This window comes from Streptomyces sp. NPDC022552 (assembly GCF_055561875.1).
Genome location: NZ_JBVHGJ010000009.1, coordinates 168,925 through 225,153 on the forward strand (window position 1 = coordinate 168,925; position 56,229 = coordinate 225,153).

General features: G+C 71.8%; 56 protein-coding genes (2 of these 56 cut by a window edge). 41 read left to right on the top strand and 15 right to left on the bottom strand.

The annotated features are described in order from the left end of the window. From arc to prcA, 6 genes are all read left to right on the top strand, one after another. Nucleotides 1-1,265, top strand: the 3' portion of a protein-coding gene (arc, locus tag ACZ3OF_RS23490) for a proteasome ATPase (RefSeq protein ID WP_361439016.1). 502 nt of this gene lie to the left of the window's left edge; the window shows 1,265 of its 1,767 coding nt (coding positions 503-1,767); its start codon lies off the left edge, out of view; it ends in the stop codon at nt 1,263-1,265. Between the two features lie 168 nt (nt 1,266-1,433). Beyond that, nucleotides 1,434-2,945: a depupylase/deamidase Dop gene (gene dop / locus ACZ3OF_RS23495; RefSeq protein WP_361439014.1), complete on the top strand. Its 1,512-nt coding sequence runs from the start codon at nt 1,434-1,436 to the stop codon at nt 2,943-2,945. A 159-nt stretch (nt 2,946-3,104) separates the two neighbouring features. Beyond that, on the top strand, nt 3,105-3,317 hold the full coding sequence (locus ACZ3OF_RS23500) for a ubiquitin-like protein Pup (RefSeq protein ID WP_175439096.1): 213 nt from the start codon (nt 3,105-3,107) through the stop codon (nt 3,315-3,317). A 40-nt stretch (nt 3,318-3,357) separates the two neighbouring features. Beyond that, nucleotides 3,358-3,630, top strand: a complete 273-nt coding sequence (locus ACZ3OF_RS23505) for an endonuclease domain-containing protein (protein ID WP_361671415.1) — start codon at nt 3,358-3,360, stop codon at nt 3,628-3,630. Next, on the top strand, nt 3,582-4,421 hold the full coding sequence (gene prcB / locus ACZ3OF_RS23510) for a proteasome subunit beta (protein ID WP_361439010.1): 840 nt from the start codon (nt 3,582-3,584) through the stop codon (nt 4,419-4,421). The genes ACZ3OF_RS23505 and prcB overlap by 49 nt, the downstream gene beginning before the upstream one ends. Before the next feature lie 68 nt (nt 4,422-4,489). Further along, complete coding sequence (gene prcA / locus ACZ3OF_RS23515; RefSeq protein ID WP_361671053.1) at nt 4,490-5,251, top strand: proteasome subunit alpha; 762 nt, start codon at nt 4,490-4,492, stop codon at nt 5,249-5,251. An 84-nt stretch (nt 5,252-5,335) separates the two neighbouring features. Here prcA and ACZ3OF_RS23520 read toward each other — a convergent pair whose 3' ends face one another. Then, a complete protein-coding gene (locus ACZ3OF_RS23520) occupies nt 5,336-6,352 on the bottom strand; it encodes a LacI family DNA-binding transcriptional regulator (protein WP_361671050.1) in 1,017 nt (338 codons plus the stop codon). A gap of 126 nt (nt 6,353-6,478) precedes the next feature. On the opposite strand from ACZ3OF_RS23520, the gene ACZ3OF_RS23525 reads away from it, so the two are divergent. From ACZ3OF_RS23525 to ACZ3OF_RS23590, 14 genes are all read left to right on the top strand, one after another. Next, the gene (locus tag ACZ3OF_RS23525) at nt 6,479-7,801 is read left to right on the top strand and encodes an MFS transporter (protein ID WP_361671047.1); all 1,323 of its coding nucleotides are present in this window, start codon (nt 6,479-6,481) and stop codon (nt 7,799-7,801) included. 9 nt (nt 7,802-7,810) lie between these two features. Further along, nucleotides 7,811-9,172 carry a Pup--protein ligase gene (pafA, locus tag ACZ3OF_RS23530; protein ID WP_137990376.1) on the top strand — a complete coding sequence of 454 codons (1,362 nt, stop codon included), beginning with the start codon at nt 7,811-7,813 and terminating at the stop codon, nt 9,170-9,172. A 118-nt stretch (nt 9,173-9,290) separates the two neighbouring features. Next, nucleotides 9,291-10,229, top strand: coding sequence for an FKBP-type peptidyl-prolyl cis-trans isomerase (locus ACZ3OF_RS23535; RefSeq protein WP_361671044.1), 939 nt, complete (start codon nt 9,291-9,293; stop codon nt 10,227-10,229). A 60-nt stretch (nt 10,230-10,289) separates the two neighbouring features. Then, on the top strand, nt 10,290-10,670 hold the full coding sequence (locus tag ACZ3OF_RS23540; RefSeq protein ID WP_361439000.1) for an FKBP-type peptidyl-prolyl cis-trans isomerase: 381 nt from the start codon (nt 10,290-10,292) through the stop codon (nt 10,668-10,670). Nucleotides 10,671-10,795: 125 nt separating this feature from the next. Beyond that, a complete protein-coding gene (locus ACZ3OF_RS23545; protein ID WP_361601580.1) occupies nt 10,796-11,752 on the top strand; it encodes a helix-turn-helix transcriptional regulator in 957 nt (318 codons plus the stop codon). A gap of 17 nt (nt 11,753-11,769) precedes the next feature. Then, a complete protein-coding gene (locus tag ACZ3OF_RS23550) occupies nt 11,770-12,726 on the top strand; it encodes a helix-turn-helix transcriptional regulator (RefSeq protein WP_361671041.1) in 957 nt (318 codons plus the stop codon). A gap of 153 nt (nt 12,727-12,879) precedes the next feature. Continuing rightward, complete coding sequence (locus ACZ3OF_RS23555) at nt 12,880-13,119, top strand: CpXC domain-containing protein (protein WP_383224743.1); 240 nt, start codon at nt 12,880-12,882, stop codon at nt 13,117-13,119. 109 nt (nt 13,120-13,228) lie between these two features. Next, nucleotides 13,229-13,426 carry a hypothetical protein gene (locus tag ACZ3OF_RS23560; protein WP_361671038.1) on the top strand — a complete coding sequence of 66 codons (198 nt, stop codon included), beginning with the start codon at nt 13,229-13,231 and terminating at the stop codon, nt 13,424-13,426. 254 nt (nt 13,427-13,680) lie between these two features. Then, nucleotides 13,681-13,962: a Sec-independent protein translocase subunit TatA gene (tatA, locus tag ACZ3OF_RS23565; RefSeq protein WP_352186430.1), complete on the top strand. Its 282-nt coding sequence runs from the start codon at nt 13,681-13,683 to the stop codon at nt 13,960-13,962. A 107-nt stretch (nt 13,963-14,069) separates the two neighbouring features. Next, nucleotides 14,070-14,981 (top strand): twin-arginine translocase subunit TatC, encoded by a 912-nt coding sequence (gene tatC / locus ACZ3OF_RS23570; protein WP_467306719.1) that lies wholly within the window; start codon nt 14,070-14,072, stop codon nt 14,979-14,981. 42 nt (nt 14,982-15,023) lie between these two features. Next, nucleotides 15,024-15,938, top strand: a complete 915-nt coding sequence (locus ACZ3OF_RS23575; RefSeq protein WP_467306590.1) for a diacylglycerol kinase — start codon at nt 15,024-15,026, stop codon at nt 15,936-15,938. Nucleotides 15,939-15,982: 44 nt separating this feature from the next. After that, nucleotides 15,983-18,811 carry a DEAD/DEAH box helicase gene (locus ACZ3OF_RS23580; protein WP_361438986.1) on the top strand — a complete coding sequence of 943 codons (2,829 nt, stop codon included), beginning with the start codon at nt 15,983-15,985 and terminating at the stop codon, nt 18,809-18,811. A gap of 267 nt (nt 18,812-19,078) precedes the next feature. Continuing rightward, entirely contained in the window at nt 19,079-20,464 is a 1,386-nt protein-coding gene (locus tag ACZ3OF_RS23585) for a cytochrome P450 (RefSeq protein ID WP_361671029.1), read from the top strand. Nucleotides 20,465-20,483: 19 nt separating this feature from the next. Then, the gene (locus ACZ3OF_RS23590; RefSeq protein WP_361671027.1) at nt 20,484-21,626 is read left to right on the top strand and encodes a winged helix DNA-binding domain-containing protein; all 1,143 of its coding nucleotides are present in this window, start codon (nt 20,484-20,486) and stop codon (nt 21,624-21,626) included. Nucleotides 21,627-21,646: 20 nt separating this feature from the next. Here the strand turns inward: ACZ3OF_RS23590 and ACZ3OF_RS23595 are convergent, their stop codons facing one another. The 4 genes from ACZ3OF_RS23595 to ACZ3OF_RS23610 form a co-directional block, all read right to left on the bottom strand. Beyond that, complete coding sequence (locus ACZ3OF_RS23595) at nt 21,647-22,645, bottom strand: ADP-ribosylglycohydrolase family protein (RefSeq protein ID WP_467306593.1); 999 nt, start codon at nt 22,643-22,645, stop codon at nt 21,647-21,649. Between the two features lie 171 nt (nt 22,646-22,816). After that, nucleotides 22,817-24,304, bottom strand: coding sequence for a TerD family protein (locus tag ACZ3OF_RS23600; protein ID WP_467306595.1), 1,488 nt, complete (start codon nt 24,302-24,304; stop codon nt 22,817-22,819). Between the two features lie 74 nt (nt 24,305-24,378). Beyond that, on the bottom strand, nt 24,379-24,834 hold the full coding sequence (locus tag ACZ3OF_RS23605) for an ABA4-like family protein (RefSeq protein WP_361671021.1): 456 nt from the start codon (nt 24,832-24,834) through the stop codon (nt 24,379-24,381). Beyond that, complete coding sequence (locus ACZ3OF_RS23610) at nt 24,831-25,733, bottom strand: hypothetical protein (protein ID WP_467306721.1); 903 nt, start codon at nt 25,731-25,733, stop codon at nt 24,831-24,833. Before ACZ3OF_RS23610 ends, ACZ3OF_RS23605 begins: the two co-directional genes overlap by 4 nt. Nucleotides 25,734-25,912: 179 nt before the next feature. On the opposite strand from ACZ3OF_RS23610, the gene ACZ3OF_RS23615 reads away from it, so the two are divergent. Beyond that, nucleotides 25,913-26,545 (top strand): MerR family transcriptional regulator, encoded by a 633-nt coding sequence (locus ACZ3OF_RS23615; protein WP_361671018.1) that lies wholly within the window; start codon nt 25,913-25,915, stop codon nt 26,543-26,545. Nucleotides 26,546-26,773: 228 nt separating this feature from the next. Here the strand turns inward: ACZ3OF_RS23615 and ACZ3OF_RS23620 are convergent, their stop codons facing one another. Both ACZ3OF_RS23620 and ACZ3OF_RS23625 read right to left on the bottom strand, forming a co-directional pair. After that, the gene (locus ACZ3OF_RS23620) at nt 26,774-27,610 is read right to left on the bottom strand and encodes a siderophore-interacting protein (RefSeq protein ID WP_361671015.1); all 837 of its coding nucleotides are present in this window, start codon (nt 27,608-27,610) and stop codon (nt 26,774-26,776) included. Between the two features lie 73 nt (nt 27,611-27,683). Continuing rightward, nucleotides 27,684-28,589, bottom strand: a complete 906-nt coding sequence (locus tag ACZ3OF_RS23625) for a 5'-3' exonuclease (protein WP_361671409.1) — start codon at nt 28,587-28,589, stop codon at nt 27,684-27,686. Between the two features lie 293 nt (nt 28,590-28,882). Here ACZ3OF_RS23625 and ACZ3OF_RS23630 point away from each other — a divergent pair, with 293 nt between their 5' ends. The 4 genes from ACZ3OF_RS23630 to ACZ3OF_RS23645 all read left to right on the top strand — a co-directional run bounded on the left by ACZ3OF_RS23630 (nt 28,883) and on the right by ACZ3OF_RS23645 (nt 33,237). Beyond that, complete coding sequence (locus tag ACZ3OF_RS23630; RefSeq protein ID WP_361671013.1) at nt 28,883-29,956, top strand: quaternary amine ABC transporter ATP-binding protein; 1,074 nt, start codon at nt 28,883-28,885, stop codon at nt 29,954-29,956. Next, a complete protein-coding gene (locus ACZ3OF_RS23635; RefSeq protein WP_467306598.1) occupies nt 29,949-31,754 on the top strand; it encodes an ABC transporter permease/substrate binding protein in 1,806 nt (601 codons plus the stop codon). Before ACZ3OF_RS23630 ends, ACZ3OF_RS23635 begins: the two co-directional genes overlap by 8 nt. A 203-nt stretch (nt 31,755-31,957) precedes the next feature. After that, the gene (locus ACZ3OF_RS23640; protein WP_361671008.1) at nt 31,958-32,509 is read left to right on the top strand and encodes a helix-turn-helix domain-containing protein; all 552 of its coding nucleotides are present in this window, start codon (nt 31,958-31,960) and stop codon (nt 32,507-32,509) included. Beyond that, a complete protein-coding gene (locus ACZ3OF_RS23645; RefSeq protein ID WP_467306600.1) occupies nt 32,506-33,237 on the top strand; it encodes a helical backbone metal receptor in 732 nt (243 codons plus the stop codon). Before ACZ3OF_RS23640 ends, ACZ3OF_RS23645 begins: the two co-directional genes overlap by 4 nt. Here the strand turns inward: ACZ3OF_RS23645 and ACZ3OF_RS23650 are convergent. After that, nucleotides 33,164-34,321: a TDT family transporter gene (locus tag ACZ3OF_RS23650; RefSeq protein WP_467306602.1), complete on the bottom strand. Its 1,158-nt coding sequence runs from the start codon at nt 34,319-34,321 to the stop codon at nt 33,164-33,166. The two genes, ACZ3OF_RS23645 and ACZ3OF_RS23650, sit on opposite strands and share 74 nt — an antisense overlap. 70 nt (nt 34,322-34,391) lie before the next feature. Here ACZ3OF_RS23650 and ACZ3OF_RS23655 point away from each other — a divergent pair, with 70 nt between their 5' ends. After that, the gene (locus tag ACZ3OF_RS23655; RefSeq protein WP_361670999.1) at nt 34,392-35,336 is read left to right on the top strand and encodes a LysR family transcriptional regulator; all 945 of its coding nucleotides are present in this window, start codon (nt 34,392-34,394) and stop codon (nt 35,334-35,336) included. Nucleotides 35,337-35,384: 48 nt separating this feature from the next. Here ACZ3OF_RS23655 and ACZ3OF_RS23660 read toward each other — a convergent pair whose 3' ends face one another. Further along, nucleotides 35,385-35,744, bottom strand: a complete 360-nt coding sequence (locus ACZ3OF_RS23660; protein ID WP_467306605.1) for a DUF6223 family protein — start codon at nt 35,742-35,744, stop codon at nt 35,385-35,387. A gap of 218 nt (nt 35,745-35,962) precedes the next feature. On the opposite strand from ACZ3OF_RS23660, the gene ACZ3OF_RS23665 reads away from it, so the two are divergent. Together ACZ3OF_RS23665 and ACZ3OF_RS23670 are read left to right on the top strand one after the other, a co-directional pair. After that, nucleotides 35,963-37,093, top strand: a complete 1,131-nt coding sequence (locus ACZ3OF_RS23665; RefSeq protein WP_467306606.1) for a sensor histidine kinase — start codon at nt 35,963-35,965, stop codon at nt 37,091-37,093. Continuing rightward, nucleotides 37,090-37,752: a response regulator transcription factor gene (locus ACZ3OF_RS23670; RefSeq protein ID WP_361670990.1), complete on the top strand. Its 663-nt coding sequence runs from the start codon at nt 37,090-37,092 to the stop codon at nt 37,750-37,752. Before ACZ3OF_RS23665 ends, ACZ3OF_RS23670 begins: the two co-directional genes overlap by 4 nt. 25 nt (nt 37,753-37,777) lie before the next feature. Here the strand turns inward: ACZ3OF_RS23670 and ACZ3OF_RS23675 are convergent, their stop codons facing one another. The 3 genes from ACZ3OF_RS23675 to ACZ3OF_RS23685 all read right to left on the bottom strand — a co-directional run bounded on the left by ACZ3OF_RS23675 (nt 37,778) and on the right by ACZ3OF_RS23685 (nt 40,872). After that, nucleotides 37,778-38,458, bottom strand: a complete 681-nt coding sequence (locus ACZ3OF_RS23675; protein ID WP_361670987.1) for a gamma-glutamyl-gamma-aminobutyrate hydrolase family protein — start codon at nt 38,456-38,458, stop codon at nt 37,778-37,780. Between the two features lie 29 nt (nt 38,459-38,487). After that, on the bottom strand, nt 38,488-39,948 hold the full coding sequence (gene eat / locus ACZ3OF_RS23680; RefSeq protein ID WP_361670984.1) for an ethanolamine permease: 1,461 nt from the start codon (nt 39,946-39,948) through the stop codon (nt 38,488-38,490). 195 nt (nt 39,949-40,143) lie between these two features. Next, entirely contained in the window at nt 40,144-40,872 is a 729-nt protein-coding gene (locus ACZ3OF_RS23685) for a FadR/GntR family transcriptional regulator (RefSeq protein WP_467306610.1), read from the bottom strand. 79 nt (nt 40,873-40,951) lie between these two features. Between ACZ3OF_RS23685 and ACZ3OF_RS23690 the strand changes: the two genes are divergently transcribed. Genes ACZ3OF_RS23690 through ACZ3OF_RS23705 form a run of 4 tightly spaced genes read left to right on the top strand, consistent with a single transcriptional unit; the run spans nt 40,952 to nt 45,441 of the window. After that, nucleotides 40,952-42,316, top strand: coding sequence for a glutamine synthetase family protein (locus tag ACZ3OF_RS23690; RefSeq protein ID WP_467306611.1), 1,365 nt, complete (start codon nt 40,952-40,954; stop codon nt 42,314-42,316). Between the two features lie 8 nt (nt 42,317-42,324). Then, nucleotides 42,325-43,698 carry an aldehyde dehydrogenase family protein gene (locus ACZ3OF_RS23695; protein ID WP_467306613.1) on the top strand — a complete coding sequence of 458 codons (1,374 nt, stop codon included), beginning with the start codon at nt 42,325-42,327 and terminating at the stop codon, nt 43,696-43,698. Continuing rightward, nucleotides 43,695-44,486, top strand: a complete 792-nt coding sequence (locus tag ACZ3OF_RS23700; RefSeq protein WP_361670972.1) for a 3-oxoacyl-ACP reductase — start codon at nt 43,695-43,697, stop codon at nt 44,484-44,486. The genes ACZ3OF_RS23695 and ACZ3OF_RS23700 overlap by 4 nt, the downstream gene beginning before the upstream one ends. Nucleotides 44,487-44,529: 43 nt before the next feature. Beyond that, complete coding sequence (locus ACZ3OF_RS23705) at nt 44,530-45,441, top strand: DUF2510 domain-containing protein (RefSeq protein ID WP_467306616.1); 912 nt, start codon at nt 44,530-44,532, stop codon at nt 45,439-45,441. A gap of 9 nt (nt 45,442-45,450) precedes the next feature. Here the strand turns inward: ACZ3OF_RS23705 and ACZ3OF_RS23710 are convergent, their stop codons facing one another. Further along, entirely contained in the window at nt 45,451-46,653 is a 1,203-nt protein-coding gene (locus tag ACZ3OF_RS23710; RefSeq protein ID WP_361670966.1) for an amino acid deaminase/aldolase, read from the bottom strand. A gap of 125 nt (nt 46,654-46,778) precedes the next feature. Between ACZ3OF_RS23710 and ACZ3OF_RS23715 the strand changes: the two genes are divergently transcribed. Together ACZ3OF_RS23715 and mycP are read left to right on the top strand one after the other, a co-directional pair. After that, a complete protein-coding gene (locus ACZ3OF_RS23715) occupies nt 46,779-48,212 on the top strand; it encodes a hypothetical protein (RefSeq protein WP_467306618.1) in 1,434 nt (477 codons plus the stop codon). Beyond that, nucleotides 48,209-49,390, top strand: coding sequence for a type VII secretion-associated serine protease mycosin (gene mycP, locus ACZ3OF_RS23720; protein ID WP_361670960.1), 1,182 nt, complete (start codon nt 48,209-48,211; stop codon nt 49,388-49,390). The genes ACZ3OF_RS23715 and mycP overlap by 4 nt, the downstream gene beginning before the upstream one ends. Here the strand turns inward: mycP and ACZ3OF_RS23725 are convergent. Continuing rightward, a complete protein-coding gene (locus ACZ3OF_RS23725; RefSeq protein ID WP_361670957.1) occupies nt 49,365-50,093 on the bottom strand; it encodes a serine hydrolase in 729 nt (242 codons plus the stop codon). The two genes, mycP and ACZ3OF_RS23725, sit on opposite strands and share 26 nt — an antisense overlap. Before the next feature lie 224 nt (nt 50,094-50,317). On the opposite strand from ACZ3OF_RS23725, the gene ACZ3OF_RS23730 reads away from it, so the two are divergent. Beyond that, on the top strand, nt 50,318-51,052 hold the full coding sequence (locus ACZ3OF_RS23730) for an SseB family protein (protein WP_361670954.1): 735 nt from the start codon (nt 50,318-50,320) through the stop codon (nt 51,050-51,052). Between the two features lie 36 nt (nt 51,053-51,088). Here ACZ3OF_RS23730 and ACZ3OF_RS23735 read toward each other — a convergent pair whose 3' ends face one another. Continuing rightward, nucleotides 51,089-51,448: a DUF1844 domain-containing protein gene (locus tag ACZ3OF_RS23735; protein WP_361438936.1), complete on the bottom strand. Its 360-nt coding sequence runs from the start codon at nt 51,446-51,448 to the stop codon at nt 51,089-51,091. A 390-nt stretch (nt 51,449-51,838) separates the two neighbouring features. On the opposite strand from ACZ3OF_RS23735, the gene infC reads away from it, so the two are divergent. The 6 genes from infC to pheS all read left to right on the top strand — a co-directional run. After that, complete coding sequence (infC, locus tag ACZ3OF_RS23740) at nt 51,839-52,495, top strand: translation initiation factor IF-3 (RefSeq protein ID WP_260230413.1); 657 nt, start codon at nt 51,839-51,841, stop codon at nt 52,493-52,495. A gap of 120 nt (nt 52,496-52,615) precedes the next feature. Next, complete coding sequence (gene rpmI / locus ACZ3OF_RS23745) at nt 52,616-52,810, top strand: 50S ribosomal protein L35 (RefSeq protein ID WP_019884943.1); 195 nt, start codon at nt 52,616-52,618, stop codon at nt 52,808-52,810. A 107-nt stretch (nt 52,811-52,917) separates the two neighbouring features. After that, entirely contained in the window at nt 52,918-53,304 is a 387-nt protein-coding gene (gene rplT, locus ACZ3OF_RS23750; protein ID WP_017241732.1) for a 50S ribosomal protein L20, read from the top strand. A gap of 145 nt (nt 53,305-53,449) precedes the next feature. Further along, a complete protein-coding gene (locus tag ACZ3OF_RS23755; protein ID WP_361670951.1) occupies nt 53,450-54,289 on the top strand; it encodes a TrmH family RNA methyltransferase in 840 nt (279 codons plus the stop codon). Nucleotides 54,290-54,371: 82 nt separating this feature from the next. Beyond that, nucleotides 54,372-55,520, top strand: coding sequence for a sensor histidine kinase (locus ACZ3OF_RS23760; RefSeq protein WP_361670948.1), 1,149 nt, complete (start codon nt 54,372-54,374; stop codon nt 55,518-55,520). Nucleotides 55,521-55,658: 138 nt separating this feature from the next. Further along, nucleotides 55,659-56,229, top strand: partial view of a phenylalanine--tRNA ligase subunit alpha gene (gene pheS / locus ACZ3OF_RS23765; protein ID WP_361438928.1) — the 5' portion only. Its footprint extends 557 nt past the window's final position; 571 of the gene's 1,128 nt are visible here — the first part of the coding sequence; its start codon is at nt 55,659-55,661; its stop codon lies off the right edge, out of view.

The window sequence follows — 56,229 nt, forward strand, 5'->3', positions numbered from 1 at the left end:
GCGAGCGCGCCCTGGTGGTCGGGCACACCGACGAGGAACGGGTGGTCAGGCTCGCCGAGCCGCTGCTGGACATCACCATCCGCCCCGGCGACGCCCTGCTGCTCGAACCCCGTTCCGGCTACGTCTACGAGGTCGTGCCGAAGAGCGAGGTCGAGGAACTGGTCCTCGAAGAGGTCCCGGACGTCGACTACAACAAGATCGGCGGCCTCGGCGGCCAGATCGAGATGATCCGGGACGCGGTCGAGCTTCCGTACCTCTACCCGGACCTCTTCAAGGAGCACGAGCTCCGGCCGCCGAAGGGCATCCTGCTCTACGGTCCGCCCGGCTGCGGCAAGACGCTGATCGCGAAGGCCGTCGCCAACTCCCTTGCCAAGAAGGTCGCCGAGGTGACCGGGCAGCCCGCCGGGAAGTCCTACTTCCTGAACATCAAGGGACCCGAGCTCCTCAACAAGTACGTCGGTGAGACCGAGCGGCACATCCGCCTCGTCTTCCAGCGTGCCCGGGAGAAGGCGAGCGAGGGCACCCCCGTCATCGTCTTCTTCGACGAGATGGAATCCCTCTTCCGCACCCGCGGATCCGGAGTCAGCTCGGACGTCGAGAACACGATCGTCCCGCAGCTGCTCGCCGAGATCGACGGCGTGGAAGGCCTGGAGAACGTCATCGTCATCGGCGCCTCCAACCGCGAGGACATGATCGACCCCGCGATCCTGCGGCCCGGCCGGCTCGACGTCAAGATCAAGATCGAGCGTCCGGACGCCGAGGCCGCGAAGGACATCTTCGCGAAGTACCTCACGGCCTCGCTGCCGCTGCACTCCGACGACCTCTCGGAGCACCACGGCTCCAAGGAGGCCGCGGCCCACGGAATGATCCAGTCCGTGGTCGAGCAGATGTACGCGGAATCCGAGGAGAACCGCTTCCTCGAGGTCACCTACGCCAACGGCGACAAGGAAGTCCTGTACTTCAAGGACTTCAACTCCGGAGCGATGATCCAGAACATCGTCGACCGGGCCAAGAAGATGGCCATCAAGGCCTTCCTCGACCACAACCAGAAGGGCATCCGCGTCTCCCACCTCCTCCAGGCCTGCGTGGATGAGTTCAAGGAGAACGAGGACCTGCCGAACACCACCAACCCCGACGACTGGGCCCGGATCTCCGGAAAGAAGGGCGAGCGGATCGTATTCATCCGCACCCTTGTCACCGGAAAGCAGGGCGCGGACACCGGACGCTCCATCGACACGGTGGCCAACACCGGTCAGTACCTCTAGATCGCACACCGGCTGCGGAGGTCCGGACCCACGGACCTCCGCAGCCGGACGCTTTTCCCCGCAGGAATGACGTAATCGATCTCCCCACCGGCGCGGAGTCGCTCTAGGCTCGTCGGTACTTGTAGCGCCGCACCCGTTCGGGGAGCGCCGCCGGGCAAGGAGGGCCGCATGACCGTACGGCGAGTAATGGGCATCGAGACGGAGTACGGGATCTCCGTTCCGGGCCACCCGAACGCCAATGCCATGCTCACCTCGTCCCAGATCGTCAACGCCTACGCGGCGGCGATGCACAGGGCGCGCCGCGCCCGCTGGGATTTCGAGGAGGAGAATCCGCTGCGGGACGCCCGCGGCTTCGACCTCGCCCGCGAGGCCGCCGACTCCAGCCAGCTCACCGACGAGGACATCGGCCTGGCCAACGTGATCCTCACCAACGGCGCCAGGCTCTACGTCGACCACGCCCACCCCGAGTACAGCGCCCCCGAGGTCACCAATCCGCGTGACGCCGTCCTCTGGGACAAGGCCGGCGAACGGATCATGGCGGAGGCCGCCGAGCGGGCCGCCCAGCTCCCCGGCGCCCAGCCCATCCATCTGTACAAGAACAACACCGACAACAAGGGCGCCTCCTACGGCACCCACGAGAACTACCTGATGAAGCGGGAGACGCCCTTCTCGGACATCGTCCGCCACCTCACCCCCTTCTTCGTCTCCCGCCAGGTCGTCACCGGCGCGGGACGGGTCGGCATCGGCCAGGACGGCCGCGAGCACGGCTTCCAGATCAGCCAGCGCGCCGACTACTTCGAGGTCGAGGTAGGTCTGGAGACGACCCTGAAGCGTCCCATCATCAACACCCGCGACGAGCCGCACGCGGACGCCGAGAAGTACCGCCGGCTCCATGTGATCATCGGCGACGCGAACCTCTCGGAGATCTCCACCTACCTCAAGCTGGGCACGACGGCCCTGGTCCTCTCCATGATCGAGGACTCGTTCATCAACGTGGATCTCGCCGTCGACCAGCCCGTCCGCACCCTCCACCAGGTCTCCCACGACCCCGGCCTCCAGTACCTGATCACGCTGCGCAGTGGCCGGACACTCACCGCCGTCCAGCTCCAGATGGAGTACTTCGAGCTGGCCAGGAAGTACGTGGAGGAGCGCTACGGCGCGGACGCCGACGAGCAGACCAAGGACGTCCTGGTCCGCTGGGAGGACACCCTCAACCGGCTCGAGAACGATCCGATGAGCCTCGCCGGCGAGCTGGACTGGATCGCCAAGCGGGAGGTCATGGAGGGCTACCGGCGCCGCGACGGCCTCGACTGGGACGCGGCCCGGCTGCACCTCGTGGACCTCCAGTACGCCGACGTACGCCCCGAGAAGGGCCTGTACAACCGTCTGGCGGCCCGGGGGCGCATGAAGCGCCTCCTGGACGAGACCGAGGTCGAGAGGGCGGAGACGAAGCCTCCGGAGGACACCAGGGCCTATTTCCGTGGCCGCTGCCTGGAGCAGTACGCGGACGATGTGGCGGCGGCTTCCTGGGACTCCGTGATCTTCGATCTTCCCGGCCGTGACTCCCTCCAGCGGGTGCCGACCCTGGAGCCCCTGCGGGGCACCAGGAACCACGTGAAGGAGCTCCTGGACCGGTGCAGGACGGCCGAGGAACTGGTGCGTGTGCTGTCCGGCAACTGATCGAGGGCCGGTGCGCGGCTGAAATGGCCGGCCACTGGGAATCATGGGACTAAGTGCCCGGACGTTGTAGCAAACTGCGGGGCCGATGTCAGACCTGGCTTGTAGGGTCTGATCTTGAGAGACCCAACCGAGCGGGCCGATTCGAGCGGGGTGAGGGATATGGCGACCAAGGACACCGGCGGCGGACAGCAGAAGGCGACGCGTTCCACGGAGGAGGTCGAGGAGACGACCGCGGAGGCGAGCTCCGACCTCAAGGAACGCCAGGAGAAGCTGAGCGACGACGTGGACTCCGTCCTGGACGAGATCGACGACGTCCTCGAGGAGAACGCCGAGGACTTCGTACGGTCGTTCGTGCAAAAGGGCGGACAGTAAGCCATCTGACCTTCGAATCGAAGGCGGGGGTGGGTGACTCATTGGGTCACCGGACGGTGCGGGCCACGGCGCCCGCACCGGTCCCGTCACAGCGAGGCGCCGAGCGTGCCCGCGGGCCGGAAGCTCCCCCGAAGCCGATGTGGATCACCGTCACGAGCCGGGTAGGGTCCGTGACGTACCGTGCTTCAACTGCAACGCGGCCAACGGCATGCCGGGAGACGAACCCGGTCCGCGTCGGGCCATCTCATCTTTGGAGGGACACGCGTGGAAGCCAACACTCGTAGCACCGGGCGTCTACCAGCTGCCTTCCTGACGCCGGGCTCGTCTTCATTCATGGACTTCCTCTCCGCCCACTCGCCGGAGATGCTCCCGGGCAACCGGAAGCTGCCGGAGGGTGTCGTCGAGGCGCCGCACGGCACCACGATCGTCGCCGTGACCTTCCCCGGTGGTGTCGTGCTCGCCGGTGACCGGCGGGCGACCATGGGCAACATGATCGCGCAGCGCGACATCGAGAAGGTGTTCCCGGCCGACGAGTACTCGGCTGTGGGCATCGCCGGCACCGCCGGCCTCGCCGTCGAGATGGTCAAGCTGTTCCAGCTGGAGCTGGAGCACTTCGAGAAGGTGGAGGGCGCGACGCTCTCCCTGGAGGGCAAGGCGAACCGCCTGTCCACCATGATCCGCGGCAACCTCGGCATGGCCATGCAGGGCCTGGCCGTCGTGCCGCTCTTCGCCGGCTGGGACGAGGGCAAGGAGAAGGGCCGGATCTTCTCCTACGACGTGACCGGCGGCCGCTCCGAGGAGCACGGCTTCGCCGCCACAGGCTCCGGTTCGGTCTTCGCCCGCGGCTCCATGAAGAAGCTGTACCGCCCCGACCTCACGGAGGAGCAGGCCACCACGCTGGTCGTCCAGGCGCTGTACGACGCCGCCGACGACGACTCGGCGACCGGCGGCCCGGACCTGTACCGCCGCATCTTCCCGATCGTCACCGTCATCACCGACGAGGGCTTCCGCAGGCTCACCGAGGAGGAGTCCTCCTCGCTCGCCCGCTCGGTCACCGATCGGCGCCTGGAGCAGCCCGACGGCCCGCGCGCGGCCCTGCTCTGACCACTCGTCGTCCTCCCCCGGAGTTCGCCCGGGGGACCCCCAGCCCAGAAGAAAGGGGCGGATAGCCGGTGTCGACTCCGTTCTATGTCTCACCCCAGCAGGCCATGGCCGACCGGGCGGAGTACGCCCGCAAGGGCATCGCCCGCGGTCGCAGCCTGGTCGTCCTGCAGTACACCGACGGCATCGTGTTCGTCGGCGAGAACCCGTCGCGCGCGCTGCACAAGTTCAGCGAGATCTACGACCGCATCGGGTTCGCCGCCGCGGGCAAGTACAACGAGTACGAGAACCTCCGCATCGGCGGCGTGCGCTACGCCGACCTGCGGGGCTACACCTACGACCGGGACGACGTGACGGCCCGGGGCCTGGCGAACGTGTACGCGCAGACGCTGGGCACGATCTTCTCCAGCGCCGGTGAGAAGCCGTACGAGGTGGAGCTGGTCGTCGCCGAGGTCGGCGAGGATCCCGAGGGCGACCAGATCTACCGGCTGCCGCACGACGGCTCGATCGTGGACGAGCACGGCTCGGTCGCGGTCGGCGGCAACGCGGAGCAGATCGGCAGCTTCCTCGACCAGCGGCACCGCGACGGGATGTCGCTCGCCGAGGCGCTGAAGCTGGCCGTGCAGGCCCTCTCGCGGGACACCAACGGCAGCGAGCGGGAGATCCCCGCGGAGCGTCTGGAGGTGGCGGTCCTCGACCGCAAGCGTCCGCAGCAGCGCAAGTTCAAGCGGATCGTCGGGCGCCAGCTGGTGCGCCTCCTGGAGGCGGACAACGCGGCGATCACGAAGACGGACGAGCCGTCCGACGAGATCGTGGAGGACTCGGAGGAGTAGATCTCCGGGAGAGCATGACGAAGGCCCCGGTCCACGCCTGTGGACCGGGGCCTTCGACGTGCCGCTCGGCTCGGCCGTGCCCGCTCAGGCCGGTACCGGGCCGGAGGAGCCGCGGGCCATGAGCGTGACCGGGAGGTCGCCGGGCTCGGGGCTCTCGCCCGCCAGGACGGCCAGCAGGGCGGCCATGCCGCGCTCGCCGATGTGCTCGGCGGGCAGCCGTACCGTCGTGAGCTCCGGCTCCACCGCGGTGGCGAGAGCCAGGTCGTCGAAGCCCGTGACCGAGACGTCCTCGGGGACACGCAGGCCGAGGCGGCGCGCCGCCTTGCAGGCGCCGGCGGCGAGGACGTCGTCGTCGCAGATCAGGGCCGTGGGGCGTGGCCCGGGTCCGGTGAGGGCGCGTTCGGCCGCCGCGCGGGCGCCGTCCACGTCGAGGGGTGCGCGGACCGTCCGTACGTCGGCGTCGCCCAGCGCGTCGGCGAGGGCCGCCGCGCGGACGTCGAAGGTCCAGGACGGCACCGCCGAGGCCAGATGGACGAAGCGGCGGTGGCCCAGACCCCGGAGGTGGGCGGTGACCTGTCGCATCCCGTCCGCGATGTCGAGGTTGACGTGGGCGGCGGCCCCGGCGTCGGAGGGGTCGCTGTCGAGCATGACCAGCGGCAGGTCGGTGCCGTGGAAGGCCTTCAGGGCGTCGGCGGCCATGGACGAGGCGATGATGCCGTCGAGCGCGGCCCGCGCGGAGGCGAACGGGTCCTTGGCCGGGCCGACGCCGTCGGGGGAGGGGTAGAGCACGACGCCGAAGCCGTGGCGGGCGGCGACCGTGGCGGCGCCGGTGTAGACCCGGGCGAAGAACTCGTTGGTGAGGGCCGGGACGACGAGCAGCGCGGTCCGCGTGCGCCCGAGGCGGAGATTGCGAGCGGCGAGATTCGGCCGGTATCCGAGCGTACGGGCGGTCTCTCGCACTGCGTCCGCGGTGCGTTCCGAGACCCGGCCGCGCCACTTGTCGCCGAGGACCAGGGAGACGGTGGCCTGCGACACCCCGGCGGCCCTGGCGACGTCCCGACTGGTGGGCCGTGCCGAGCCGGGGGACTCTGGGGTCTGCACTCGTGCCTCCGCGAGAGGTGGTCGCTGCCCGCGAGGTGGACCCGTGGGATCCCGCCATGGTACGTATGACCCGAGACGTTATACGTAAAACCTCGGGGGGTGGACGCCGGGGGAGAGGAGACGGACATGGTCACCGAGGCCAAGGAGAGCCGCGGCTATCGCGACATCCTCAGGGCACCGCACGCGCTGCGACTGCTCACCGGCACGCTCGTCGGCCGGCTCCCCAACGGCACCGGGCCCATCGCCATCGTGCTCTTCGTCCGCTCCGAGGGTGGCAGCTACAGCCTGGCGGGCGGGCTCACCGCCGCGTACGGCATCGCCACCGCGGTCGGGCAGCCGCTCCTCGGCCGCGCCGTCGACCTCAAGGGCCAGCCGCGCGTCCAGCTCCCCGCCGCGTTCGTCTCCGCCCTCGGCATGATCGTCCTGGCCGTGGCCGGAATCAGCCCCCTCGTGCTCGCCTACGCGGCGGTCGTGGTCGCCGGACTCTTCACTCCGCCCCTCGAAGGCGGACTGCGCGCCCTGTGGCCGAGCGTCCTCGGCCGCGAGGACCGGGTCCACCGGGCCTACGCCCTGGACGCCGTGGCCCAGGAGGTCATGTTCACCGTCGGCCCCTTGCTGGTGACCCTCCTGGTCGCCCTCTGGTCGCCCGCCGCCGCCCTGCTGGTCATCAATGTCCTCGGCGTCCTCGGGGCGCTCTCCGTGGTCCTCTCCGAGCCCTCGCGCGCGTGGCGCTCCGAGCCCCGCGAGGCACACTGGCTCGGCGCCCTGCGCTCGCCCGGCCTCCTGGCCCTGCTCGGCTCGTTCTTCTTCGTCGGACTGGCCCTCGGCTCCATCACCGTCGCCGGCCTCGCGTACGCCGACGACCAGGGCAACGAGTCGGCGTACGGCTGGCTGATGGCCGCTCTCGGCCTCGGCGCCCTCATGGGCGGCGTCCTCTACGGCGCCCGCCGCTGGGCCGGTAGCCCCGAGCGGCGGCTGACGGTCATCGTCGGCCTGCTCGCCCTCGGCTACCTGCCGCTCATGCTCACCCCCGGTGTCCTGCCGATGACCGCCCTCGCGGCCCTCTCCGGCGTCTTCCTCGCCCCCGCCCTCGCCTGCGGGTTCATCGTCGTCGACCGGCACGCCCCCAGCGGCACCGTCACCGAGGCCTTCTCCTGGCTCGTGACCACCTTCGGCGTGGGGGCGGCGCTGGGCTCCGCCGTCGCCGGACCGGCCGTCGAACTCGCCGGAACCACGGCGGGCTTCGCCGTCGCCGGGGCCGGTGGCACGGTGGCCCTCCTGGTCCTGCTCGCCACCGGCCGGGTGCTCGCCGCGCCCGGCCGCAGCGTGCGACACGCCGTCAGCGCGACCACGGGCGGGGCGGGCCACACCGAAAAGAACACGCACTCATCGGAAAATGATCGAAACGGGGCTGTCGAACCCGGTTTCAGCTCAGGCCATCAGGCGTAATGTTCAGACATGGACCGCCGCATTTTCGGGCTGGAGAACGAGTACGGCGTCACGTGCACGTTCAGGGGACAGCGCCGACTGTCTCCTGACGAAGTGGCGCGCTACCTCTTCCGCCGTGTCGTGTCATGGGGCCGCAGCAGCAATGTCTTCCTGCGGAACGGCGCCCGCCTGTACCTGGACGTGGGTTCGCATCCGGAATACGCAACGCCGGAATGCGACAACGTGACCGAACTGGTCACCCACGACAAGGCCGGCGAGCGCATTCTCGAAGGCCTGCTCGTCGACGCCGAACGCCGCCTGCACGAGGAGGGAATCGCGGGCGACGTCTATCTCTTCAAGAACAACACCGACTCGGCGGGAAACTCCTACGGCTGCCACGAGAACTATCTCGTCGCCCGCCATGGAGAGTTCTCCCGGCTGGCGGACATCCTCATTCCCTTCCTCGTCACCCGACAGCTCATCTGCGGCGCCGGAAAGGTGCTGCAGACCCCGCGCGGCGCGGTCTACTGCGTCTCCCAGCGGGCCGAGCACATCTGGGAGGGCGTCAGCTCCGCGACGACCCGCTCCCGGCCCATCATCAACACCCGTGACGAGCCGCACGCGGACGCCGAGCGCTACCGCCGGCTGCACGTCATCGTCGGCGACTCGAACATGTCCGAGACGACCATGCTGCTCAAGGTCGGCGCCACCGACCTCGTGCTGCGCATGATCGAGGCGGGCACCGTCATGCGCGACCTGACGCTGGAGAACCCGATCCGGGCCATCCGCGAGGTCAGCCACGACATCACCGGCCAGCGCAAGGTCCGCCTCGCCAGCGGCCGCGAGGCCTCCGCCCTGGAGGTCCAGCGCGAGTACTACGAGAAGGCGGCCGACTTCGTCGACCGCAGGGGCATCCGTACGGGCACGGTCGCCCAGGTCCTGGAGCTGTGGGGCCGCACGCTCGACGCCATCGAGGCCGAAGACCTGGACCGGATCGGCACCGAGATCGACTGGGTCATGAAGTACAAGCTCATCGAGCGGTACCGGGCGAAGAACAACATGACCATGTCGCACCCCCGGGTCGCTCAGATAGACCTCGCCTACCACGACATCCACCGTCGCCGCGGGCTGTACTACCTCCTGGAGCGCAAGGGGCAGGCGGCCCGGATCTGCAACGACCTGAAGATCTTCGAGGGCAAGTCCGTGCCCCCGCAGACCACCAGGGCGCGACTGCGCGGCGACTTCATCCGCCGTGCGCAGGAGCAGCGACGGGACTTCACCGTCGACTGGGTCCACCTCAAGCTCAACGACCAGGCGCAGCGCACCGTGTTGTGCAAGGACCCCTTCCGGTCCGTCGACGACCGGGTCGAAAAGCTGATCGCCGGAATGTAGGACATCGGCGTACGAAGTGCCAGGGCCCCGCGCGATTGACGTGCGGGGCCCTTGGCCTGTCCGGACGGTCCCCTAGAGTGTCGAGCAACTAATGTGCCGTCTGAGATCTGAGGAACACGTGCGCCGACTTGCCGGCCTACTGGTCGTCCCACTGCTGCTGCTCTCGACCGCGGCCTGCGGCAGCGACGACGGAGGCTCCGATTCCGCCTCGATGAAGAACGGGCTGCCCGCCATCACCGCGGGTGAGAAGTTCGGAGAGAAGCCCACCCTCTCGAAGGGCGAGGGCGACCCGCCCAAGGAACTCAAGGTCAACGTGATCAGCGAGGGCGACGGCGCGGTCACGAAGAAGGGCGACGCGCTCCAGGTGAACTACCTGGGCCAGGCCTGGGACTCGACCACCCCCTTCGACAACAGCTTCGACCGTGGGACGCCGTTCGACCTGACCCTCGGTGCCGGTCAGGTCATCAAGGGCTGGGACCAGGGCCTGGAGGGCCAGAAGGTCGGCAGCCGTGTCGAGATCGGCATCCCGCCGGAGCTCGGCTACGGGGAGCAGGGCCAGGGTGACATCAAGCCCAACGCCACCCTCGTCTTCGTCGTGGACATCCTGAAGTCCACCACGATCCCGAAGTCCGCCGAGGGCACCGAGGTCGCCCAGGACAACAAGGACCTGCCCAAGGTCGGTACGAACACCGACGGCAAGGCCCCCTCGCTGACCGTGCCGAAGGTCGACCCGCCGACCGCGCTCGTCTCCAACTACATCCTGGAGTCCAAGGGCGAGGTCGTGAAGGGCACCGACACGGTCGTCGTGAACTACGTGGCGGCGCTGTGGAAGGACGGCAAGGTCTTCGACTCGACGTACCAGACGGGCAAGACCGCGAACTTCCCGCTCGCCCAGCTGACGTTGAAGGGCCTCAAGAACGGCATCACCGGCAAGAAGGTCGGCAGCCGCATCCTGATCGTCGCCCCGCCGGCCGAGGCCTTCGGTGACCAGGAGCAGCAGGGTATTCCGAAGAACTCCACGCTGGTGTTCGCCGTCGACATCCTGGCGAAGATGTAAGACTGTCCCGGTCGCGCAGTTCACCGTTGCGCGGTTCATCAGTTTGAGGAGCACACTGCAGTGAGCATCGAGAAGCCCGAGGTCGACTTCCCGGGCGGCGAGCCGCCGAAGGACCTTCAGATCAAGGACATCTGGGAGGGTGACGGCGAGGTGGCCGGCAAGGGCGACTTCGTCAAGGTCCACTACGTGGGTGTGGCCTTCTCCACCGGCGAGGAGTTCGACGCCTCCTGGAACCGTGGCAGCGCGCTGGACTTCCAGCTCGGTGTCGGTCAGGTCATCGCGGGCTGGGACCAGGGCGTGCAGGGCATGAAGGTCGGCGGCCGCCGCCAGCTGGTCATCCCCGCGCACCTCGCCTACGGCGACCGTGGCGCCGGCAGCGCGATCGCGCCCGGCGAGACGCTGATCTTCGTCTGCGACCTGGTCGGCGTCACCAAGCGCTGACCGGATCCACTCGAACGAGGGCCCGTGCCGCTCAGGCACGGGCCCTCGGCTTTTGCCACGACACCCCGGGGCGGTACGGTCGGATGTCCCCGAAGTCAATCCGGCAGAAGAGGTGCAGGGCGTCGATGGCGATTGCCAAGGCCGAGCGGCTGATGAATCTGGCCCTCTGTCTGCTCGGGACCCGCAGACCGCTCAGCAAGCGTGAGTTGCGCGGCTCCATCGAGGCCTACATGGAAGCCGGAACCGACGACTCCTTCAACCGGATGTTCGAGCGCGACAAGGACGATCTGCGCGAGCTCGGTCTGGTCATTGAGACCGTCGAGAACCTGGAGGGCGAGACCGGCTACCTGGCCCGCCGCGACTCCAACCGCCTCCCCCCGATCACCCTCGACGCCGAGGAGGCCGCGGCGCTCGGCCTGGCCGCCAAGGTCTGGCAGCAGGCCCGCCTCGCCGGCGCCGCCAGCGGCGCCCTGCAGAAGCTCCGCGCGGCCGGCATGCCCGAGGCCGAGGACTCGTACGACGCCCAGCACAGCGCCCTCGAACCGCGCATCCCGGTCCACGAGGCCGCCTTCGAGCCCCTGATGCTGGCCTGCCGCGACCGGCGCCCGGTCGTCTTCGACTACCGCAAGGCGACGGCGGCACGCCCCGAGACCCGCCAGGTCGAGCCGTGGACGCTGGAGTGCTGGCGCGGCCACTGGTACCTGGCCGGCTGGGACCGCGACCGTGGTGCCGAGCGCGTCTTCCGCCTCTCCCGTATCACCGGCAAGGTCCGCTCCCGGGCCGGCGCCTTCACCGCTCCCGTGCCCGACGTGGTCACCGTCCGCGAGACCGTGGAGAGCTGGGCCGGCGAGACCGCCACCCGCTCCGCCCGGATCCGGCTGCGCACCGGCTGCGGCTACCCGCTGCGGGCCCGCGCCCAGTCCGTACGGGAGGGCGCGGACGGCTGGGACGAGCTGGAGATCCCGTACGGGCACGGCCTGGACGCCTGGCTCGTGGAGTTCGGTCCCGATGTCGTCGTACTCGAGCCCGCGGATCTGCGGGCCGACGTGGTGGACCGGCTGCGCGCCGTGGCCAAGGGCTGAAGGGGGAGACGTACAGCATGGCTGCGAACGCGATCGACCAGACGAGGCGGATGCTCTCCCTCGTCACCTATCTACGGGAGCGCCCCGGCGCGCATGTCGCCGACGTGGCCCGTGCCTTCGGGATCACCGAGGACGAACTGATCTCGGACCTCGACGTGCTGCCGATGTGCGGCACGAGCTTCCGTGGCGGCGATCTGCTCGACATCGACACCGACGGCGACCGGATCTGGTGGCACAACCCGGACGATGTGGCCGAGCCGCTGCGGCTCGCCGCCGACGAGGCGACGGCCCTGCTGGTCGCCGCGCGGGCGGTGTCGACGCTGCCCGGACTGAGGGAGAGCGACCGCGAGGCCCTGCTGCGGGCCACCGCCAAGCTGGAGACCGCCGCCGGTGAGGCAGCCGGGGCGAGCGCCCGGCTCTCGGTCACGTTCGAGTCCGAGGGCGGCGTCTTCGCCGAGGTGGACAGGGCGATCTCGGAGCGCCGGCGGCTGTGGGTGCGGTACTACTCGCCCGCCCGCGACGAGCTGACCGAGCGCGAGGTGGACCCGATCCGGCTCTTCGCCGTCGGCCACACCTACATGGAGGCGTGGTGCCGGCTCTCCGAGGCGCGCCGCACCTTCCGGCTCGACCGGGTCGCCGAGATCCGGATCCTGGACGAGCACGCGGCGCCGCCGGAGATCGAGCTCCGGGATCTGTCGGAAGGGCTCGTCCAGCCGTCCGCCGAGGACCCCGAGGTCGTCGTCGAGGTGGGCCCCGGTGGCCGCTGGGTCGCGGAGTACTACCCGCACGACCGGGCCGACGAGCTGCCCGACGGCGGGCTGCGCATCACCCTGCGCACGCCGGCCCCCGCATCGCTGCGGCGTCTCGCGCTGCGGCTCGGCAGCGACGGGCGGATCGTCTCGCCGCAGGACCTCGCCGACAGCGCGAGGGAAGCGGCCTCCGCGGCGCTCGCCGCCTACGAGGGCCACGCGTAGGACGCGGGGAACGGGTCACGGGGAATGTGACATTCCCCGCCGGGCCGACGCAGTTGCCTGGGGAGGGTGACGGATGGCCGGGAGCGGCCGGGGTACGTGGCAGCCGAGAGCGCGGGAACGAGAGGGACGAGAGAAATGTCCGTGATGCACGGAATGACAGCTTCGATCGCACCGGTCTTCTTCAAGGCCGCCTGCCCGGACTGCCGCGCCCGCTTCGAACTCTCCGCGGGCGCCCTGCGCCTCGCCATCGGCGCCAGCCGCCGTACGACCTTCTACTCCTTCACCTGCCCCGAGTGCGGCAGCTCCGTCCGCAAGCCCGCGGGCGAGCGGATCGTCGAACTCCTCACCGGCGGCGGCGTCCGCACCCTGCGCCTGCACTCGTCCACCGTCTGACGCCCCGGCCGGGGGCCGGCCGGGCCTCGCGGGGCGCGTCGGCACCCGCGACGGTCGTCCGGAGCCGCTCGGGACGCACCGGCCTCCGGGCAGCGTCTAGGCTCGGCACATGTTCTGGCCCATGCTCGCCATCGCCCTCGGCTTCCTCGGCATCGCCGTCCTCGGCATCCTCGCCATCAAGGTCTTCCTCGAAGCCCAGCGGCTGGGCCGCCAGGTGGCCAGTACCACCGAGCGCATCAACCGCGCCGCCGAAGACCTCGAACGCGCCGCCACGGACCTGAGTCAGACCGGTGGAGCCCTGCGCTAGCACACGGAATTCGCGCTCCGGGGCGGCGCTTCCCGGGCGCGGGTGGTGGTCTCCTCGCCTGTGGTGACGCGGGGTACGCTGCTGATCGCGGCCCAGATTCAAGAGGTGCGGGTCGCAAACGGGTGTACGCACGGGGATTGCCCTGCGTTTACTCGTGCGCGTTACGATCGCTGACGGTCGGGTTCGGACAACAGTCCGGGCGGCGGCCGCCAGACCAGCACCACGCCGCCTCGATGAGAAGGTAGACCACGCTTATGTTCCGTCAGATCGGTCCTCTCGAGATCAGCCTGATCCTCCTCGTCATCGTGCTGCTCTTCGGAGCCAAGAAGCTGCCCGAGATGGCCCGTTCCCTCGGCAAGTCGGCGCGCATCCTGAAGAGCGAGGCCAAGGCGATGAAGTCGGAGGGCCAGCAGCCCGCCCCCGCCGACCCGCCGGCCGAGCAGCCCCCGGCCGCGCAGCGCACCATCAAGGCCGCTCCCGGCGACGTCACCTCCGCCCGGCCCGTCACCGAGCCGTCGGACACCACCCAGCGCTGACCCCGCTCGACCCCCAAGGCCGCTTCACGACGGCCTGCCGCACGAGATGAGGACGTGGGTTGCTCAAGCCTGCCCGCACAAAGAAGGAGAAGGACCCCGAGGGGCGGATGCCGCTCGTGGATCACCTGCGCGAACTCCGCAACCGCCTGACCAAGGCGATGCTCGCGGTGGTCGTGACCTCGGTCGTGGCCGCGTTCTTCAGCCAGCAGCTGATGGACTTCCTCTCCTCACCCGTCCCGAAGTGCCCGCCCGGCACCTCGATCGCCGACAACACCGGCGGGCGCTGCGTCGTCATCGCGTACCAGACCGTGCTGTCACCCTTCACCTCGACGGTCAAGGTGATCATGCTCGCGGGTGTGCTCGCCGCCTCCCCGGTCTGGCTGTACCAACTGTGGGCGTTCGTCGCGCCCGGCCTGCACAAGAGTGAGAAGCGGTACACGTACTACTTCGCTGCCGTCGCCGTGCCGCTCTTCGCCGCCGGCGCCTACGTCGCGTACCTGATCATGCCGGTCAGTGTGAAGGTCCTGATCAGCATCACCCCCGAAGTCGCCTCCAACTTCGTCTCGCTCGACGACATCCTGGACTTCACCACGCGCATGGTGCTCGTCTTCGGGCTCGCCTTCGAACTGCCCCTGCTGCTGATCATGCTCAACTTCGCCGGCGTCGTGACCGGCAAGCGCATGGCCGGCTGGTGGCGCGGCGTGATCATGGGCATCTTCGTCTTCGGCGCGGTCGCCACGCCGTCCACCGACCCCTTCGGCATGATCGCCCTCTCCGGTCCGATCATCGTGCTGTACTTCATCGCCGTCGGCATTGCGATCCTGAACGACCGGCGCCGCGCCCGGAACAACCCGGACGCCGAGCTCGACGACGACGAGGCCTCCAGCCTCGACCTCACCCCCGAGGCCGTCGGCGCCGTGGAATCGGTCGGCGCCGCCCGCGCCCTGCCCGAGCAGTCCACCGGTGAGGCCGACGGCAGAAGGTCGCTCAGCCCCGGCGGTTACGACGACATCACCTGATCTTGTAGGGTCCTCCCCCGAGCTCCGTCCGGGGGGACACCCATGACCCGCGAGATCACCCTCTTCGTCAATCCCACCGCGGGACGCGGCCGGGGAGCGCACGCCGCGCAGCCGGCCGCTCAGGCGTTCAGGGACGCCGGATTCACCGTCCGTACCCTCCTCGGCGCCGACGCCGACGACGCCCTGCGGCGCGCGCGTGAGGCCGTCGCGGGCGGGACCGGTGCGCTCGTCGCCGTCGGCGGGGACGGCATGATCTCCCTCGCCCTGCAGGCCGTGGCCGGCACCCGCACCCCGCTCGGGGTTGTGGCCGTCGGTACCGGGAACGACTTCGCCCGCGCCCTCGGCCTGCCCCTGCGCGATCCGTCGGCCGCGGGACGGCTCGCCGCCGAGCTGCTCACGGGCGGCGGCGGGCGCGACATCGACCTCGGCAGGGTCGGCGACCGCTGGTTCGGCACCGTCCTCGCCTCCGGCTTCGACTCCCGGGTCAACGACCGCGGCAACCGCATGCGGCTGCCCGTCGGCCGTTTCCGGTACGACCTCGCGATGATCGCCGAACTCGCGGCCTTCCGGCCCGTCCCGTACCGCCTCACCTTCGACGACGGCACCGAGCGGGAGGTCGATGCCACGCTCGTGGCCGTCGGCAACGGCACGTCGTACGGCGGCGGAATGCGGATCTGCGCCGGGGCGCGCATGGACGACGGCCTCTTCGACGTCACCGTCGTCGGCGACTGCAGCCGTACGACACTGATCAAGGTCTTCCCGCGGGTCTACCGGGGCACCCACCTCGACCACCCCGTCGTCACCGTCCACCGCGTCCGCTCCCTCACCCTGGACGCGCCGGGAATCACCGGCTACGCCGACGGCGAGCCGCTCGGACCGCTCCCGCTGACCGCCACATGCGTGCCCGGAGCGCTGCGGGTCCTGGCGCCACCGGCCGGGTCCGCGGACCCTCATTAAAGATCGCGTCACTGTCAGAGGTGGCGGGTAGGCTCGACAGCAAGATGACAGAGGACCTCACACCAGCCGAAGCGTACGCAGCTGCCCGGGCCCGCAATGCCGAGCAGGCCACGGCGCTGGCCCCCTTCCGCGAGATGTACGAATTCGGTCTGGACCCCTTCCAGATCGAGGCCTGCCAGGCCCTCGAAGCGGGCAAAGGCGTGCTCGTCGCCGCGCCCACGGGCTCGGGCAAGACCATCGTCGGCGAGTTCGCCGTCCACCTCGCCCTGCTCCAAGGGCGCAAGTGCTTCTACACGACACCGATCAAGGCGCTGTCGAACCAGAAGTACGCCGACCTCGTGAAGCGGTACGGACCCGGCAAGGTCGGCCTCCTCACCGGCGACAACAGCGTCAACGGGGACGCCCCGATCATCGTCATGACCACCGAGGTCCTCCGCAACATGCTGTACGCGGGGTCCCAGGCGCTCAGCGGCCTCGGCTACGTGGTCATGGACGAGGTGCACTACCTCTCGGACCGCTTCCGCGGCGCCGTCTGGGAGGAAGTGATCATCCACCTTCCCGAATCGGTGACGCTTGTCTCACTCTCCGCGACCGTCTCCAACGCCGAGGAGTTCGGCGACTGGCTCGACACCGTCCGGGGCGACACCGAGGTCATCGTCTCCGAGAGCCGCCCCGTGCCGCTCTGGCAGCACGTCCTGGCCGGCCGCCGGATGTACGACCTGTTCGAGGAGGAGACCGACCACGGCGGCCGTGGAGCGGCCCGCCGCGAGGTCAACCCCGACCTGCTGCGGCTGGCCCGCACCGAGAACTCCCGTACGTACAACCCGCGCGAGCGGCGCCGCGGCAAGATGGTCCGCGAGGCCGACCGGGAACGGGAGCGCCGTCAGCGCTCCCGCATCTGGACGCCCGGACGGCCCGAGGTCATCGATCGCCTCGACGCCGAAGGGCTCCTGCCCGCCATCACCTTCATCTTCAGCCGGGCCGGCTGTGAGGCCGCCGTCCAGCAGTGCCTGTACGCCGGACTGCGGCTCAACAACGACGAGGCGCGGCAGCGCGTCCGCGAGATCGTCGAGGAGCGCACGGCCGCCATCCCGTCCGAGGACCTCCACGTCCTCGGGTACTACGAATGGCTGGAAGGCCTGGAGCGCGGCATCGCCGCCCACCACGCCGGCATGCTGCCCACCTTCAAGGAGGTCGTGGAGGAGCTCTTCGTCCGCGGCCTCGTCAAGGCGGTCTTCGCGACCGAGACCCTCGCGCTGGGCATCAACATGCCCGCCCGGTCCGTGGTCCTGGAGAAGCTCGTCAAGTGGAACGGCGAACAGCACGCCGACATCACCCCCGGCGAGTACACCCAGCTCACCGGACGCGCCGGTCGGCGCGGCATCGACGTCGAGGGCCACGCCGTCGTCCTCTGGCAGCGCGGTCTCGACCCCGGCCACCTCGCCGGACTCGCGGGCACGCGCACGTACCCGCTGCGCTCCAGCTTCAAGCCGTCGTACAACATGGCCGTCAACCTGGTCGACCAGTTCGGCGCCCACCGCTCGCGCGAGCTGCTTGAGACCTCGTTCGCGCAGTTCCAGGCGGACCGGTCCGTCGTAGGCATCTCCCGTCAGGTCCAGAAGAACGAAGAGGGCCTGGAGGGCTACCGGGAGGGCATGACCTGCCACCTCGGAGACTTCGAGGAGTACGCGCGGCTGCGCCGTGACCTCAAGGACCGCGAGACCGAACTGGCCAAGCAGGGCGTCGCCCAGCGTCGCGCGGCGGCCGCCGCCTCGCTGGAGAAGCTGAAGCCGGGCGACGTCATCCACGTGCCCACGGGCAAGTTCGCCGGACTCGCCCTCGTCCTCGACCCGGGGATCCCGGCCGGGCGGACCAACGGGCACCGCGGCTTCGAGTCCCACGACGGGCCCCGCCCGCTCGTGCTCACGGCCGAACGGCAGGTCAAGCGGCTCGCCTCGATCGACTTCCCGGTCCCGGTCGAGGCCATGGAGCGGATGAGGATCCCCAAGTCCTTCAACCCGCGCTCCCCGCAGTCCCGGCGGGACCTCGCCTCCGCCCTGCGCACCAAGGCGGGGCACCTCAACCCCGAGCGGCACCACAGGCAGCGTGCGGCGGCCGCCGACGACCGCGAGATCAACCGGCTCCGTACGGAGCTGCGCGCGCATCCCTGCCACGGCTGCGACGAGCGCGAGGACCACGCCCGTTGGGCCGAGCGCTACCACCGGCTGCAGCGGGACACCCGGCAGCTGGAGCGGCGGATCGAAGGCCGGACGAACACCATCGCCCGCACCTTCGACCGGATCGTCGCGCTCCTCACCGAGCTCGACTATCTGCGCGGCGACGAGGTCACCGCCAACGGCAAGCGGCTCGCCCGGCTCTACGGCGAGCTCGACCTGCTGGCCAGCGAGTGCCTGCGCGACGGTGTGTGGGAGGGCCTGACCCCGCCCGAACTGGCGGCGTGTGTCTCGGCGTTGGTGTACGAGGCGCGTCAGTCCGACGACGCCGTGGCGCCGAAGCTCCCCGCGGGCAAGGCCAAGGCCGCGCTCGGCGAGATGGTGCGGATCTGGGGGCGGCTCGACGCCCTGGAGGAAGAGTTCAAGATCAACCAGGCGGAGGGGGTCGGACAGCGCGAACCCGACCTCGGCTTCGCCTGGGCCGCCTACCAGTGGGCCTCCGACAAGGGGCTCGACGAGGTCCTGCGGGAGGCGGAGATGCCCGCCGGCGACTTCGTGCGCTGGTGCAAGCAGGTCATCGACGTCCTGGGGCAGATCGCCGCCGCGGCGCCGAAGGAGAACAGCACCGTCGCCAAGAACGCGCGCAAGGCGGTGGAGTCGCTGCTGAGGGGAGTCGTGGCGTACAGCTCGGTGAGCTGACACGCTTCTGAACTCGCCTGTGGGGGCCCGTGGTTGACGCCACGGGCCCTTGGCGTTCACGGATTTCTCCCGCGGTGCCGCAGGCGTCTCCTCCTTCGTGTCGCGGGCGCCGCGTCCTTCGTGCCGCGGGCTTCCCGGGCGGCGCGGTATTCGTCCGGGAGGGGCCGGGTTGTCCACAGCGGCGTTGTCCACAGGGGTGGCGGAGTGTCAGACCTCTCCGATTCCATGGACTCAGACACCGGGGAACACCGCTGGGAGGGGACGCACGTGACCACGCAAGCCGGTTCGGCCGCCGTCGAGGAGACGGCCGACGGACACACGATCGTGCCGGGGCCACGGGGCGTACCACTGCTCGGAAACCTTCCGGAGTTCGGCAAGGACCCGCTCGCCTTCTTCGAGCGGCTGCGCGAACGCGGTGACGTCGTCAGCTGGCGCTTCGGACGCGGCCCGGCGCTCTTCGTCGCGCACCCCGACACCATCGGTGAACTCCTCACCCAGGTCGAGAGCACCTTCGACCAGCCCGACCTGGGCATCGCCTTCCGTACGCTGCTCGGGAACGGAGTCGTCGTCGCCAAGGGCGCCGACTGGCGCCGCAAGCGCTCCCTCGTCCAGCCCTCCGTCCGGCCCAAGCAGGTGCGTTCCTACGCCGCCACGATGGCCGAGTGTGCCATCGCCCTGGCCGACCGGTGGAGCGACGGACAGCACATCGACATCAAGAAGGAGATGGCCGCCCTCACCCAACTGATCGCCGTCCGCACCATCTTCGGCGTCGACACCGCCGCCGACGCGGAAGCCATCGGCCGTGCCATGGACGTCGCGCAGAAGGAGATCGGTGCCGAGTTCAGCGGCATCGGAGCCCTGTTGCCCGACTGGGTGCCGACACCGGGACGCGCCCGCATCAAGCGCGCCACCGCGGTCATCGACGCCGAGGTCGCCCGGGTCGTCACCCGCCACCGCGACGGCGAGACCGAGCGGCCCGACCTGCTCAGCCGGCTCCTCGCCGCCCAGGACGAGACCGGCGCCCACCTCTCCGACCAGGAGATCCGCGACGAGACCGTCACGCTCTACATCGGCGGACACGAGACCACCAGCTCCACCCTCGTCTGGGCCTGGCACCTCCTCTCCCGCAACCCCCGCGTGCGGGACGCCCTCGGCGAGGAGCTGGACCGGGTCCTCGGCGACCACGAGCCCGGCTTCGAGGACTACGCCCGGCTGACGTACACCCAGGCCGTCGTGAAGGAGACGCTCCGGCTCTACCCGACCATCTGGCTCCTGACCGGTGTCGCCCGGGAAGGCGCGACGCTCGGCGGGATGCCGGTGGCGCCCGGGACGCGGGTGTGGAGCAGCCAGTGGGCCACGCACCGGGACGGGCGCTGGTTCGGCGATCCGGAGGAGTTCCGCCCGGAGCGCTGGGGCACGGTGGGGGGCGAGGCCGGAGACGACATACCGGAGTACGCGTGGTTCCCGTTCGGCGGCGGGCCCCGGGTGTGCCTCGGGACGCGGTTCGCGATGGTCGAGGCCGTCCTGATCCTCGCCGTCCTCGCCCGTCGGTTTCGGCTCGACCTCGACCCCGGAGAGATACGCCCGGTGCCGAGTCTGACCCTCCAGCCCGACCGGGAGGTCCTCGCCACGGTCCGGACACGCCGCCCGTGAGGTGCGGGATGATTTCCGTATGAAGATCAGCGCTCGGGGGCTCAACCGGTCCACTCTCGCCCGGCAGTTGCTGCTCCGTCGCGAGAACGTCGGTGCCGCGGACGCGGTGCGGAGCGTGGTCGCGCTACAGGCCCAGCAGCCTGCCTCGCCGTACCTCGCCCTGTGGAACAGGATCGCCGGGTTCGACCCGTCCGAGCTCGACGACGCCTTCGCCCACGGGACGGTCGTCAAGACGACCCTCATGCGGATCACCCTGCACGCCGTCCACGCCGACGACTACCGGGGGTTCCGCGCGGCCCTGCACCCGGTGCTGAGGGCCGGGAGGCTCGGTGACCGGTTCACGGTGTCGGGTCTGACCCCGGCGGACGCCGACACGCTCGTACCGGAGCTGCTGGCGTTCGCGGACCGGCCCCGGACGAACGCGGAGTACGAGGCGTGGCTGGAGCAACGGGTGGGGACCGCGCCGAAGTCCGGGGCCTGGTGGGGGCTGCGGCACTACACACCGCTGCTGCACGCGCCCACCGCGCCCCCGTGGTCGTTCGGGGAGCGGCCCTCGTACGTCGCACCCCCGGACCCGCCGGAGCCGCCGACGCCGGAGGTGTCCGACGCCGCGCTGGGGACGCTGGCCCTGCGCTATCTCGCAGGGTTCGGGCCCGCGTCCGCGGCGGACGTGGCGCAGTTCGCGATGGTCCAGCGGGCCAGGGTCAGAAGGGTGCTGACGGCGCTGGACGACGAGCTGGTACGGGTGGAGGGGCCGGACGGCGAAGAGCTGTTCGACGTGCCGGGCGCGCCGTATCCGGACGAGGACACGCCCGCTCCGCCCCGGCTGATGGCCATGTGGGACAGCACGCTGCTGGCCTACGCCGACCGCAGCCGCATCATCCCGCCCGACCACCGGACGGCGGTCATCCGGAGGAACGGAGACGTGCTGCCGACGCTGCTGGTCGACGGCCATGTCGCAGGCGTGTGGCGTCCGGCGGAAGGAGGGATCGAGGCGACCGCGTTCCACGGTCTGGCCGACGAGGCCTGGGAGGGACTCGCCGACGAGGCCCGCTCGTTGACGTCCTTCCTCGCCGACCGCGAGCCGCGGGTCTACCGCCGCTACGACCACTGGTGGAGCAAACTGCCGGACGGCGAGAGACGCCTGCTCCCCGGCACGTGAGACGCCTCCCCGATCCCGGCTCAGACCGAGGGCGGCCCACTGCCCGGGTCGGAGGCCGAGGCGGGGCCCGGCGCCGGGACCGGGGGCGTGGGCAGGGCGGTGGCGAGTGCCGTGGCCAGGGTGCGGAGATCCTCGGCGTGGAGGACTCGGTCGCCGAAGCCGGGGAGCGGGAAATGGAGGGGGTCCGTCCAGCGGGACGGGATCGAGACGGGGCCGTGGACCGCGCCCGCGAGGATGCCGGTGACCGCCGCGACGGTGTCCGTGTCGCCGCCGAGGTCGATCGCGGCCGACAGCGCCTCCTCGAAGGTGCCCGTCGTGCGCAGGGCCCAGACGGCTGAGCCCAGGCACGGCCAGACCGCTCCGTTGAACTCGGTCGCGTCGTCCGGGTGCCAGTCGGGCGCGAGGACGGTTGCCCAGCGTTCCCGGTGCGCCGGGGCGACGGCTTCGAGGGCGGCGGGCAGGGCGGAGAGCGGGTCCTCGCCGAGGAGCGCGACGCGGACGAGCTCGTGGAGGACGGCTGTGCCTTCCCAGGCGGCCGCGTCACCGTGGGTGAGCGCGGCGATACGGCGGGCGGCGGCCATGGTGGCCTCGCGTCCCGCGGCGGCGAAGTAGACGGCCGAGGTCGAGGCCCGCATCAGAGAACCGTTGCCGGCCGCACGTCCATTGACCTGGAAATGGAGGGCGGCAGCCAGGTCCCACGGGTTGCCGCTCCTGAGGACGTCCTCGGTCTGGAGCCCGATGTCCTTGGGTTCGGCCGCTGCCCAGGCCACGAACCGCCGGAAGACATCCCGTAGATCGAGGCCATCCCGTTCGAGCAGCGACTCCCCGACCAGGACGGCCATCTGCGTGTCGTCGGTGGCCTCGCCAGGGTCCCAGCCGCCACCCCCGCACATCTCACCCCGGCCCGCGGGAAACCGCTCCCGGTACACCCCCGGCAGCCCGAACTCGAAGGGGGCGCCGAGCGCGTCCCCGACGGCGGAGCCGAGCACGGCCCCGACGGCCCGGTCGATGGTTCGCATCCGGTCAGCCTAAGGGCTGTCCAGTACATGACCTGTCAGTCCGCCTGTCGGCTACGACCTCTCGCTCGGGAACCAGGCGTGACCTCTGGTCAGAGCCTTTGCGCCGGACCGGGCAAGGCGAGGTCCAGGCGTCGAGCCGCCAGCGCTGAGCCGGGACCGGGGGCGTGCTCGTCAGCCGCGGACCTTCAGGGTCCACTTCTCGGAGGTGCGGACACCGATCAGACCGGGTGGGACCAGGTAGATCCCGGGCTTGTGGCACAGCTGCCGCTCCGGGCGCAGGTGCGCGTCCACGGTGGCCAGAACGATGCCGTCGGACTCGGCCCCGCGGTCGAGCCTGACCTCCACCTTCGCGGCGGAGCCCGCCATCTCCACCAGCTCCCAGCCGTGGCCGGACAGCTTCCGCTTCAGCTTGCGGGCGTCGTCCAGGGGCAGGACCTCCAGCTTCCACGAGGCCGCGTGGTCGAGCTTCACGAGTACGTGACACCAGCCCTCGGGGCCCACGGCGAGTGGGCCGGTCATCCGGAGCCGGGTGCCGATCCGGCCGACCCTCTCGCTGGTGCCGTCCGGCTGGACGGTGTGCACATAGCTGATGGTGTCCTCGGAGCCGTCGCACGTGACGTGGAGCAGCGCGGGCGGGCCCGCGTAGCGCAGCACCGCCTGCCCGCGCCCGGTGGCACGTCTGCCCAGGGCCTCCACCGTGTCGAGCGGACGGACCCGGAGGCGCCAGTCGCCGGAACCCTCGACCCTCACCCGCATCTCGGGCTCGCCCTTGGCGAACGCCAGCAGCTGCCCCCGCGCGTCCCTGGTGGTCGAGAAGATGCTCAGCTGATCGACCTCGCCGTGCTCGTCGAGCCGCCAGATCCAGAACCAGCTGTGCGGATCAGGCCCCCCGGTCCGCTCGAACTCCACCACGGCGGGCGTTCCGGGTTCCGGGTTCACCACGGTCAGTTCCTGCTTGCCGCGCCCCTCGTACGCGCCGGTGGCCAGGGACCGACCGCGGGCCCCCTCGGCATCCTCCGGGGCGCCATCCGGGGCGGTCTTGCCCATGGGCAGGCGCGGCATCGCGCCCGGAGGCGAGGTGGTCTCCTTGTGGACCTCGGCCATCACCGGGCCCGGCACCGGCGCCGCCGGAAGGGCCTCGGCCGGAATGTCGAAGTCGGCGGCCAGCGCCGCCGGTCCGGCGCCGTAGCCCTGGCCCACGGCGCGGAAGCGCCAGGACCCGTTGCGGAGGTAGCACTCACCGAGCACCATCGCGGTCTCGTCGCCGGCGTCCGCGACCTCGTACCGCGCCACCGGAGGGCCCTCGCCGCCGGCCACCTCCACGGACAGCCCGGCGACAGCGCCGAACGCCCCGCCCGAGGCGAGGACGGCGATCAACACCCGCTGTACGGCGGGCTCCACCGCCTCCTCGTCCACCTCGAGCCGCTGGACGAGGAGCCCGCCCTCCGCCGACCCGCCCAGGTGCCGTACGGCGCCGGAGGCGTGCGCGGGCCGGTCCACCCGGACCACGTCGGCTTCACCACGGACCCGGCCCCCGGCATCCAGGAGCACCGCCGTCACGGCCACCAGGGGGGCGCCCGGCCGGGCCTCGCGGGTCACGGTGATGCGGAACGGACCCCTGGGCAAAGGGGTGTTGGCCCCCTTGGTCATGATCGTCATACCCGGCATCCTGGCACCGGAGGCCATCCGCCGTCGATGGTCTCCGGCGACCGGAGGTACTGCTCGACGCCTCCCTACGGGACTCGGGCGGCGTGCGGGGCCGCCACAGGAGGAGCGGGCCTCTTCGCCGCCCGCAGCCCGAGGAACACGAGCAGCCCGAAGGGGGACAGCAGGATCGTCAGGACGAGCAACGGACCCATCACCAGAGGCGAGATGCCCCGCGTGCGGGCCTCCTGGTACATCCACTGACCGACCAGCAGATCCCAGGCGATGACCTGGGCCCAGACCGCCCCGGCTCCGTCCGCCATGGCCGTGAGCTCCCGGAAGGTGCCGAGGTCCGGGCTGCGCACCGCCGCCCACAGCTCGGGGAAGACCGGGAGAGCCAGGGCGACGTAGACCGCCAGGATCGGTACGACCGTCAGCGGCGAGGCCGCGAGCCGCTCGGTCACGCGCCACCGTGGCGCGAAGATCATGAGCAGCCAGACGGGCGCGGCGAGGTAGAAGCTGAGTTCGAAGAGGAACTCGGTCATGAGGCGAACTCCTTGGCTGCGGGAACGGTTTCGGTGCGGTTCGGGGTGCGCAGGGCCGCCCAGGTCGACCCCGCGCCGAGCAGCGCGATCGCGCCGGCCGCGGCGAGGGTGGCGCCGTCGGGGTCCAGCAGCGCCTGACCGCGGAACGCCTGCCAGGTGACGAGGGCGAAGAGCGCCGCGTACGTCCCCGAGGCCACGAGCGTCAGTCGCAGACGTACGCGTTCGTCGCGCAGCCGGACGAACCGCGCGGCGAGCGTGACGAGCAGGAGCACCACGAGCGGGATCACCTGGAGGGCGTGCATGCCGAAGAAGTGGGCGATACGAAGATCGCCGCCGGTCGTGGACCAGCCGGTGAGGGGCATCGTGGGGCCGCCGTCGGGGACGCCGACGCTGTGCGCGCCGACGATCCCCGCGTCGTCCCCGACCGCGCGCTGCTCGGGCGTGGGCCGCGTCATCACGAACCCGATCGCGGTCCCCGCGAGGGCGATCAGAGACGCGAGGCGTACGGACCAGGCGGTGGCGCGGTCCAGGATCCGGGCGCGCAGCAGCAGGACCGCGATGATCAGCGCGGCCAGCCACAGGACGGCGATGGTGAGGCCCATCACCCGGAAGACGGCGGAGTCGAAGGCCGTCTCGTGGTTGAAGTGGCTCCGCCGGCCGCGGATCACCTGCGTCGTGATCAGCACCATCTCGATGGCGCTGGTCACGGTCACCACCGTTCCCGCCCACCAGCCGGTCCGCCGGCCGCGGGGGAGCAGGGTGAGCATCCAGGCGAGCGTCATGCAGTACGCGACGAACGACACCGCGAACTTGAACGGCTTCGCCCAGATCGGCGCGCCGACCAGGAGCCGGTCGTCGAAGAACAGGCCGCCGAACGCGACCAGGGCGAGTAACGCCATGGACGCGGAGAACCAGACCAGGGGCCGGTGGAGCTCATGGACCCGAGGAAAGGATGAGGACATGTGGGTACCCCCGTCGAGACTATGGATAGCAAGACTTGCCGCTATCTGATAGCGCCACTATCTAGGATGGGGAGGTCGCTCGGCAAGTCCGGAGCGAGACGGAAAGGTGAACGCGGGTGCGCATCGGAGAATTGAGTCGCCGTACCGGGGTGTCGGTACCGACGATCAAGTACTACCTACGGGAAGGGCTGTTGCCGGCCGGGGAGTTGTCGAGCCCGAACCAGGCCTCCTACGACGAGGCGCACGAGCGGCGACTTCGCCTGATTCGCGCGCTCCTGGATGTCGGCGGACTGTCGATCGCCGGGATCCGCGAGGTGCTCGCGGCGATCGAGGACCGCGAGCGTCCGGTGCACAAGATGCTGGGTGCGGCGGCGGACCGGGTGGTGCCGCGCTACACGGAGGAGCCGGGGGAGGGCGTCGTCGCAGCCCGGAAGACGGTCGCCGAACTGATCGCCCGGCGCGGCTGGACCACGTCCGCGGAGAGCCCCGCGGCGGAGGCGCTCGCGGTCGCCCTGGCGGCGCTCAAGGAGGTCGGCCACGGGGGGTTCGCCCAGGTGCTCGACGCGTACGCCGGGGCGGCGGAGCAGGTGGCCGGGGCGGACCTGGAGTACGTCGCGGGCAACGTGGAGCGGGAGGAGCTCGTGGAGAGCGTGGTGGTGGGGACGGTGCTGGGGGACGCGATGTTCGCGGCGCTGCGGAGGCTGGCACACGTGGACGCGTCGGGGAAGGTGTTCGGTACGGGCGGGTGACCGCGCGGCTCGCGTGGTGCGGCGCGGGCACGTCGGGGCCTTGGCCCCGGGGTGCCCGCTCCCCTGCGGGTGCCCGCTCCCCTGCGGGTGCGGGCGCCCTGGAGGGGAGCGGGTCACGTGCCGGTGCGGGCGCCCTGGGGGGTCGGGGTCATGTGCGGAAGGGGCTGAACGGGCTGCCCTGCAGGCAGGTTCGGCCGCGACAGGCCCGGGGCCCGAAGGCTCCGGGCGCTACTTCTCCTGTTCGCGTTCCACCTGGTCGTTCCAGTCGCGCTTGATCGCGCGCCAGGCCTCGTCCGTCTTGCCCAGACGCCAGTAGCCCGAGATCGACAGGCGCTCGCGCGGGACCTGGCGGTCCAGGCGCAGGTGGCGGCGGAGTTCCTTCACGAAGCCCGCCTCGCCGTGGACGAAGGCGTGGACGTCGCCCGCCGGGAACTCCAGCGCGCGGACCGCCTCCAGGAGCGCCTCGCCCGTCGCGCGGTCGCCCCGGTGCAGCCAGGTCACCTCGACACCCGCCGCCGTCGCGAACTTCTGCTCCTCCGACGCGTCCTTGACCTCGAGCAACGCGTGGACGGTCGAGCCCTCCGGCAGCCGCTCCAGGGCCACGGCGATCGCCGGCAGCGCGCTCTCGTCGCCCACCAGCAGGTGCCAGTCCGCCTCGGCGTCCGGCGCGTAACCGCCGCCCGGCCCGAGGAAGCGGATCGTCTCGCCCGCAACGGCCCGCGCCGCCCACGGCCCCGCCAGGCCCTCGTCGCCGTGGACCACGAAGTCGACGGTCAGCTCGCGGTGGAGCGCGTCCCAGCTCCGTACCGTGTACGTCCGCGTCGTGGGCCACTGCTCGCGCGGGAACTCCGCACGGATCCGCTCCATGTCGAACGGCTCGGGATAGCTCACGCCCTCCGGCGCGAAGAGCAGCTTCACGTAGTGGTCGGTGTACTCGCCCACGGTGAAGGCGTCCAGACCCTCCCCGCCCAGCACGACCCGCACCATGTGCGGCGTGATCCGCTCCGTGCGCACCACCCGTGCCTCGTGGGCCTGCGGTGCCTTGCGCGCGGGCTGCTCTGCCACGACGGTCTCCCTGACTCAGCGAACTTAGGTTTACCTAAGCTAGCATCCCGGGCCGCCGGGGGCCCACAACCGCTCACCGCGCCAGTACGGGAAGCAGCCGCCCGACAGCCCCGCCGAGCCCCCATCGCGTCACCAGCTCCGCCAGCGCCTCCGGGTCGCGCGGCCCGGCCGGCAGGGCCGGGTCGAACTCCGGCAGCGGGACGTCCCCCGCGACCCGGACGACCGTCGGGGCCACGTCCAGATACGCCGCCGCCTCCACGATCCCGCGCCGCTTGGCCGGGGTCAGCTTCGACGTGCGGTCCACGGCGGCCGTACGCACGCCCGCCAGATCGCCGTACTCCGTGATCAGCTGCGCGGCCGTCTTCTCGCCGATGCCCTTCACTCCGGGCAGTCCGTCGCTGGCGTCGCCGCGCAGCGCCGCGAAATCGGCGTACTGGTCCGCCCGCACCCCGTACTTCGTACGGATCAGGTCACCGTCGACCAGGTCGCAGTCGCCGACGCCCTTGCGCGGGTACAGCACGCGCACGCCGCGCTCGTCGTCCACCAGCTGGAAGAGGTCCCGGTCGCCCGTGACGATGTCCACCGGCCCCTTCGCCTGCCCGGCCAGCGTCCCGATGACGTCGTCCGCCTCATAGCCCGCGACCCCCACCCGGGCGATGCCGAGAGCGTCGAGCACGGCCTCGATCACCGGCACCTGCGGGGAGAGCGTGTCCGGGATCTCCTCCTCGTCCGGCCCCGTCTCCGTCACCACGGCCACCCGGTGCGCCTTGTACGAGGGGATCAGGTCCACCCGCCACTGCGGGCGCCAGTCGGCGTCCATGCAGGCGACGAGGTCGTCGGGGTGGTGGTCCTGGACGAGCCGGGTGATGAAGTCGAGGAGGCCGCGCACGGCGTTGACGGGCGTGCCGTCCGGGGCCCGGACCGAGTCCGGCACACCGAAGTACGCGCGGAAGTACAGGGAGGCGGTGTCGAGGAGCATCAGGCGTCGCGTCACACCCCGATCATGCCGCACCCCACTGACAGCGGCCCCATGCGACAAGCACCCCCGGGAATCCCTTCGCCCGCCCCCCGGAAACCCCGGCCCGAGTGACCCCCGTCACCTTCGCGTTTGCCGCGGGAAGCCCCGGGCAGGCGCGGGCCCGGAGCGGACCCGGTACGGGATTCAACAACGAATCGCCGTACATCACGGGAGTCGCGGGCCGAAACCGCCCCGCTCCACGGCCCGGCTGCGGGGGTGGCGGGCCGTTTCTCGTTCCAACGCGTGAGGTATATGTGTCCAGGCTCCAGGCCGATCACCTGTTCAAGGTGTTCGGCAGACGACCCGACGAGGCCGTGAAGAAACTCGCGAACGGCGCGGACCGCGACGAGCTGCGCGCGGACGGCACGACCGCCGCGGTCATCGACGCGTCCTTCACCGTCGAGCCCGGGCAGATCTTCGTGGTGATGGGTCTGTCCGGATCCGGCAAGTCCACCCTCCTGCGCATGCTCAACGGCCTGCTCGAGCCCACCGCGGGCCGCGTGCTGTTCGACGGCACGGATCTCACCGCGCTCAGCCCCCGCGATCTGCGCACCGTGCGGTCCACGAAGATCAGCATGGTCTTCCAGCACTTCGCCCTCTTCCCGCACCGCAGCGTCCTCGAGAACGCCGCGTACGGCCTGGAGGTCCAGGGCGTCCCGCGCGCCGAGCGTGAGACCCGGGCCGCCGAGGCCCTGGAGCTGTGCGGCCTCGCCGGCTGGGAGAAGTCCTGGCCCGACGAGCTCTCCGGCGGCATGCAGCAGCGTGTGGGCCTCGCCCGCGCGCTCGCGACCGACGCCGACCTGCTCCTCATGGACGAGTCGTTCAGCGCGCTCGACCCGCTGATCCGCCGCGACATGCAGGACCAGCTCCTCGAACTGCAGAAGCGGCTGAAGAAGACGATCGTCTTCATCACCCACGACCTCAACGAGGCCATGCGCCTCGGCGACCGCATCGCGGTGATGCGCGACGGCCGGATCGTCCAGCTCGGCAGCGCCGAGGACATCCTGATCCGTCCCTCCAACGACTACGTCGCCTCCTTCATCCAGGACGTCGACCGCTCGCGCGTCCTCACGGCCGCCGCCGTGATGACCGAGCCCGACCACCCGCGGCCCGACGGCTGCGACTGCGAGACCGTCGGCCCCGACACCCTCGTCGCCGACCTGTGCGCCGTCAGCGCCCGCGTCCCGCACGCGGTGGCCGTCAAGGACACCGACGGCACCGTCCTCGGAGTCGTGCCCCAGTCCCGGCTGATCGGCTTCATCGGGGACGAGCAGCGCCCGCCCGTTGCCTGCACCACCGGCGAGAAGGAGGTGGCCGCGCATGCCTAGGCTCCCTCTCGGCCAGTGGGTCGACAGCTCCGTCGACTGGCTCCAGGCCCAGCTCTCCTGGCTCTTCGACGCCATCACCACCGTCGTCACCGGTCTCTACGACGGGATCGACGCGGTCCTCTCGGCGCCCGAGCCCCTGCTCTTCGCCGGCATCCTCGCCGTCGTCGCCTGGTGGCTGCGCGGGCTGACCGCCGGTGTGCTCGCCTTCGCGGGCTTCGCGCTCGTCGACTCCATCGAGCTGTGGGACGACGCCATGTCGACCCTCTCGCTGGTGCTCGTCGCCACCCTGGTCACCCTCGTGATCGCCGTACCGCTCGGCATCTGGGCGGCCCGTTCCAAGACCGTCAGCGCCGTGCTGCGCCCGGTCCTGGACTTCATGCAGACCATGCCCGCCATGGTCTACCTGATCCCCGGCATCATCTTCTTCGGCGTCGGCGTGGTCCCCGGCATCATCGCCACCATCGTCTTCGCCCTGCCGCCCGGCGTCCGGATGACCGAACTCGGCATCCGCCAGGTCGACGGCGAACTCGTCGAGGCGGCCAAGGCGTTCGGTACGACCCCGCGCAACACGCTGCTGCGCGTGCAGCTGCCGCTCGCCCTGCCCACGATCATGGCCGGCATCAACCAGGTCATCATGCTGGGCCTGTCCATGGTCGTCATCGCCGGCATGGTCGGCGGCGGCGGGCTCGGCGGCGCGGTCTACCGCGCCATCGGCAACGTCGACATCGGCCTCGGCTTCGAGGCCGGCATCTCCATCGTCATCCTCGCCATGTACCTCGACCGGATGACGGGTGCGCTGGGCCGCCAGGTCTCGCCGCTCGGGCGCCGGGCGCTCGCCAAGGCGCGGGCCGCGAGCGCCGCGCGCGCCGGCGCGAAGGTCTGGAGCCACCGCCCGCAGCCGGTCACCGCGCTCGTGGGCGTGGTCGTCCTCGCGCTCGTCGCCGGTGGCATGGGCTTCCTCGGCGGCGGTGCGGCGTCCACCACGGCCGGCGGCAAGGACATCGGCCACGGCAAGAAGATCACCATGGGCTACATCCCCTGGGACGAGGGCATCGCCTCCACCTTCCTCTGGAAGGAACTGCTCGAACGGCGCGGCTACGAGGTCGAGGCCAAGCAACTGGAGGCCGGCGCGCTGTACACCGGCATGGCGGGGGGTCAGATCGACTTCGAGACCGACTCCTGGCTCCCGGTCACGCACGCCCAGTACTGGGAGAAGTACCAGAACAAGCTGGAGGACCTCGGCTCCTGGTACGGGCCCACATCCCTGGAGCTGTCCGTGCCGTCCTACATGAAGGGCGTCGACTCGCTCGACGACCTCAAGGGCAGGAGCGGCGAGTTCAAGGGCCGGATCATCGGCATCGAGCCGAGCGCCGGAATGATGGGCATCCTCAAGGACAAGGTCCTGAACGAGTACGGCCTCAAGGGTGAGTACAAGGTCGTCGACGGCTCGACGCCCGGCATGCTCGCCGAGCTGAAGCGCGCGTACGACAAGAAGGAACCGGTCGTGGTCACGCTCTGGTCGCCGCACTGGGCCTATTCGACGTACGACCTGAAGAAGCTCAAGGACCCCAAGGGCACCTGGGGCAAGGGCGACGGCGTCCACACCCTCGCCCGTAAGGGTTTCACCGCCGACAACCCCGAGGTCGGCGCCTGGCTGAAGAACTTCGAGCTGACCGAGAAGCAGCTCACGGATCTCGAAGCCGCCATCCAGGAGACCGGCAAGGGCAAAGAGCAGGAGGCCGTCCGCGGCTGGCTGGAGAAGAACCCTGGCCTCGCCGAGAAGCTGGCTCCGCAGTAGAGCCGGCAGGGGAATCCCGGGGATCCGCGAGGGAATCCCGAGGGCCGTGGAGGGAATCCCGGCTCCCGACCGCACAGGGGTGGTCGCCGAACGTGTTCGGCGGCCACCCCTTTTCGCCACGACGCGAAACCCCGCGCCAAAGCTGCGTAAGGTTCAGGTAACCGACCAGTACGCGGCACCGAGGCACGAGGGAGGGAGCCGACATGGACGACAAGGATTCCCCACGCGTGGGCGCGGCCGTCAAGAGGCGCCGCAGGGCCCTCCAGCTGACCCTGGCCGTCGTGGCCTCGCGCAGCGGCCTGTCCGTGCCCTTCCTCAGCCAGATCGAGAACGAGCGGGCCCGCCCCAGTGAGCGGTCGCTCTCGCTCGTCGCCGGTGCCCTGGAGACCACGGCCGCCGAACTGCTCGCCGCGGCGGAGGCGGCCCGCACCGTCGACGTCGTACGGGCCGACGAGCACCCCCACGCGATGCCCGCGGGCGTACGGTCCCTGGTCCGCGGCCGGCACCAGCTGCACGCGCTGGAGTTCACCGGCGAGCGGGACGCGGGCCGTGAATTCCAGCACCGCAACGACGAGTTGCTGTTCGTCGCCGACGGCGCCGCCGAGGTCGAGGCCGAAGGCCGGGCGTACCGGCTCGAACGCGGCGACACGCTCTACCTCTCCGGAGGCGTACGGCACCGCTGGCGCGCCACCGAGCCCGGCACCCGTCTCCTCGTCGTCGCCGTCGCCGAACACATCGAGGCCGACGACACATGAGCCCGGCGCCGCGCGTCGTCTCCCTCGTCCCCTCGCTGACCGAGGCCGTCGCCGCCACCGCACCCGGTCTGCTCGTCGGGGCCACCGACTGGTGCAGCCACCCGGTGGACCTCGACGTCGTACGGATCGGCGGCACCAAGAACCCCGACGTCACGGCCGTCACCGCGCTCCGCCCCGATCTGGTGATCGCCAACGAGGAGGAGAACCGCGCCCCGGACCTCGCCGCCCTGCGCGCCGCCGGGATCGAGGTCCTGGTCACCGAGGTCCGCACGCTCGACCAGGCCTTCGGCGAGCTGGACCGTGTCCTGCGGGCCTGCGGCCTCCCCGACCGGCCGCGCTGGCTGGACGAGGCGGAGGAGGCGTGGGCGGCTGTCGAGGCGTCCGGCTCGCCGCTCACCGCCGTCGTGCCGATCTGGCGCCGGCCCTGGATGGTCCTCGGGCGTGACACCTTCGCCGGGGACCTGCTGGCCCGCCTCGGCGTACGGCATGTGTACGCCACGCACACCGAGCGCTACCCGCGAATCCCCCTCGACGAACTCCGGGCGGCCGGCGCCGACCTGGTGGTCCTGCCGGACGAGCCGTACCGCTTCACGCGCGACGACGGCCCCGAGGCGTTCCCCGGGACCGCCGCCGCACTCGTCAGCGGGCGTCATCTCACCTGGTACGGGCCGTCACTGGCCGAGGCGCCACGGGTCCTCGCCCGGGACCTGCGAGCAGCGCACCGCTGAACAGCCCGCGCAGGGTGTGGAGTCCGGCCACCAGCCAGGCCCCGACGAGGAACACGTACAGCGCGATCGCGAGCCAGCGGTAGGCTGCGAGGCCCGTGTGCAGGGCGAGTCCCTCCGCGCCTGTCACGCAGGTGCCGACCGGGAAGGTGAAGGCCCACCAGGTCATCGCGAAGCCCATGCCCTGACGGCGGGCCCGCAGCACCATCGCCCCGGCCAGTGCCAGCCACAGCAGGGCGAAGCCCATGACGGGGACGCCGTAGAGGACGGCGAAGGCGGCGAACCCGTGCGCGTACGGGGTGGGCAGCACACCCGCCGCGACGTCGGCGAACTTGTTCGCGGCGGTGGTCGACTGGCCCAGCGGGCCGAGGACCAGGAAGAGCGTCGGGGTGAGGGCGAGCGGCAGGGGGCCGGCGGTGACCAGCCGGCCGAAGACCAGCGGCAGCATGACGAGCGTCGCGAGCAGACTGATGCCGAACATGGCGTAGCAGGCGATCAGCAAGGTCTGCTGGGGCTGCCCGGCGGCCAGGTGGGGCAGGAGCAGCGGACCGACCGCGGCGGAGACCATGGGCGCGACCACGGGCAGCAGCCACACGGGAGTGGCGCCCTCGATCCTGTGGTGCACCACCATCAGGTACGGGATCGCCACGGCGGCCGCCAGGCCGATCGCGGTACCGGCCGTGAACAGGACCGTGTCGACGGCGACGGCCGCGGGCAGGCCGATCCAGTCCCGGCCGACGATCAGCGCGCCGGCGCCGACCGCGAGCAGAGCCATCGACAGACAGCCGTAGAACGGGGCCACGGCCGGGTCCATGAGGTGCTCCTTGGCGCGGTCGCGGTGGTGGATCCAGTGCGCGGCACGGGCGGCGAGCAAGGTGAGGAGCATCGCGGCGGAGAGGGCCCAGACGGCCGTGCAGGCGGTGCGCAGACCGGGAACGTGCACGGGGAGGGTCGCTCCCGCGTTGGCGACGATGGCGGTGCCCATCACCGAGGCGTACCAGTTGGGGCCGAGGTGACGGACCGCGGCCGCCCGTACGCCGGGGGTGGTGGCGAGGGGGGCCGGGAGGGAAGGTGCGAGTGTTGCCATGGCCTCACCCTCGCGCGGCCGCGCGCGACCGACCAGGGATCTTGGCGCTATGACGTCATAAGCTGACTTTATGAGCAGCGAGCCCAGCCAGTCCGCACCCCTGTCCCACCGGGTCCCCGACCTGGGCGCGCTCGAACTGCTCCTGGCCGTCGCCCGCCACGGGAGCCTGGGGCGGGCCGCCCGCGAGGTGGGCATCACCCAGCCCGCTGCGAGCAGCCGGATCCGGTCGATGGAGCGGCAGCTCGGAGTCGCCCTGGTGGACCGATCGCCGCGCGGCTCACGGCTCACGGACGCGGGGGCGCTGGTCACGGACTGGGCGCGGCGGATCGTCGAGGCGGCGGAGGCCTTCGACGCGGGGGCGCAGGCGCTGCGGGGGCGGCGGGACTCGCGGCTGCGGGTGGCCGCGTCGATGACGATCGCCGAGTATCTGCTGCCGGGGTGGCTGATCGCCCTGCGCGGCGACCGGCCGGACACGGCCGTGTCGCTGATGGCGGGGAACTCGGCGGCGGTCGCGGAGCGGCTGCTCGCGGACGAGGCGGACCTGGGGTTCGTGGAGGGGCTCGCCGTCCCCGAGGGCCTGGACGGGGCGGTGGTGGCCCGCGACCGGCTGGTCGTGGTCGCCGCGCCGTCCCATGGGTGGGCCCGCCGCCGCAGGCCGCTGGACCCGGGGGAGCTGGCCGCGACCCCGCTGATCCTGCGCGAGCGGGGGTCGGGGACGCGTCAGGTCCTCGACTCCGCGCTCTCCGCGCACGGGGGGCTCGCGCAGCCGCTGCTCGAACTCGCCTCCACAACGGCGGTGAAGGCGGCGGCGGTCAGCGGGGCGGGGCCGGCGGTGCTGAGCGAGCTGGCGATCGCGGAGGAGCTGGCGTCGCGCCGCCTGGTCGAGGTCCCGGTGGACGGCGTCCTGCTCCGCCGTGACCTTCGCGCGGTCTGGCCCACGGGCCACCGGCCCACGGGCCCGGCACGGGACCTGCTGTCCTTGACGCGGGCGACGCCGACGACCCCCCGGGCCTGAGTCCGGGCCGGGGACCGCACGCCGCGCCCGTCGTAGCCCGTAGGACGGTCAGACGCTGAGGCGGGACCGGGACCGGGCCAGTCCGCCGAGGGCCGTGGCGACCAGCCCCACCACGAGGGCGACGATCCCCCCGCCCAAGCCGTTTCCGGTACCGAGGCCACCCTCGGCGGTGGTCACGACCAGTCCGCCGAGAGCCATGGACAACAGCCCCGCGGTCACGGCCACGACCGCCCTGTTCCGCACGGATCCGCGGCCGGTGGGGCCGGTGGAGCGGGCGAGGGCCAGGCAGCCGGCGACCACACCGATCAGCCCCGCCAACCCGGCCACGATGGATCCGATCCGGCCGGCGCTCATGGTGGACACACTCGCGGCGACCGGCTGGACCGCAAGCACAGTGGCGATGGACATGAGGTGCTCCTTCTCCGACGAGGACGGGACGTGGCTCGATGATGTCCGCCGGACCCGCCGCCGGTCGTCCGGCGGACGCAGACGATGTGCGCTACCGCGGGCGCCGGAGTCGGCTGCCGCGGACGCGGTAGCAGGCGCGTGGGTACTGCGTCCGCGGTAGTCGGGCGCTCGTCCGCGAGCGGGACTCGTCCGCGGGGGCATCCGGCTAGGGTGCGCGCATGAGCACACGACGGTTCGCTGTTCCGGCCGGTGTCGGGGACTGGGTGATCGCCGTCGGCGTGGCGGCGGCGCTATTGGTCACCGGGTTGTCCGTGGAGCGCTCCGCCACCACCGACCTCGACCTGCTCGGCCTCGGGCTGCTGGTCGCGGGCGGGCTCGCGCTGGCCGCCCGCCGCCGGGCCCCGGTCGCCGTCCTGGCCGTCACCGGACTGTGCGCGGTGGGGTACCAGGCGGCCGGGTTCGACGTGCCGGCCGTCGCGTACCTGTTCGCGGTGTACGCCGCCGTACGCACGGGACACCGCTCCGTCACGGTGGCGGCGAGTGTGACCGTGCTGGCCGCTCTCCCTCTCGCCGCCCTGGCCGCGGGCCTGCACGACACGAGCGAGGCGTTCGCCCGGGCCCGAGGAGCGCTTGAGCTCGCCTGGCTGATCGCCGCAGCCGCCGCGGGAGAGGCGCTGCGGCAGGCCGAGCGGCGGGCGGACGAAGCGGAACGCACTCGGGAGGAGGCCGCGCGCCACCGCGCCGACGAGGAGCGGCTGCACATCGCGCGGGAGCTGCACGACTCGCTCACCCACCAGATCTCGGTCATCAAGGTGCAGGCCGAAGTCGCCGTCCACGTGGCCCGCAAGCGCGGCGAGCCCGTGCCGGAGGCCCTGCTGGCGATCCAGGAGGCCGGACGTGAGGCGAACCGGGAACTGCGCGCGACCCTGGAGGCGCTGCGCGACGACGACACGGCCCCGCCACGCGGGCTCGACCACGTTCCGGAACTGGTGGAGCGGGCCCGCGCCATCGGCCTGGACGCGACGCTGACGATCGAAGGACCGCGGGACGACGTGCCGGCCCTGGTGGGTCGTACCGTCTACCGCATCGTCCAGGAGTCGCTCACCAATGTCGCCCGTCATGCGGACGCGGGCACGGCATCGGTCCTGATCGACTGCCGTGCGGACGCCCTCGCGGTACGTGTCGACGACGACGGCAAGGCCACGCCGGACACCGCCCCGGTGCCCGGCGTCGGCCTGCTCGGGATGCGCGAGCGCGTCACCGCCCTCGGTGGCCGGCTGCGGGCGGAACCGCGTGGCGGGGGCGGCTTCACCGTCCAGGCCGAACTCCCCGTGGACCGCACGTCATGATCCGTGTCCTGCTGGTCGACGACCAGCCCCTCATCCGCAGCGGATTCCGCGCGCTCCTCGACCTCGAGGACGACATCGAGGTGGTGGCCGAGGCGGCCGACGGCGCCGAGGGTCTGGCGCTGGCCAGGGAGCACCTGCCCGACATCGTGCTCATCGACATCCGGATGCCGGTCGTCGACGGGATCGAGGCGACTCGGCGCATCGCCGCCGATCCGGCCCTGGCGGGGGTGCACGTCGTCATCCTGACCAACTACGGCTTCGACGAGTACGTCCTCGACGCCCTGCGGGCGGGCGCGGCCGGATTCCTCGTCAAGGACATCGTGCCGGAGGACTTCCTCCACGCCGTACGGGTCGCCGCACGCGGCGACGCCCTGCTCGCGCCCGCGATCACCCGCAAGCTGATCGACAGGTACGTCGCCCAGCCGCTCCACCCCGGAGTCCACGAGGGTCTCGAAGAGCTGACCAACCGCGAACGCGAGGCCGTCGTGCTGGTCGCGCAGGGCCTGTCCAACGACGAGATCGCGGACCGCATGGTGATCAGCCCACTGACCGCGAAGACCCACGTCAACCGGTCCATGACCAAGCTCCACGCCCGAGACCGCGCTCAGCTCGTCGTCCTCGCGTACGAATCCGGCCTGGTGACCCCGGGCAGCTCCTGAGCGCGGGCTAACGGAAAATGCGCCGTCAGCCCGCGGCCGCCCCTACCAGGCCCCGCATCACCCTCAGGTCCTCGCCCATCTCCGGGTGCCACTGGACGCCCAGGGCCCAGGTCGGGGCCGGGAGTTCGATCGCCTCGATCGTGCCGTCCTCCGCGTACGCCGAGGGGGACAGGCCCTCGCCGAGGCGGTCCACCGCCTGGTGGTGGTAGGTCGGAACCGAGGTCAGCTCCGGCACCAGCGAGGCGTACCGCGTCAGCGGGACCGGCTTCACCGTGTGGCGGCCGATCACGCCCGTCGCCTCCACATGGCCGTCCAGGTGCTGGACCAGCGTGCCGCCGAGCGCCACGTTCAGCAGCTGCATGCCCCGGCAGATGCCCAGCACCGGCGTGCCGGAGGCGAGCGCCGCCTCGATCAGGGCCAGCTCCCACGCGTCCCTGGCCCGGGCCGGCGGGCCGGTACGGGGGTCGGGCTCGGCCCCGTACCGTACCGGCTCGACATCCGCCCCGCCCGCGACCACCAGACCCTCCAGCCGCGCCACCACCGGCGCCGCGGCGGACGGGTCGTCCGGCGGGAGCATCGTCGCGAGGCCACCGCTCGCCTGCACCAGCCGCGGGTACTGCGCGGGCAGCAGCGCCGCGGGCATGTCCCACACGCCCCAACGGGCCTGGTCCAGATAGGTCGTGACGCCGATGAGCGGCTTGGACACGGAATCTCCTCCAGAAGAACCGACGACGGTCAGTCGCGTTCGAGCTCGGCCTCGGCCGCCGCCAGCGCCGCGAACTCCTCCTCCGGCGCCTTCGCGACCAGGTGCTTCCGACTGTAGAACGCGAAGTAGGCGAGGGCGATCGCGTACACCCCGAGCGCCATGAACGCCGCGTCCTTGTCGACCAGGAACGTCGCCACCAGCGCCGACAGGGCGAGGACGAACGCCACGGACGAGGTCAGGACGCCGCCCGGCGTCCGGTACGGCCGCGGCAGATGCGGCTCGCGACGCCGCAGCACGATGTGCGAGAGCGCCATCAGGGCGTACGAGATGGTGGCGCCGAACACCGCGATGTTGAGCATCCGCGCGCCGTTCCCGGTCCCCGCGGCCAGTGCGAAGCCGATCGCGCCCGGGATGAGCAGCCCCAGGTACGGCGACTTGCGGCGGCTGGTCAGCGAGAGGAAGCGGGGCAGGTAGCCGGCCCGGGAGAGCGCGAACAGCTGGCGCGAGCCGGCGTAGATGAGGGAGAAGAACGAGGCCACGAGCCCGGCGAGGCCCGCGTAGTTCACGAACCGGCTGAGCGCCGTCGGGTCTCCGTCGCCCTGCAGCGCCACGACCAGCGGGTTGCCCGCCTCCTGGATGGCGGCCGAGCCGCGCGCGCCGGTCGAGGCGATGAAGGTCATCACGGCGAGCAGCACCAGGATGCCCATCGAGATCGCGAGCGCCTTCGGCATCGAGCGGACCGGGTCCTTCGCCTCCTCGGCGGCGAGCGGCACGCCCTCGACGCCGAGGAAGAACCACATGCCGAAGGGGAACGCGGCCCAGATCCCGAGGAGACCGTACGGCAGCCAGGAGCTGGAGCCGAGCGCGTCGGTGTCGACCGGGATGTCGTTCAGTGCGTCGACATGGAAGTCGCTGAGCGCGCCCAGCGCGAAGATGACCAGGGCCGCGACGGCGATGGCCGTGACGATCAGGCTGAAGCGCAGCGCCTCGCCCACGCCCCACAGATGGATCCCGATGAAGATCACGAAGCAGGCGAGATAGACGGGCCAGCCGGACTCCAGGCCGAAGAGGCCGAGTGATTCGACGTAGTCGCCGATGAAGATGGAGATCGCGGCGGGGGCGAGGATGTACTCGATGAGGATCGCGGTGCCGGTGAGGAAGCCGCCCCAGGTGCCGAGCGCCCGGCGCGCGAAGCCGTAGCCGCCGCCCGCGGTGGGCAGGATCGCGGAGAGTTCGGCGAGCGCGAAGACGAGACAGGCGTACATGGCGCCCATCAGGACGGTCGCGATCGCCAGTCCGCCGAAGCCGCCCTTGGAGAGGCCGATGTTCCAGCCGGAGAAGTCGCCGGAGACGACGTAGGCGACGCCGAGGCCCGTGAGCAGCAGCCAGCCGGCGCTGCCGCGGCGCAGCGCCCGGCGTTCGAGGTAGTCGTCAGGTGCCGCCCCGTCCCGTGGTGCCGCTTTGTCCCCGGTGGTGTCTTCGAGCGTCATGGCAGCGTCAGCTCCCGCGTCGGGCCCAATGGATTGGTGCCATACCTTTGCGTCGCCTCGGCTGGAACGCAACCCCCGTGCGTTACTTTCGGGTTACGCGGGCTTCTCGCCTCCGGGCTCGGCTCGCCTCCGGGCGCCCCTGTGCGTGCGCCGCGGGCGCCCTCCGGCTCGCTCGCCAGGCAGGCGTGCGTGCCCTCACGTCAGGAAGCCGCGCAGCAGCGCCGCCGTGCCCCCGCAGTGTTCGCGCATCACCTCGCGGGCCCCGTCCGCGTCGCCGTCCAGGACCGCTTCCACCAGGGCCGTGTGCTGGTGCTGGGAGTGCTCCAGGTTCCGTACGAGCAGCGGGATGCAGTCCAGGAGGTCGTTCACCGTGGCCCGTACGGCGGCGTACTGCGCCGTGAGCGTGGCGGAGCCGGAGAGCTCGGCCAGCGTGAGGTGGAGCAGGGTGTCCTGGCGCCGGTAGTCGTCGAGCGTGGCGTCGTGCGTGGCCGCGAGGGCCGTACGGAGCCGCTCCGCGCCCGCGTCGTCCAGACCGTGCGCCGCGCACAGCCCCGCCGCGCCGACCTCGAGGACCTCGCGGAACCGCAGGGTGTCCTCCATGTCGACGGAGGCGATACGGCGCCGCAGTTCGTCCTCGTCGGCCGTCTGCGGCCGGTGCAGCACGAACGTTCCGCCGTACCGCCCGCGCCGGCTCTCCACGAGCCCCTGCTCCTGGAGGACCTTCAGCACCTCGCGCAGGGTGACCCGGCTGATCCCCATCCGGTCGGCCAGCTCCCGCTCGGCGGGCAGCCGGCCGCCGCCGGGGACGAGCCCCAGCCGTACGACCTGGAGGATCTGCTCCAGCGCCTCCTCGAAACCGTTGCCCGCCCGGACCGGCCGCAGCACGGGCGTCAGCCGGTCCGCCGATTCACTCGTACTGGACACGTTCCCGTTTCCCCTTCCCAAGCAATGGTCTTCGGCAATACCTTATGGCTTCCGGCTGACCCAAGGAGGAGTAAATCCCGTGGCAGACCGCAAAGCCCCGCTCTCCGTCGAGGAGCTGCGCTCCCTCGTCGCGAGCGGTGAGATCGACACGGTCGTCCTCGCCTTCCCCGACATGCAGGGACGGCTCCAGGGCAAGCGGTTCGCCGCACCGTTCTTCCTCGACGACGTCCTCGACCACGGCACCGAGGGCTGCAACTATCTCCTGGCCGTCGACGCCGAGATGAACACGGTCGACGGATACGCGATGTCCTCATGGGACCGCGGCTACGGCGACTTCGCCATGCGCCCCGACCTCTCCACGCTGCGCCGCGTGCCCTGGAACGAGGGCACGGCGATGCTCATCGCCGACCTGGCCTGGAACGACGACTCGCCCGTCGTCGCCGCGCCCCGCCAGATCCTCCGCCGCCAACTGGAACGGCTCGCCGAACACGGCTACACCGCGCACGTCGGCACGGAGCTCGAGTTCATCGTCTTCAAGGACACCTACGAGCAGGCCTGGGACGCGAACTACCGGGACCTGACCCCGGTCAACCAGTACAACATCGACTACTCGGTCCTCGGCACCGGCCGTATCGAGCCCCTTCTGCGCCGGATCCGCAACGAGATGGCCGGCGCCGGCCTGACCGTCGAGTCCGCCAAGGGCGAGTGCAACCCGGGCCAGCACGAGATCGCCTTCAAGTACGACGAGGCGCTGGTCACCTGCGACCAGCACGCCGTCTACAAGACGGGAGCCAAGGAGATCGCCGCCCAGGAGGGCGTCTCGCTCACCTTCATGGCGAAGTACAACGAGCGCGAGGGTAACTCCTGCCACATCCACCTCTCCCTCCAGGACGCCGACGGCCGGAACGTCATGGCCGGCGACGGACCCGCCGGCATGTCGCAGATCATGCGCCACTTCCTGGCCGGCCAGCTCGCCGCCCTGCGTGACTTCTCCCTCCTCTACGCCCCCAACATCAACTCCTACAAGCGCTTCCAGCCCGGCTCCTTCGCCCCCACCGCCGTCGCCTGGGGCGTCGACAACCGCACCTGCTCCCTGCGCGTCGTCGGCCACGGCCGCTCCATGCGCTTCGAGAACCGCCTCCCCGGCGGAGACGTCAACCCCCACCTCGCCGTCGCCGGACTGGTCGCCGCAGGTCTGTACGGCATCGAGCAGGAGCTCGAACTGCCCGCCGCCTGCGACGGGAACGCCTACACCGCCGACTACGCCCACGTCCCCACCACCCTGCGCGAGGCCGCCGAGCTCTGGGAGACCAGCAGCATCGCCAAGGCCGCCTTCGGAGACGAGGTCGTCGCGCACTACCGCAACATGGCCCGCGTCGAACTGGACGCGTACGACGCCGCGGTGACCGACTGGGAGCTGCGCCGCTCCTTCGAACGCATGTGAGGAACGAGTTGCCGCACGAACTGCTTGTCCTGAACCCGGCGACCGAGGAGCTCGTCGCCACCGTCCCCGCCGCCACACCGCAGGACGTCGACGCCGCCGTCGTGCGGGCGGCCGAAGCCCAGCGGGGCTGGGCCGCCGCCGCCCCCGCCGACCGGGCCCGGCTGCTGCGCCGCTTCGCCGCCGTCGTCGACGCCCACACCGAGGAACTGGCCCTCCTCGAAGTCCGCGAGGCGGGCCACACCCTGGGCAACGCCCGCTGGGAGGCGGGCAACGTCCGCGATCTGCTCGACTACGCGGCGGGGGGAGTGGAGCGCCTGAACGGCCGGCAGATCCCCGTCGCGGGCGGCCTCGACATCACGATCCTCGAACCCCTCGGCGTCGTCGGCGTGATCGCGCCCTGGAACTTCCCGATGCCGATCGCCGCCTGGGCCACCGCCCCGGCCCTCGCCGCCGGCAACGCGGTCGTCCTCAAGCCCGCGGAGACCACCCCGCTCACCGCGCTCCGGCTCGCCGAACTCGCCCTGGAGGCCGGGCTCCCCGAGGGCCTCTTCCAGGTCCTCCCCGGTGAGGGAGCCGTCGCGGGCAACGCGCTCGTCGAACACCCCGGCATCGCCAAGATCGTCTTCACCGGCTCGACGCGCGTCGGCAAGAGCATCATGGCCAAGTGCGCCGACCAGGTGAAGCGGGTGACGCTCGAACTCGGCGGCAAGAGCCCTAACATCGTCTTCGCCGACGCCGACATCGAGGCCGCCGCGGCCGCCGCCCCCATGTCCTTCCTCGACAACAGCGGCCAGGACTGCTGCGCCCGCACCCGCATCCTGGTCCAGCGCAGCGTGTACGACCGCTTCCTGGAGCTCCTCACCCCCGCCGTCGAGGAGATCGTCGTCGGCGACCCGGCCGACGAGAAGACCCAGATGGGCCCGCTGATCTCCAAGGCCCAGCTGGAGCGCGTACGGGCGTACGTCCCCGACTCCCTCCCCGGCATCCGCGGCAAGGCCCCCGAGGGCCCCGGCTTCTGGTTCCCGCCGACCGTCCTGACCGGCGTCGCCGAGGACGCGCCCTGCGCCGTCGAGGAGGTCTTCGGACCGGTCGCCGTCGTCCTGCCCTTCGAGGACGAGGCGGACGCCGTACGGCTCGCCAACGCCACCGAGTACGGCCTCTCCGGCTCCCTCTGGACCCGTGACGTCGGCCGCGCCCTGCGCGTCTCGCGCGCCGTGCGGGCCGGCAACCTCTCCGTCAACTCCCACTCCAGCGTCCGCTACTGGACCCCCTTCGGCGGCTACCAGCAGTCCGGCCTCGGCCGGGAGCTCGGCCCCGACGCACTGACCGCCTTCACCGAAACCAAGAACGTCTTCATCAGCACGGAGGGCCCCGCACTGTGAGCAACGAGACCAACGAGACCGTCTGCCGCCGCCTCGTCGGCCGCACCGCCGTCATCACCGGCGCAGGCAGCGGCATCGGCCTGGCCACCGCCCGCCGCCTCGCCTCCGAGGGCGCCAACGTCGTCTGCGGCGACATCGACGAGACCGCCGGCAAGGCCGCCGCCGAGGAGGTCGGCGGGACCTTCGTACGGGTCGACGTCACCGACCCCGAGGAGGTCGAGGCGCTCTTCAAGACCGCGTTCGACACCTACGGCTCCGTCGACATCGCCTTCAACAACGCGGGCATCTCGCCGCCCGACGACGACTCCATCCTCACCACCGGTCTCGAAGCCTGGAAGCGCGTCCAGGACGTCAACCTCACCTCCGTCTACCTCTGCTGCAAGGCCGCCCTGCCCTACATGCAGCGACAGGGCCGCGGCTCCATCATCAACACCGCCTCGTTCGTGGCGATCATGGGTGCGGCCACCAGCCAGATCTCGTACACCGCCTCCAAGGGCGGCGTGCTCGCCATGTCCCGTGAACTGGGCGTGCAGTTCGCCCGCGAGGGCATCCGCGTCAACGCGCTCTGCCCGGGGCCGGTCAACACTCCGCTCCTCCAGGAGCTGTTCGCCAAGGACCCGGAGCGCGCCGCGCGCCGGCTCGTGCACATCCCCGTCGGCCGGTTCGCCGAGGCCGAGGAGATCGCCGCCGCCGTGGCCTTCCTCGCCAGCGACGACTCGTCCTTCGTCAACGCCACCGACTTCCTTGTCGACGGCGGCATCTCGGGCGCGTACGTGACCCCGCTGTAGGCCCCCGCCGCAGGGCTTGTCACGCGGGCCCTAGGCTTGCGGGATGAGCATGACGACCCCTCCCGGCTGGTACCCGGACCCGGCCGTGCCCACCGTCGAACGATGGTGGGACGGTACGAACTGGACCGCGCACACCCGGCAGGCCCCGGCCGCGTCCACGGTCGTCTCTCCGGCTCCGCCCGTACATGACGGGCGGAGCCGGGCGGTCGTCCTCGGCGCCGTCGCCGTCGCCGTGGTCGCGGCGGTCGTCGCGGGCGTCGTCGTGTTCGGCGGCGACGACCGGGAGGACCCCCCCACGGCCGGTCCGACGGCGGCCACGAGCACCCCCACCGCCCCGTCCACCTCGGCCACCACCGACTCGCCCGCCGAGGAGGAGGACGAGAACCCCACGCAGGTGGTCGACCAGATCAACGGCATCACCCTCCCCGTCGTCCAGGGCTGGGAGAAGCCGGAGTACTACTCCGGCCCGGCACCGACGATCACGACCGTCGGCACCTATGCGTGCTACGCGGCCGACACCAAGCAGTGCCGCCACGGCACGGTCTCCTCGCACGCGGTCTCGGGCACCACCGCCTCGACGCCCGAGGCGGTCGCCAAGGAGGACATCGCCCTGGCCGCCAAGGAGACCTACGAGGAGGACGTCCTCGGCAGCCTCCCCTACGGAAGGATGATCTCCCACAAGGTCGTCGCCGCACGCCCCGCCGCCGTCGCCGGGCGCACGGGCTACCTGGTCCGCTGGCAGGTCACCACCGACAAGGGTCCCGGCGGCTACGTCCAGTCGCTGGCCTTCCCCTCACCGGTGGGCAGCGAGTCCCCGGTCGTCGTGCGCTTCGTGTTCGACGCGGGTCCGGACGGCCCCTCGCTCGCCACGATGGACGAGATCACGCGAGGGATCCGGCCCATCGGCAGCGACACCAACGGGGGAGTGGGCAGCTCGATCACCCCGGGCGGCTGAGAGCGCCCGCTACAGGAACGTGCGGCCCTCGCCCCGGTACGTCGGCACGGCCGCCGTGATCCGGTCGCCCTCGATCAGCTGCAGGCTGTCGAACCGCTCGCACAGCTCTCCGGCCTTCGCGTGCCGGAACCACACCTTGTCCCCGATGAGGAGATCGTCGGCCGCCGACCCGATCAGCGGCGTCTGCACCTCGCCCGGACCCTCCTGCGGGTCGTAGCGCAGCCCTTCCGGCAGATACGGGACGGGCAGCCGGTCCACGCCCGCCGCGCCGGACGCCGGATAGCCGCCGCCGAGCACGGTCACCACGCCGACGCCCGGGCGGCGCACGACGGGCTGGGCGAAGAGGGCGGCCGGACGGCCGGTGAAGGACGTGTAGTTGTCGAAGAGCCGAGGCACGTAGAGCCCCGAACCGGCGGCGATCTCGGTCACCGCGTCCTCGGCCGCCGTGTGCTGGACACTGCCCGTACCACCGCCGTTGACGAACTCCAGGTCCGGCGCCACCGCCCGGACGGCACGGACGACGGCCGCGCGCCGGGTCTCCAGCTCCTTGCGGGCGGCCGACTGCATCAGCCGGATCGCCCGGGACCGCAGCGGCCGCCCTGCGACCGCGTCGCCGACGCCGGCGACATGCCCCTCGTACGCCATGATCCCGACCAGCCGGAAGCCGGGCCTGCGGGCGATCGAGCGGGCCAGCTCGGCGAGCTGGGCGGGCTCACGCAGCGGGGAGCGGAGCGCTCCTATCCGCACCCGGCCGCCGAGCAGCAGGAACGAGGTGTCCAGCTCCAGGCAGACCCTGATCTCCTCGCCGCCACCCGCGCGTGCCGTGTCGATCAGCTCCAGCTGCGCCGGGTCGTCGACCATCACGGTCACGGCGGCGGCGAGCTTCGGATCGTTCGCCAGCTCACCGAACGCGGTCCGGTCGGCGGACGGGTAGGCGAGCAGCACGTCCTCGAACCCGGCGCGCGCCAGCCACAGCGACTCGTCGAGCGTGAACGACATGATCCCCGCGAAGCCCTCGCGCGCCAGGACCCGCTCCAGCAGCGCGCGGCACCGCACCGACTTGCTCGCCACCCGGATCGGCTTGCCGCCTGCCCGCCGTACGAGATCGTCGGCATTGGCGTCGAAGGCCTCCAGGTCGACGATGGCGACGGGCGCGTCAAGGTGGGCGGTGGCCCGGTCGTACCGGGCCCGGTCGGCGGCGCGGGGAGTCATGGCCCGAGCTTGCCAGACGGGTTTACGGGTGGGTAGCCCCTGAGTTCCCGTGCCGAGGGGAACAGCCCGTAGAGTGGCGGGCATTGCGAGGGCAGGCACCACGACGGAACGACCAGGGGGCGGGGATGAGCACCGACGCGCACCGTCCCGCCTCCCGCATCGGCGAGGCCCTGTTCCCGGCCCCGAAGCCGGCGCCCGACACCGCGCCGACGGGTGTCCCGAGCCCCTCCGCGCCGGACCGTCCTCCGGCCCGACCGGGGGAGACCGCCGCACCGGCCGCGAAGACCGCCACCGGCCCGCACGGCACTCCGCCGCGCCCGACGGAAGCCCCCGCGCCCGCGCGCCCCGCCGCGCCCGCTCCCGCGCCTGCGCGCCCTGCCGCTCCCGCGCCTGCGCGCCCTGCCGCTCCCGCTCCCGCGCGCCCCGCTGCGCCTGCGCCCGCGCCCGTGCCCGCCCGCCCCACCGAGCCCCCGGCCGCCGCGCCCCCGGCCCCCGCCGGGCCCGCAACCCCCGTGCCCGCGTCCGGTGGTGCCACCGGCTCCGCCCGTCCCGCTCCGGCCGCTCCCGGCGCCGGCGTACCGGCCGTCGAGACGACCACGCGGCTGCGGCCGATCCGCGACACCGGCGCCCGGCCGATACCGCCGCGCCCCGCGACCCCGCCCCCGAGGCGGCCCGCCCCGGCGCGCCCCGCCCCGCCCGCCCCGCGGATGCCGGCGCAGGCGTACGGAACGTACGGCGCCTACCGGCCCTACACCGCGCCGCCCGAGACCGTCGTCGAGACCACCACCCGCCTCCGGCCCGTCCGCGAGCGCCGCGTCGGCCGGGTCGTCGCGGCCGGAACCTGCCTCGTGCTGGGCGTCGGCCTCGTCGGCGGCGCCGCCGCCGGAGCCGTCCTCGCCGCCACCGACGCCGGTGCCCCCGAGGAGCCCCAGGGCTACGCCGAGGCCAGGACCCTGTGGCACAGCGTCCCCGTCGACACCCTCTTCCCCCGCACCCTCGCCGGCCCCAAGGAGGGCCCCGGCGCCGCGGACCGCACCTGGACGCGGGTCGTCGTCGCCCCCGACGCCTCCTGCACCCCGGCCGTCCTGCCCAAGAGCGTGCTCACCACCCTGCGACCCGTCGGCTGCGAGCGCGTCCTGCGCGCCACGTACACCGACGCCACCGCCTCCAGCGTCATCACCGTCGGCCTCGTCTTCACCCAGGCCGATCCCACCACCACGCGCTCCCTCGCGACGGATTCCTCCGCGCGTCTCGGCGCCGACGTGCCCCCGGCGCTCGCCGCCCCGGGCACCGTGGCCGCCCGCTTCGGCGCCGCGCAGCGCGCCGGCTGGTGGACCCGCGCCCTGACCGATCTCCCCGTCGTCGTCACCGCCGTCTCCGGCTTCGCCGACGGCCGGCCCGTCGCCTCCCCCCAACCCGCCGACCGGGCCATGGCCGACGGACAGACCAGCCCCGTCGCCCAGGCCGGCCTCGGCCACGAGGCCAAGGGCGTCGCCGACCGGATCGAAGGCGCCCTGCGCGCCACGGTCACCACGGCAGCGAAGGACGACGACCGGTGATCCGCCCCCGCGCCCTCGCGGCCCTGCTGGCCGCCGCCTTCGCGGTCCTCCCCGCCACCACCACCCCGGCGTACGCCGACACCATCCGCGCCCGCCAGTGGGGCCTCGAAGCCATGCACACGGCCCAGGCCTGGCGCACCACCAAGGGCGAGGGCATCACCGTCGCCGTCCTCGACACCGGGGTCGACGCAAGCCACCCCGACCTCGTCGGCTCCGTCCTCACCGGCAAGGACCTCGTCGGCTTCGGCGCCGAACGAGGCGACCGCGCCTGGGCCCGCCACGGCACCGCCATGGCCGGCATCATCGCCGGGCACGGCCACGGCCCCGGCCGTCAGGACGGTGTCCTCGGCATCGCCCCGAAGGTCGAGATCCTGCCCGTCCGGGTCATCCTCGAAGGCGCCGACAAGGCCCGCGACAAGGCCCGCAAGACCCGCGGCACCGCCCTCGCCGAAGGCATCCGCTGGGCCACCGACCACGGCGCCGACGTCATCAACCTCTCCCTCGGCGACGACTCCAAGTCCGCCCACCCCGACGCGGGCGAGGACGCCGCCGTCCAGTACGCCCTCGCCAAGGGCGTCTCCGTCGTCGCCTCGGCCGGCAACGGCGGCGAGAAGGGCGACCACATCTCGTACCCCGCCGCCTACCCCGGTGTGGTCGCGGTCGCCGCCGTCGACCGGTACGGCGCGCACGCCTCCTTCTCCACCAGCCGCTGGTACTCCACCGTCAGCGCCCCCGGCGTGGACATCGTCATCGCCGACCCGGACCGCCGCTACTACGAGGGCTGGGGCACCAGCGCCGCCGCCGCGTTCGTCTCCGGCGCCGTCGCCCTCGTCCGGTCCGCCCACCCCGACCTGACACCGGCACAGGTCAAGAGGCTCCTCATCGACACCGCCCGCAACCGGCCCAAGAAGGGCCGCAGCGACGACAAGGGGTACGGCACCGTCGACCCGGCCGCCGCCATCGAGGCCGGCGCCCGGCTCAAGGGCGCCGACCCCAAGAACGCCTCCGCCGGCTACCGGGGCCGGTTCTTCGGCGCCGGACCGCAGCCCGCCCCCGACGACGACAAGCCGGTCGGCCTGCTCGCCCCCGCCGCCGGTGGCGTCGGCGTGCTCCTGCTCGTCGCCGCGGTCGTCCTCTGGCGCGGCAGCGGCGCTACAGGGCCGCGCCCACCGCGCTGACCGCCGCCCGCGCGGCCCTCTCCACGTACCCGACGCCCGCGTCCTTCGCGACGTGACCGTCGGACAGCACCGCGACGAGGCAGACCCGCCCGCAGGCCGTCACCCGCCCCACGCTGTTGATGTCCCAGCGGCCGGTCGCGTCCCGGGGGAGCCACCCGTTCTTCACCGCCGGATCGTCGCCCGCCGCCGACACGCCCCAGGCCTGGTCGGCGACCACCCCCTCCATCAGCCCGGTGATGTACGTACGGGAGTCCTCGGCCAGCGGCGAGTCCGTGCCGAACACCGCGTCGAGGAGCACCAACCGATCCGCGGCCGTCGTCTGCGTCAGCCCCCACGCCGTGGCGCCGGTCGTCCGTGAGAGCCCGAGCCGCGCGTTGGCCGCGTCCAGCCCGACCGCGCCGCCGATCACCCGCCACAGCGCGGTCGTCGACGGGTTGTCGCTGTGCCGGATCATCGCGGCGGCCGCCGTCCGCTCTCCCGGGGTCAGCTCCCGGCCCTCGTCCTGCGCCCGCAGCAGCAGGGCCACGAGGACGTCGAGCTTGACGACGCTCGCGGTGTCGTACGTCCGGCCCTCGCCGCCGTACGAGGCCGAGCGCCCGGTCTCCAGGTCGAGCACCGCGACCGACAGGGACACCCCGCTCCCGGTGAGCAGGGGCGTGACCGCCTCCGCGAGGACGGCGTCGAGATCCGCTTCGACGGTCACGGTGGCTGTCTCCTCCATGGTGGGGCGTGCGGCGGCCGGGGCCGGTTCGGCCGGCCGCACGGCGGGCGCTCGCGGAGCTGCCCGCCGGGGGCACGACGGCGGGCCAGGGCAAGTCTGGGGCGTGGCAGGGGCGGGACGCCAGGGAACGGCGCCCGGGAGCGGCCTGTGGGCGAGCCGGCCACCCGCGGGGAAGGCGGCTCCCCGAGGGCGGTTAGGCTCGGTGCGTGGCGCTCAAGAACATCCCTGACCCCGGTTTCTCCGACGACGACGGAACCGCCGACCCGCGGCTCGCCGAGGCCCTGGCGGCCTGGGCGGCGGACAGAACCGCGCACGGGCCGGTCCTGGAGGCGCTGAGGAGCGCGCGTCTGCTGGTGCCCGTCGTCGCGGTCCTCGGCGAGGTCGAGGAGGATCCGGAGACGGGGCTGCGCCGCGAGAAGACCAGCGACATGGCCGTGCCCACGCTCACCGCGGGCGACCGGCGGGCGCTGCCGGCGTTCACCTCGATCGCCTCGCTCGCGCTCTGGGACCCGGAGGCCCGGCCGGTGGCCGTCCCCCTGCACCAGGCGCTCCAGGCCGCCGCGCACGAGAAGGCGGACACCGTCGTCCTCGACCTCGCGGGCCCGGTTCCGTACCAGCTGACCGGCCCGGCGCTGCTCGCCCTCGCGGAGGGCCGCACCAGCGCGGACCCGCTGGACGACCCGGCGGTACGGGAGGCGGTTCGGAAGGCCGTCGCGGCCGAGCCCGCGGTCCTGCGCGCCCACCTCGGCCCCGGAAGCGCCGACGGCACCCTGGTCCTCGTCCTCGCCGAGGACGCGGCCCCCGCGGAGGCCGCCCAGCGCGTGGCCCGCGGCATCGCCGCCGACGAAACACTGAGGGCCCGCCTGGTGCGCGGCCTCGACCTGGCACTCCTGCCGGCCTCGGCCACGCCTCCCGGCGAGCCCTTCTACGTCAAGCTGTGATCGCGCGGGGGGCGACCCCCGCGCCTTCGGCGGGCCCTAGCCGTAGACGGGGCCCGTGTACTTCTCGCCCGGGCCCTGGCCCGGCTCGTCCGGGACGATGGAGGCCTCGCGGAAGGCCAGCTGCAGGGACTTCAGGCCGTCCCGCAGGGGCGCCGCGTGGAAGGAGCTGATCTCCGTGGCACCGGCGTCGAGGAGGCCGGCCAGCGCGTGGACCAGCTTGCGCGCCTCGTCGAGGTCCTTGTGCTGCTCGCCGTCCTCGGTGAGCCCGAGCTTCACCGCGGCGGCGCTCATCAGGTTCACCGCGACGGTCACGATGACCTCGACGGCCGGCACCTCCGCGATGTCACGGGTCATGTCGTCGAAGTCGGGGGACTCGGTGTGGGGCGTCTCGCTCATGCCCACACGATATGCCGGGCGGGCCGCGCGGCGTCCCGCGGTCCCCTCCCGCGGGCTCGGTTAGCGAACCCGGACGGTCGGTGCTAACCTTGTGTAACGACCGGCCGGACACCTGTGTGCCCGGCCCACAAGTGGAGGCTCCGATCTCCCACCTGGCCGCTCTCCGGAGCGGCGGGTCACCGGTCAGGTGGCGCCCATCGTTCCGTACGGACGATGGAGCCGCCCGATGTGCGCCCCGCGGTTCACCGCGGCGGTGCTCCGGTATTTCCGTGGAGCCCCGCCTGTGTCCCGTCCGGGGCATTTTTCATATCCCGGCGCGGTTGGTCTCACTAAAACAGACAGTACGCGTCCGTCCGCCAGGCGGTCGCGTGGTGCTACCGAGGAGGATCCATCAGCGCCGAGCCCCGCATCAACGACCGGATTCGCGTTCCCGAGGTGCGACTTGTCGGTCCCAGCGGCGAGCAGGTCGGGATTGTTCCGCTTGCCAAGGCCCTGGAGCTCGCACAGGAGTACGACCTCGACCTGGTCGAGGTCGCGGCGAACGCCCGTCCGCCCGTGTGCAAGCTCATGGACTACGGGAAGTTCAAGTACGAGTCGGCCATGAAGGCCCGTGAGGCGCGCAAGAACCAGGCGCACACGGTCATCAAGGAGATGAAGCTCCGGCCGAAGATCGACCCGCACGACTACGACACCAAGAAGGGTCACGTCGTCCGGTTCCTCAAGCAGGGTGACAAGGTCAAGATCACGATCATGTTCCGTGGTCGTGAGCAGTCCCGTCCCGAGCTTGGCTTCCGGCTGCTGCAGCGGCTGGCCTCGGACGTCGAGGAGCTTGGCTTCATCGAGTCCAACCCGAAGCAGGACGGCCGGAACATGATCATGGTTCTCGGCCCGCACAAGAAGAAGACCGAGGCCATGGCCGAGGCGCGTGAGGCCCAGGCCGCGCGCAAGGCGGAGCGTCAGGGCGTCTCGTCCGACGAGACCGCCGAGGCTCCGGCCGAGGAGGCTTCGGCCGAGGCTCCCGCCGAGGCCGAGAACCCCGAGGCGTGACCCGAGGGGCTGCCACCCAGGCAGCCCCGGGCCCCGCCCGGAACCACCACACGAACTGACGCTCCTGGATGTCCGGTGTCCGCACCGGGGGAGCGCCACTGACGAGGAGATAACGGCGCGATGCCGAAGAACAAGACGCACTCCGGTGCCAAGAAGCGCTTCAAGATCACCGGCTCCGGCAAGGTGCTGCGCGAGCGCGCCGGCAAGCGCCACCTGCTCGAGCACAAGTCGTCCAAGCTGACGCGTCGCCTCACCGGCAACGCCGAGATGGCCCCGGGCGACGCGGCCAAGATCAAGAAGATGCTGGGCATCTGATCTTGATCTCCCGCCCTCGGCGACGAGGGCATCCGGCCAAGACCGGGACCCATCCGTTTTCCGGGTCGTGTGAGTACCCCCACGGCCCCGCTACAAGGAGTTAAGAAGTGGCACGCGTCAAGCGGGCAGTCAACGCCCACAAGAAGCGCCGGGCGATCCTCGAGGCGGCCTCCGGCTACCGCGGTCAGCGTTCGCGCCTGTACCGCAAGGCCAAGGAGCAGGTCACCCACTCCCTGGTCTACAACTACAACGACCGCAAGAAGCGCAAGGGCGACTTCCGTCAGCTGTGGATCCAGCGCATCAACGCCGCTGCCCGCCAGAACGGCATGACGTACAACCGCCTCATCCAGGGTCTGAAGGCCGCCAACATCGAGGTGGACCGCAAGATCCTCGCCGAGCTGGCCGTCAACGACATCAACGCGTTCGCCGCGCTGGTCGAGGTCGCGCAGAAGGCCCTCCCGGCCGACGTCAACGCGCCGAAGGCCGCTGCCTGATCCCCAGGCCGCAGATCTTCCGCACCGGACCCGCAGGCCTTCGGGCCTGCGGGTCCGGTCGTGTTCGGAGCACGCCAGGGGGTGTCCGCCGGACACCCCCAGCCCCCGTCACCCGCCCGGACCCCCGAAAAGAGCCACCGACCCCATGGGTACCCCCGAGCTGATCTCCCCGCGTTCGCCCCGTGTCGTCGCCGCCAGGCGGCTCGCCAAGCGCAACTTCCGGGGCAAGGACCGCCTCTTCATCGCCGAGGGCCCGCAGGCCGTCCGCGAGGCCGTCGAGCACCGCAGCGGCTCCGGTGAGCCCACCCTCGTCGAGCTCTTCACCACCGTCGAGGCCGCCGAGCGGTACGCGGAGATCGTCGACGCCGCCCGCGCGGCCGGGGCCCGGGTCCACTTCGCCCCCGACGCCGTCCTCGCCGAGGTCTCCCAGACCGTCACCCCGCAGGGCCTCGTCGGAGTCTGCCGCTTCCTCGACTCGCCGTTCGAGGAGGTCCTCGCGGCCAGGCCCAAGCTCGTCGCCGTCCTCGCCCACGTACGCGACCCCGGGAACGCCGGCACCGTCCTGCGCTGCGCCGACGCGGCCGGCGCCGACGCCGTCGTCCTCACCGACGCCTCCGTCGACCTGTACAACCCCAAGTCCGTGCGCGCCTCCGTCGGCTCCCTCTTCCACCTCCCGGTCGTCGTCGGCGTCCCGGTCGAGCAGGCCGTCGCCGGTTTGAAGAGCGCGGGCGTACGGATCCTCGCCGCCGACGGCGCCGGCCGGAACGACCTCGACGACGAACTGGACGCCGGCACCATGGGCGGGCCCACCGCCTGGGTCTTCGGCAACGAGGCCTGGGGGCTCCCGGAGGAGACCCGCGCGCTGGCCGACGCGGTGGTACGCGTACCGATCCACGGCAAGGCCGAGAGCCTCAACCTCGCGACGGCCGCCGCCGTGTGCCTCTACGCCTCCGCGCGTGCCCAGCGCCCCCGAACCTCCCGCTGAGGGGCTCCAAAGCGTCACCCGCACCTAGTAGGGTGACCAACTCGGGGGCCCACTGCGCTACACGGAGGGGTGGGGAACGGGGATGACGGTCGGCACGGACAGTCCCGCACAGGCACGGAGCACCGCGCCGGATGCCCCGGAGGGCCCGGAAGGGTCCTCCCGACCGGCACCGGACATCCCCGGCGTCGACCCCGACGAGCTGCCCGACGGCCTCGTCGTCGCCGACGCCACCGGACACGTCGTCTGCTTCAACGCCGCCGCCGCCCGCATCACCTCCGTACCCCCGGACCAGGCCCTCGGCCTCCCGCTCGACCAGGCGCTGCCCCTGGAGGACCTCAAGGGGCGCCGCTGGTGGACCCTCACCGACCCGTACGGCGGGCTCGCCACCCGCCGCGGACAGCCGGAGCGCAATCTGCTGCTGCCCGGCGGCCGCGAGGTCCTCGTCTCCGCCCGCTACGTCCGCGACCACCCAACCGGTCCAGTCAGCCGCGTCGTCGTCTCGCTGCGCGGCACCGAGGCCCGGCGCCGTACCGAACGCAGCCACGCGGAGCTCATCGCCACCGTCGCCCACGAGCTGCGCTCCCCGCTGACCTCCGTCAAGGGCTTCACGGCGACCCTGCTCGCCAAGTGGGAGCGGTTCACCGACGACCAGAAGCGGCTGATGCTGGAGACCGTCGACGCCGACGCCAACCGCGTCACCCGGCTCATCGCCGAACTCCTCGACATCTCCCGGATCGACTCCGGCCGCCTGGAGGTACGCCGCCAGCCCGTCGACATCGCCGCCGCCGTCGGCCGCCACATCCAGGCCCACACCACCGGCGGACAGTCCCCCGACCGCTTCTTCGTCCGCGTCCGGCCCCAGCTCCCCGATCTGTGGGCCGACCCCGACAAGGTCGACCAGGTCCTCGGGAACCTGCTGGAAAATGCGGTGCGCCACGGCGAGGGAACCGTCACCATCGAGGTGGCACCCACCTGCGACACCCCCGACGGAGAGAAGGGAACGGCGGTCACCGTGAGCGACGAAGGCCCCGGCATCCCCGAGGAGTCGATGGGTCGTGTCTTCACCCGCTTCTGGCGGGGGAGCAAGCGCGGTGGCACCGGACTCGGCCTCTACATCGTCAAGGGCATCGTCGAGGCCCACGGCGGCACCATCACCGTCGGGCGCGGCCCCCGGGGCGGCGCCGAGTTCCGATTTATCCTGCCCGTCGGCGCCCCGGCCTATCTCGCCTGACGAGATCACCAGCCGCCCGGGCCGCCCACGGGCTCATTCGCGTCCCCGCGCCCCGTTAGACTCGACCTTTGGCACGTTTGCGCCCTTGACGTCGAGCGGGGCCGCGCCCAAGCCAGCCAAACGGAAGCACGGGAAGAGATGTCCGCACCCAATAAGTCGTACGACCCGGTTGAGGTCGAGGCCTTGAAACCGGAAGAGATCGAGCGCATGCGGGACGAGGCGCTCGCCGCCTTCGCCGCCGCGGGTGACCTCGACGCGCTCGCGCACGCGAAGGTCGCTCACACGGGGGGCACCTCGCCGCTCGCGCTGGCCAACCGCGAGATCGGCGCGCTGCCGCCGCAGGCCAAGGCCGCGGCCGGCAAGCTCGTGGGCCAGGCCCGCGGCGCGGTCTCCAAGGCCCTCGCCGCCCGCCAGGCCGAGCTCGAGGCCGAGCGTGACGCCCGCGTCCTGGTCGAGGAGGCGGTGGACGTCACCCTGCCCTACGACCGCGTCCCGGCCGGCGCCCGCCACCCGCTGACCACGCTCATGGAGCGGGTCGCCGACGTCTTCGTCTCCATGGGGTACGAGGTCGCCGAGGGTCCCGAGGTCGAGGCGGAGTGGTTCAACTTCGACGCCCTCAACTTCGTGCCGGACCACCCGGCGCGCCAGATGCAGGACACCTTCTTCGTCCAGGGCCCGGAGGGGACGACCGGCGACGAGTCCGGTGTCG

Coding starts and splice junctions, on each gene's coding strand:
- ACZ3OF_RS23590 (WP_361671027.1), top strand. CDS start 20,484: ATGAAGATCAGCGCTCGGGGGCTCAACCGGTCCACTCTCGCCCGGCAG.
- eat (WP_361670984.1), bottom strand. CDS start 39,948: ATGACGCTCGAAGACACCACCGGGGACAAAGCGGCACCACGGGACGGG.
- ACZ3OF_RS23555 (WP_383224743.1), top strand. CDS start 12,880: ATGACAGCTTCGATCGCACCGGTCTTCTTCAAGGCCGCCTGCCCGGAC.
- ACZ3OF_RS23660 (WP_467306605.1), bottom strand. CDS start 35,744: ATGTCCATCGCCACTGTGCTTGCGGTCCAGCCGGTCGCCGCGAGTGTG.
- ACZ3OF_RS23710 (WP_361670966.1), bottom strand. CDS start 46,653: ATGACTCCCCGCGCCGCCGACCGGGCCCGGTACGACCGGGCCACCGCC.
- ACZ3OF_RS23560 (WP_361671038.1), top strand. CDS start 13,229: ATGTTCTGGCCCATGCTCGCCATCGCCCTCGGCTTCCTCGGCATCGCC.
- ACZ3OF_RS23715 (WP_467306618.1), top strand. CDS start 46,779: ATGAGCACCGACGCGCACCGTCCCGCCTCCCGCATCGGCGAGGCCCTG.
- dop (WP_361439014.1), top strand. CDS start 1,434: ATGACCGTACGGCGAGTAATGGGCATCGAGACGGAGTACGGGATCTCC.
- ACZ3OF_RS23625 (WP_361671409.1), bottom strand. CDS start 28,589: ATGCTCCTCGACACCGCCTCCCTGTACTTCCGCGCGTACTTCGGTGTG.
- ACZ3OF_RS23705 (WP_467306616.1), top strand. CDS start 44,530: ATGAGCATGACGACCCCTCCCGGCTGGTACCCGGACCCGGCCGTGCCC.
- ACZ3OF_RS23670 (WP_361670990.1), top strand. CDS start 37,090: ATGATCCGTGTCCTGCTGGTCGACGACCAGCCCCTCATCCGCAGCGGA.
- ACZ3OF_RS23525 (WP_361671047.1), top strand. CDS start 6,479: ATGGTCACCGAGGCCAAGGAGAGCCGCGGCTATCGCGACATCCTCAGG.
- pafA (WP_137990376.1), top strand. CDS start 7,811: ATGGACCGCCGCATTTTCGGGCTGGAGAACGAGTACGGCGTCACGTGC.
- ACZ3OF_RS23580 (WP_361438986.1), top strand. CDS start 15,983: ATGACAGAGGACCTCACACCAGCCGAAGCGTACGCAGCTGCCCGGGCC.
- rpmI (WP_019884943.1), top strand. CDS start 52,616: ATGCCGAAGAACAAGACGCACTCCGGTGCCAAGAAGCGCTTCAAGATC.
- ACZ3OF_RS23610 (WP_467306721.1), bottom strand. CDS start 25,733: ATGGCGTTACTCGCCCTGGTCGCGTTCGGCGGCCTGTTCTTCGACGAC.
- ACZ3OF_RS23650 (WP_467306602.1), bottom strand. CDS start 34,321: ATGGCAACACTCGCACCTTCCCTCCCGGCCCCCCTCGCCACCACCCCC.
- ACZ3OF_RS23550 (WP_361671041.1), top strand. CDS start 11,770: ATGGCTGCGAACGCGATCGACCAGACGAGGCGGATGCTCTCCCTCGTC.
- ACZ3OF_RS23600 (WP_467306595.1), bottom strand. CDS start 24,304: ATGACGATCATGACCAAGGGGGCCAACACCCCTTTGCCCAGGGGTCCG.
- ACZ3OF_RS23595 (WP_467306593.1), bottom strand. CDS start 22,645: ATGCGAACCATCGACCGGGCCGTCGGGGCCGTGCTCGGCTCCGCCGTC.
- ACZ3OF_RS23575 (WP_467306590.1), top strand. CDS start 15,024: ATGACCCGCGAGATCACCCTCTTCGTCAATCCCACCGCGGGACGCGGC.
- tatA (WP_352186430.1), top strand. CDS start 13,681: ATGTTCCGTCAGATCGGTCCTCTCGAGATCAGCCTGATCCTCCTCGTC.
- ACZ3OF_RS23655 (WP_361670999.1), top strand. CDS start 34,392: ATGAGCAGCGAGCCCAGCCAGTCCGCACCCCTGTCCCACCGGGTCCCC.
- ACZ3OF_RS23545 (WP_361601580.1), top strand. CDS start 10,796: ATGGCGATTGCCAAGGCCGAGCGGCTGATGAATCTGGCCCTCTGTCTG.
- tatC (WP_467306719.1), top strand. CDS start 14,070: ATGCCGCTCGTGGATCACCTGCGCGAACTCCGCAACCGCCTGACCAAG.
- ACZ3OF_RS23755 (WP_361670951.1), top strand. CDS start 53,450: ATGGGTACCCCCGAGCTGATCTCCCCGCGTTCGCCCCGTGTCGTCGCC.
- ACZ3OF_RS23635 (WP_467306598.1), top strand. CDS start 29,949: ATGCCTAGGCTCCCTCTCGGCCAGTGGGTCGACAGCTCCGTCGACTGG.
- ACZ3OF_RS23735 (WP_361438936.1), bottom strand. CDS start 51,448: ATGAGCGAGACGCCCCACACCGAGTCCCCCGACTTCGACGACATGACC.
- ACZ3OF_RS23760 (WP_361670948.1), top strand. CDS start 54,372: ATGACGGTCGGCACGGACAGTCCCGCACAGGCACGGAGCACCGCGCCG.
- ACZ3OF_RS23640 (WP_361671008.1), top strand. CDS start 31,958: ATGGACGACAAGGATTCCCCACGCGTGGGCGCGGCCGTCAAGAGGCGC.
- ACZ3OF_RS23605 (WP_361671021.1), bottom strand. CDS start 24,834: ATGACCGAGTTCCTCTTCGAACTCAGCTTCTACCTCGCCGCGCCCGTC.
- ACZ3OF_RS23645 (WP_467306600.1), top strand. CDS start 32,506: ATGAGCCCGGCGCCGCGCGTCGTCTCCCTCGTCCCCTCGCTGACCGAG.
- ACZ3OF_RS23665 (WP_467306606.1), top strand. CDS start 35,963: ATGAGCACACGACGGTTCGCTGTTCCGGCCGGTGTCGGGGACTGGGTG.
- ACZ3OF_RS23500 (WP_175439096.1), top strand. CDS start 3,105: ATGGCGACCAAGGACACCGGCGGCGGACAGCAGAAGGCGACGCGTTCC.